A 57,671-nucleotide genomic window follows, 5' to 3' on the forward strand; every position below is an offset into this window, starting at 1 on the left:
TACGCTGCGTGACCTCGTGGTCTCCACCGCGGTCATTCCTCCGCTGGCCACCATGTTCTGGTTCACCGTGTTCGGGGGCACCGGCATCTACCTCGAACAGCAGAACCCGGGCGTCATCTCGGGCCCGCTCAAGGCCGTCGGCATGGACGCCGCCGTGATCTCCATGACCGACCAGCTCCCGATGGGGGCCGTGGTCACCGTCGCGCTGCTCCTGCTGACCATCACGTTCGTGGTGACCACCACCGACTCGATGTCGTACAGCATCGCCGCCGCCGGAACGAAGTTCGGTGAACCCACCCGCGCGGTACGCGCCTTCTGGGGCCTGCTCATGGGCGCGGCGGCCGCCGTCCTCATCCTCGTCGGTGACGGCGGCATCACCGCGCTGCAGTCATTCATCGTCGTCACGGCCGTCCCCGTCGGCTTCCTGATGCTCCCGACGCTGTGGACCGCTCCGCGCGTGGCCAAGGAGATGGCCCGCGAACAGGGCGTCATCCCCACCGAGCCGGCGGTCACCGCCCCGGAGCCGGCGCTCTCGGCGCCGGGACCGCGCGGGCCCCAGGGCTGAAGCCCGATATGAGCCGTGCGCCCGCGCCGGGCCGGCCGGCGGCGGTGGCTTGAGCCACCGCCGACCGTGCCGGTGCGGCGCGGTGCCGCTCGCAGATACAGGCGCTCCAGGAAGGCCCGGCCGGCACGCCGCCGTACCCCGCGTTCAGAACGCCTGTGACGGCGCCCCGGGCCGGGAGCAGCGCGTCACTCGCCCGCGGTCAGCCACCGGAGCCGACCGTCCCGCGGGGAGGTCCGGCAGGTGAGATGTTCCCCCTTCGAGGAGACCGCCGTGGCGCCGCGCGCGCGGCACTTGCGGTGCAGCTCGTTGCAGCTTCCCTTCTTCTTGCCCGGGATCTTGGCGCAGTTCTCGGTGTCGTGCGCCTTCCTGCCCTCGGTGGACAGGCGCTCGTAGGCGCTGCCGTCGTGACGGCCGGGCGAGTCACCGCGCCTGGGTGCGGACGGTCGGGGAACGGGCGGTGCCTTCCCTTCCCGCCGGGCGGTCGCCGTCTCTCCGGACGGACTCGGCGCCGTGGCCGGTGCGGCCGACGCCGCGACGGGCGACGCGGACGACGGCTTCGCCCGGTTCGCCGGCCCGCCGCCACAGGAGCACACGGTGCTCAGAAGCACGGCCGTGGCCGCGAGGGCGAGGGGCAGCCTCGCGAAGCGCACATGAATACGATCAAGCATGGGAGCAGCTTAGAAGCCCTCGCAGAGGACCCTCATGGGCGGTCCACGCCGCCCGGGCGGACTCCGGCCCGCGTGTTGGGAGGCCGTTGGTCCCCGGGTGCGGGACCTTGGGGTCGTCCCCGCGGTGACCGCCGTGCGCGGAGCATGGGGGCCAACCGTTTTCCCGTGCCTGCCTGGAGGTTCGTATGTCTGGCATCGTCACCGTCGGACTGGACGGAACCGATCACAGCCTCGCCGCCGTCGACTGGGCCGCCGCCGAGGCCGCCCGGCGCGGGGCGCGCCTGCGGATGGTGCACGCGTGGGTGTGGCGTCCCTTGGACGTGCCCGTCGCGGCGGACGAGGAGGTGCAGCGCCGCTGGGCCATGGGCGTGTTGCGGGAGGCGGCGGACCGGGTGGCCGAGGGCTTTCCCGGGCTGTCCGTCACCCAGGAGATCCTGGCGGCCGAGACCGTTCCGGCCCTGATCGCCGAGGCGGCCGCGGCGGACCTGCTGGTCCTGGGCTCGCGCGGGCACGGGGCGCTGGTCGGCTACCTGCTCGGCTCCGTGGGGCTACAGGTGCTGCGGCAGGCGGCCAACCCCGTCGTCCTGGTACGCGGCCCGCGCCACGACGAGACGGAGCAGCCGCGTGACGAAGTGGTGGTGGGGGTGCAGGACGTACGGGAGAGCGACACGGTGCTGGAGTTCGCCTTCGCCGCGGCCGCGGCCCAAGGGATGAGCCTGCGGGCGGTGCGGGCCTGGAACATCCCGCCGGTACTGGTGTGGGGCGGCGAAGCCATGCGGGTGGCCGACGACGCCGGTGGGCTGGAACCGCTGGAGCGCCGGCGGCTGGCCGACGCCGTACGGCCGTGGCGGGAGCGTTTCCCTCAGGTGGAGGTCGTCGAACACGTCGAGTTGGGTGGTGCGGGACAGGTCCTGCTGGCCGGCAGCGCACGGGCCGCGCTCCTGGTGGTGGGCCGCCGCACCCCGGGCCGTCACGACCTCAGGAAGGTCGGCGCGGTCGCGCACGCGGCGCTGCACCACGCGCCGTGCCCGGTGGCCGTGGTGCCCCACCCGTGAGAGCCGCCCGCATCAGGGGCGGCATCAGGGCCCGTTCGGCCCTGTCGTCGACGGTCTGCTTCGGGAAGGCTGGCGGGCAGGCAACGAGTGCCCGGACGAGCGCCGCCGGAGCAGAGAGTGTGCAGGATGAACGACGAAGACGCACAACAGGTCGAGGAATGCCGTGAGCCGGTGGCTCCCCGGGGGTTGCAGCAGCTCTCCCGGGACGAATCGCTGCGGCTGCTGGGCAGCGTTCCGCTCGGCCGGCTCGTGTTCACGCAGAATGCCCTGCCGGCCATCCGTCCCGTCAACCATCTCCTCGACGGGGAGGACATCGTCGTCCGGCTCAACGACGGGGCGACCCTCACCTCGATCGCGCCACCCGCGGGTGAGGCGGGTCTCGTGGTCGCCTACGAAGCCGATGCCATCGACCCGCTCAGCCACCTGGGCTGGAGCGTCATCGTCACCGGATACGCCCGGCTGGTGGCCGACCCCGTACAGGTGGCCCGTTACGGGGACCTGCTGCGGCCGTGGGTGGCGCAGACCATGAACGGTGTCCTGCGCATTCAGCCGGACCTGGTCACAGGTTTCCGGCTGGTGGCGCAGCCCGCGGTCGCGGCGGCCGCCGCGGGCGGCGAGGCGAGGCCGTCGGGTTCCCGGCTGCCGGCGGCGGGCTGGTGAGCGTCGTGCCGTACGCCGGCCGGTGTCGCGGCAGATGACACGGGTCCGGGCCTGACGCCTCCGGGCCCGCCCGCCGCGCCCGGGAATTGTCAGGCCGGGCGGCCGGTCAGAGCCTGTGTCACAACCCCGGCCGCGGCGGGCGCCCGGCCGGGGTTGTGACACAGGCTCTCACGCGCCCGGCGCCAAGGGGGCCCGCCACACGATCCGGCTGCCGCCGTCGGCGGGCGTGTGGATCTCCATGGTGCCGCCCACCCGCTCCGCCCGTTCGGCCAGGTTGCCCAGGCCGCTGCGCCGTCCGGTGAGCGGGATGCCCCGGCCGTTGTCCGTCACGGTCAGCACGACCTCGTCGCCGGTGGCCTGGAGCGCCACCTCGACCCGGGTCGCGTGCGCGTGCCGGGCCGCGTTGCTCAGCAGTTCGGTGAGGGCCGCCGTGATGTGGTCGGCGACCTGGACCGGCACGTCCGTGTCCAGCAGGCCTTCCATGCTCAGCCGGGGCGGGAAACCCAGGGCCGTACCGGCCTCCCCCACGGCACGTGCCACGCGGGCCCGCAGGCTGGGTCCGGCGTCCCCCTCCCTGACCCTCAGTCCGAAGATCGTCGACCGGATGATCTTGATGGTCTCGTCCAGGTCGCCCACCGCCCGGGTGACCCGCTCCGCCGCGCCGGCGTGCTCGACCAGCCGGGCGGCGCTCTGCAGCGTCATACCGGTGGCGAACAGCCGCTGGATGGCCAGGTCGTGCAGGTCGCGGGCGATCCGGTCGCGGTCCTCCAGCAGGGCGAGCTGTTCGGCGTCACGCCGGCGCTCGGCCAGTTCCAGGGCGAGGGCGGCCTGCCCGGCGAACGCGTGCAGCGGTTCCAGCTCCCCTTCGGTGAACACCGCCTCCCCCTCGGCGCGCGCCAGCAGGAGCACGCCCCGGGCGCTGCCGCCCTCGCTGTCCAGCGGCACGGCCACCGCCGGGCCCAGGCCGTCGAACCGCCGGGGCCCGGCGGCGTAGCGTTCGTCGCCCGCCAGGGCGGTCGTGGTGACCGGCCCCGCGGACTTCAGGGCGGCGCCGGACAGTGTGCCCTCGACCGGTACCACCAGGCCGCGGCGCTGCTCGCCGTGCCCGCCGAGGGCCAGTTCGACGAGCAGGTCACCGGTGTCGTGCATGGGGACACAGACGTCCGCGAGCCGGGCCCGGGTGATGTCCTGTGCCCGGCGGGCGATCAGCTCCAGGACCTCCAGGCGCGGCATGCCGGAGAACAGACTGTTGGTGATCTCCGCGCCCGCCTTCAGCCAGCGCTGCTGACGCTGGGCCCCCTCGTAGAGCCGGGCGTTGTCGATCGCCACGCCGGCGGCGACCGACAGGGTGGAGATCACCGACTCGTCCTCCGCGTCGAAGTCGAGCCCGTCGCGCTTGTCGGTCAGGTAGAGGTTGCCGAAGACCTCGTCGCGCACCCGGATCGGTACCCCCAGGAACGTGCGCATCGGCGGGTGGTGGGCGGGAAAACCGTACGACGACGGGTGGGTGCCGAGGTCGGTGAGCCGCAACGGCTCGGGGTGGCGGATCAGTTCGCCCAACAGGCCGTGTCCGGCCGGCAGCGGCCCGATCGCGGCGATCTCCTCGGGGGTCAGGCCGACGGTGAGGAACTGCGACAGCCGCTTGCCGTCCGGGCCGATCACGCCCAGCGCCGCGTACTCCGCGTCGACGAGCAGCGCGGCCGCCTCGACGATGCGCCGGAGCACTTGGGGCAGGTCCAGTTCCCGCCCCACCGAGACCACCGCCTCCAGGAGGCTGTGCACCCGGTCCCGGGTGCCGCGCGCCGCGTCGATGCGTGCCTGCAGTTCCTCCAGCAACTCGTCCAGTCGCATCTGAGGCATCCGCGACAGCGACTCCTGCGTGCCCACCGGTCCTCCTTCTTCGGTCGCCCGCCGTACCTGATCAGCGTATCTCTGTTCGAACACTGCCATCGGCCCTGACGGCCGCCCGCCGCCGTCCGAGGCGTGCGCGGGGCGCATCGGGGGCGAGTGGCCCTCGGACAAAGGCGGATGGGCCCTGCCTCCCTGGCCCCGCCTCCGGGGAGACTCGGTCGGCGGGGAGAAGGGGCCGGCCCGTGGGCCGGGTCCGTGAGGCACCGACGGGAGGGAGGTATCGCCGTGCAAGACCGCACCGTGGCCGAGGTGATGACCTGGGAGGTCGTACAGGCCCGTCCGGACACCCCGGCCAAGGAACTGGCCCGGCTGCTCGACGTCCACCGGATCAGCGGCCTGCCGGTGGTGGACGGCGACGACAAGGTCATGGGGGTCGTCTCCCGCACGGACCTGGCCACGCCCGCCGGCGACCGGGCCGCTCCCCTCTGGCGGCCACCCCGCCCCGCACCGCGCCGTCCGGCCGGCACCGGTGCCGCCGGGGGCACGACCGCGGGTGAGGTGATGACGACACCGGCGGTCACCGTGCACCCGGAGCACCGAGTCGTGGACGCCGCGCGCCTCATGCAGCGCCGGCACGTCGACCGGCTGCCCGTCGTGGACGAGGAGGACCGTCTCATCGGCATCACCACCCGCCGGGACCTGCTGCGGGTCTTCCTGCGGCCGGACGAGCAGATCCGCGCGGAAGTGGCCGGCGAGCTGAGCAGTGTCCTGGTCGTGCTGCCGGACGAGGTACGGGTCTCGGTACGGGACGGCCTCGTGACCCTGCGGGGAACGCTCGCGCACGAGGACGACATCCCGGCCGCGATCGGCTCGACCTGGCGGGTGGACGGAGTGGTGGGCGTGGTCAACCGCCTCGTCCCGCGCGCGGGCGACGACGGCGCCCCGCACGGAGAGCCCTTACGGCGCACGCGGGACTGACCCGTCACGGCCCGTCGCCCCGCCCGGTCGCCATGGGGCGGCGGAGCAGCGCGACGGGGCGCCGTGGAGAACGGCGCCGGCGGTGAGCGCACCACGGCCGGGTCGCGGGCCGCGACCGACAGCCCCATGGCGCACGCATGGAACCGTCGGCTCCCTCAGGGCCGCGGGCCGCCTTCCCGCGAGGTCGCGGAGGCGGGGCCCGTGCGGGGGCCCTGGGCGGCCGCGAGCGCCTGGGTGGCGATGACCGCGGCCTGGACCCGGCGTTCCACACCGAGTTTGGCCAACAGGCGGGAGATGTTGTTCTTGACCGTCTTCTCCGCGAGGTAGAGCCGCTTGCCGATCTCCCGGTTGGTCAGCCCCTCGCCCACCAGCGCCAGGATTTCCCGCTCCCGCTCGCTCAGCCCCGGCAGGCCCGGCTGCGGTTCCTCCCGCCGGGTCTCGCCCCGCAGCCGGGCCATGACGCGCGCGGTGGCACCGGCGTCGAGCAGCGACTGGCCCGAGGCCACCGTCCGTACGGCGTTGACCAGGTCGGTACCGGTGATCTGCTTGAGTACGTACCCGGCCGCACCCGCCATGATCGCGTCCAGCAGCGCCTCCTCGTCGTCGAACGAGGTCAGCATCAGGCACACCAGGTCCGGTAGGCGCGAACGCAGTTCGCGGCACACGCTCACCCCGTCGCCGTCGGGCAGCCTGACGTCCAGGATGGCCACCTGAGGGCGCAGGGCGGGCACCCGCACCAGCGCCTGCTCGGCGGTGTTCGCCTCCCCCACCACGGTCAGGTCCGGTTCGGCGTCCAGGAGGTCGTGCACGCCGCGGCGCACCACCTCGTGGTCGTCGAGCAGGAAGACGCTGACCGGTGCCTTCGTCCGGGCGTCGGCCGGGTTTTCCGTCATCACGCAGCTCCGATGCTCCTGAAGCGGCCCGCCCCCGTAGGCGGCGCCAGGTGCAGCCTGCAACACGCCAGGGCCGAAGAGCCAGGGCCGGACGGCCCTTCTTCCCGGGCCCACGGCCCTGTGCCGCGCCCCTCATGGGTGCCGAAGGTCCCACAGGGTCGCTGCCCACGCGAACGCCGGTCGGCGCGCCATGAGCACGGGGGTGCCCCTCGATGCCGCCGGTGCGACCTTCGTACGGTCGGGGCGTCGTCGGTCGGGGCGTCGTCGAGCGTCACGCCGTCGTGCGGCAGCCGACCGGCCCGGCAGGCCCGGGCGGCACCCAGGGGTGGTCGCCGGGCCGTTGCCTTTGTGAGGACGCCTCAGTTTCTGAGGACGCCTCAGGAGCGCCCTCGCCGAGCCGGCGGAGTTCTTCCGGGCCGGTTCCGCCGTCGAGGTGGTGTGCTGCCGGTGCGGTTCAGGCCGGGCGCGCACTGTCCGCAGGGGTGCCGGTACCGGCAGCGGCCCGCCGGACCCCGGTGAGGGTGAAGGCCAGGGCGGCGGCCGCGACCAGGGCCAGCAGGAGCAGGCCCAGGGCGAAGCTTCCCGAGGCGCTGAAGAGGGCGCCCATCACCAGCGGCGGGATGAATCCTCCCAGGCCGCCCGCGGCGCCGACCACGCCGGTGACCGAGCCGACCTTGCTCGCCGGTGCCAGGAGAGCCACCAGCGCGAAGGTGGCACCGCTGCCCGCGCCGAGCGCGGCGGCCATGGCCAGGAAGGCGACGGTGCCCACCGGGGCGAGCGGCGGGGCCGCCGACTGTACGGCGGCGCCCACGACGACGACCGCCAGGGACCCGGCGAGCACGCGGACCGGCCCCACCCGGTCCGACAGCCACCCGCCGATCGGGCGCATGGCCACCGCCAGCAGGACGAAGCCGGCCATCCGGTCGGCGGCGTCGGCCTGGCCCAGTCCGTAGCCGGTCTTCAGGTAGGTCGGCAGGTAGACCGAGAAGGCGACGTAGCCGCCGAACGCCACGGCGTACAGGGCCGATGCCTGCCAGGTGACGGGCAGCCGTGCGGTGTCGGCCAGGCGGCGGGCCAGCGGTTCGCCCGGTACGGTGCGGCCGGGCGCGTCCCGCAGCAGCACGGCGGCCAGCACGGCGTGGCCGCCGAGCGCTCCGGCGCTGATCAGGAACGGGTTGGCCATGCCGTACGCGTCGACCAGCTTGACGGTCGTCAGCGCGCTGATGGCGGTGCCGCCCATGCCGGCGCCGAAGACGCCGATCGCCAGCCCGCGCCGCTCCGGCGGGAACCAGCCGCTGACGAACGGCACGCCGACGGCGAAGGCCGTGCCCCCGATGCCCAGGAAGAACCCGCCAACCAGCAGGGCGATCAGCGAAGAGTGCCCGAACAGGCCCAGGCAGAGCACCGGTACGATCGTCGCGACGGACACCAGGGGGAACATCACGCGGCCGCCGAACCGGTCGGTCAGCGCCCCCACCGGGATCCGCCCGAGCGATCCCACCACGACCGGCACCGCCACCAGCAGGGACTGCTCGAACGAGCTGAGTGCCAGGGTCTCCTTGAAGCGCGGGCCCAGCGGGCTGAGCAGGGCCCAGGCCCAGAAATTGACGGCGAAGCCCAGTGTGGCCAGCGTGAGCATCGTCCACGGGCGGCCGACCGGGGAGGTGTGGCCCGCTGCCCTCGATGGCACTGCGGCGGCGGTTTTCTCAAGCGGGCACATCGGGTACCTCTCGTTGGATGCGTTCCGGAAGCCGTCCGGTGCGGGACACCTCGTCCCACCACCGTCACGCGGCTCCCGTCGTTCAGCTTCATCGGACCCGCCCGCCGGGGACGGGCCATGTGTCGTCCCGCGCCCTCGGGCGCGGCGCCCGCCCTACCGGGGCGCCTTCGGGCCGGTCGGTTCACGCCGGGCGCGCGCGGGGGCGCCAGGGTGCCGGCCGTACGCCGGAGCGGTCGTCTTCCGGCGGTAGACCAGGTACGGGCGGCGCAGATAGCCGATGGGCGCGCTCCACACGTGGACGAGGCGGGTGAAGGGCCAGGCCGCGAAGAGCAGGCACGCGGTCAGGGCGTGCAACTGGAACAGCAGGGGCGCGCCGGAGATGGTCTCGGGCCGCGGTTGCAGCAGGAACAGTCCGCGGAACCAGAGCGAGACGGTGGAGCGGTAGTCGTACCCGCCTCCGGCGATGTTGTGGACGACGGTGGCGGCGACGCCCAGCGCCACGGTGGCGGCCAGCAGGGGGAAGAGCACTTTGTCGCCGGGGCCGGTCCTGGTGCGGATGCGTGGGGCGAGCAGGCGGCGGGCGCTGAGCAGGCCCAGTCCCACCACCATGGCCGCACCGGCCACCGAGCCGAGGGCCACCGCCACCGTGTGGTAAGTGTGCTCGCCGATGCCCAGCGCCGTGGTCCAGGACGCGGGGACGGCCAGGCCCACGACGTGTCCGCCGAGCACGGCGAACGCGCCGAGGTGGAACAGTGGACTGCCCCAGCGCAGCCAGCGGTGTTCCAGGAGTTGGCTGGTACGGCTGGTCCAGCCGAACTGGTCCTTGCGGTAGCGCCAGACGTGTCCGACGACGAAGACGGCCAGGCAGATGTAGGGCACGGCGACCCACAACAGCAGGTCGGTGCCGGTGGTCGCGGTGAGGGAGCTGGTGGAGGCGCTCATCGGCGGGTCTCCGCATCCGTGGGTCCGGTCAGCGGGGGCAGCAAGGTCGGCTGTGCGGGCGGGGGTGGTACGAACGTGCCGGGCGGGGCGAAGCCGGTCCCGCTGTACGGGTCGAGGCCGACGTCCTCGGCCGGCGGCCCTTCGGCCGCCAGTTTCGCCACCGCCTCCAGGTCGGCGGCGCCGGCCGGCGGCAACAGGGACAGCAGCGCCGCCAGCACTCCGGCGTACGGGGATCCCGCGTCCGACAGGGCGTGGTGGATGAGGGCCAGGCCGCTCCGGTGCCTGCGCAGTGGCGCCTCTCCGGTGCGCGGCCCGGCCAGCGCGGCGAATTCCAGGACGACGGGCAGATGGTCGGGGAGTTCGCCGTTGTCGGCGCTCCACCCGGCGGCCCGGTAGGTCTGGGCGAGGGTGAGCAGGGCCATGCCCCGTCGGCGGGTGTCGCCGTGCAGGTAGTAGGTGAGGTAGAGGCTGCTCTTGCGGCGCAGGTCGAAGACCTCCACGTAATGGCTTTCCAGCGCCTCGGCCGGCTGGGCCGCGAACCAGGCGGTGAAGGAGGCCAGTTCCTCGGCGGCGGGCGAGGGCGGCAGCGCGTTCACCGCCTCGGACAACGCAGGGCGCTCGGCGGCGAGTTCGGCGTCCGGATACTGCAACAGGAGCGACAGCAAACGTAGCAGGAGCGCGCGCTGTGCGGCCTCTTCGGGGCCGGGGCGGGCCCGGCGCCCGGCCGCCGGGCGGATGCGCGTGCGCAGGGCGCTCATGTGGTCTCTCCAGCGAAGGTGTCGGAGGCGGCGGTCCGTCGCCGCAGGGCGGGGATGCCGAGCATGACCTTTCGGCCCGTGCCGGACGGGGCGTCGGCACTCTCCACCGGGCAGCGGTTTTCGAGCGCGCCGAGCGCGGCGGCGTCCTCCCGGTGGGCGGCGGGGACGACGTACCGGTCCGTGTACTTGGCGACGGCCAGCAGCCGGTGCAGGTCCCCGGCTTGCGCGGCCGTCAGTCCCACGGCCTTGAGGGCACGTTCATCGCCCTGCTCGCCGAGGGTGCGCTGCCGCATGTGGCTGCGCAGTGCGGTCAGTTTCATCAGCACCCCGGCGACGACGTCGGTGTCCCCGGCTGCGAAGAGGTTGGCCAGGTAGTCCAGCGGGATGCGCAGGCGGGTGACGGCGGCGAAGACGTGGTCGGGGTCCTCGGCGTTGCCGCCCGCGTCGCCGACGGCGTCCAGGACCGGGGACAGCGGCGGCACGTACCAGACCATGGGCAGGGTGCGGTATTCCGGGTGCAGCGGCAGGGCCACCTTGAACTCGCTGATCAGGGTGCGTACGGGTGAGCGGCGGGCGGCGTCGAGCCAGTCCTCGGGGATGCCGGACCGCCGGGCGGCCGCGCGGACTTCGGGGTCGGCGGGGTCGAGGAAGCTGTCCCGTTGGGCGTCGAGCAGGTCCCGCTCGTCCGCCACGGCGGCGGCCTCGCCGACCCGTTCGGCGTCGTAGAGGACCAGGCCGAGGTAGCGCAGGCGCCCTACGCAGGTCTCGGAACAGACGGTGGGCTGTCCGGCCTCGACGCGCGGGAAGCAGAAGGTGCACTTCTCGGCCTTGCCGGTGGCGTGGTTGACGTAGACCTTCTTGTACGGGCAGGCGGTGACGCACATGCGCCAGCCACGGCAGCGGTCCTGGTCGACCAGGACGATGCCGTCCTCGGCCCGCTTGTACATCGCCCCGGACGGGCAGGCGGCGACACAGGCCGGGTTGAGGCAGTGCTCGCACAGCCGCGGCAGGTGGAACAGGAAGGTCTGCTCGAACTCGAACTTCACCCGCTCGGCCAGGTCCCCGCTCAGGTTGGGATCGCCGGCCGCCGTCTCGGCGGCGCCGCCCAGGCCGTCCTCCCAGTTGGCGCCCCAGGTGATGGCGGTCGGCTTCCCGGTGAGCACCGAGCGAGGGCGGGCGACGGGTACGTCCTGGCCGGCCGGGGCGCTGACGAGGTTGTCGTAGTCGTAGGTGACCGGCTCGTAGTAGTCCTCGATGGCCGGCAGGCCGGGGTTGGAGAACAGGGAGGCCAGGCGCTTGAGGCGGCCACCGGAGCGCAGTACCAGGCGCCCGCGCCGGTCCAGCGCCCAGCCGCCCTTCCACTGCCGCTGGTCCTCGTAGCGGCGGGGGTAGCCGACGCCGGGCTTGGTCTCGACGTTGTTGAACCAGGCGTACTCCACGCCGCCGCGGTTGGTCCAGGTCTGCTTGCAGGTGACGGAGCAGGTGTGGCAGCCGATGCACTTGTCGAGGTTCATCACCATCGCCACTTGGGCCATGACGCGCATGTCAGTACTCCACATCCTGGGAGCGGCGGCGGAGCACGGTGACCTCGTCGCGCTGGTTGCCGGTGGGCCCGTAGTAGTTGAAGGCGTAGGTGAACTGGGCGTAGCCGCCGGCCAGGTGCGAGGGCTTGAGCAGCAGCCGGGTCAGGGAGTTGTGCATTCCGCCGCGTTTGCCGCTCACCTCGGTCTTCGGCACGTTCACCGTGCGGTCCTTGGCGTGGTACATGTACACCGTGCCCTCGGGCATCCGGTGGGTGACCACCGCGCGGGCCACGACGACACCGTTGCGGTTGTACGCCTCGATCCACTCGTTGTCCTTGACGCCGATCTTCTCGGCGTCGGCGGTGCTCATCCAGATCACCGGCCCGCCCCGGGACAGGGCGAGCATGTATGCGTTGTCCTGGTATTCGGAGTGGATGGACCACTTGGAGTGCGGGGTGAGGTAGCGGACCGTCACCTCGGCGCGGCCGTCCTCGGCCAGGTGCTCGTCGCCGTAGTGCCGGGCGGTGTTCAACGGCGGCCGGTACGCCGGGAGGTGTTCGCCGAGTTCGGCCATCCAGTCGTGGTCGACGAAGAAGTGCTGGCGGCCGGTGAGGGTGTGCCAGGGCTTGCGGTGCTCGACGTTGATGACGAACGGGGAGTAGCGGCGGCCGCCGGTCTCGCTGCCGGACCACTCGTAGGACGTGATCACCGAGCGGGGCTGGACGCGGGTGTCGGCGAAGGTGATCCGCTCGGCCTCCCGCTCGGCGGACAGATGCGCCAGCTCCGTACCGGTCCGTTCCTCCAGTGCCTTGAAGCCCTCGGTGGCCAGGCGCCCGTTGGTGGTGCCGGACAGGGCGAGGATCGCCTCGCACATGTCCGACGCGGTGGCCAGCGACGGCCGGCCGTCCGCCGCGCCGCCGCGCCGGACCCCGTTGGCGCGCCGCAGGTGCTCCAGCTCCTGGTCCGGGTGGACGGTGACGCCCTTCGTGGTGGTGCCGAGCTTGTCGAGGAGGGGGCCGACGGCGCGCATCTTGTCCGCCACCGCCGCGTAGTCCCGTTCGACGGTCACCAGCTTGGGCATGGTGCGGCCGGGGACCGGCGGGCACTCGCCGGCCTTCCAGTCGGCGACGATGCCGCCGGGCTGGGCCAGCTCGTCCGGGGTGTCGTGCTGGAGCGGTACGGCCAGGACATCGGTACGGGTGCCGAGGTGCTCCCCGGCCAGTTCGCTGAAGCGGTCGGCGATGGTCAGGAAGGTGTCGTAGTCGGTCCGTGCCTGCCAGGGCGGCGCGATGGCCGGGGTGAAGGCGTGCACGAAGGGGTGCATGTCGGTGCTGGACAGGTCGTCCTTCTCGTACCAGGTGGCGGCCGGCAGCACCACATCGGCGAACAGGCCGGTGGAGGTCATCCGGAAGTCCATGGCGACGAGCAGGTCGAGCTTGCCCTCGGGGGCCTCCTCGCGCCAGACGACGTCCCGGGGCCGCTTCCCGGGCGGTGTCTGCTCGGAGCGGACGGCCGCGTCGGCGCCCAGGAGGTGGCGCAGGAAGTACTCATTGCCCTTGCCGGAGGAGCCCAGCAGGTTGGCCCGCCACACGGTCAGCACCCGCGGGAAGTTGGCCGGGTCGTCCGGGTCCTCCGCGGCGAAGCGCAAGGCGCCGGACGTCAGCCCCTCGACGATGTGCTCGGCCACCGGGCGGCCCGCGGCGGCCGCCTCGTCGGCCAGGTCCAGCGGGTTGCGGTTGAAGCCGGGGTGGCCGGGGGTCCAGCCCATGCGGACGGCCTGGGCCAGGCAGTCGGCGGTGGCGCGGCCGGTGAAGCGGCCCTCGCCCAGCGGGGAGGCCAGTTCGCCCGGGCCGAACGCCTCGTAGCGCCACTGGTCGGTGGCCAGGTACCAGTACGAGGTGCCGGCCATGTGGCGGGTGGGCCGCTGCCAGTCGAAGGCGAACGCGAGGTGTTGCAGGCCGGTGACGGGGCGGACCTTCTCCTGGCCGACGTAGTGGGCCCAGCCGCCGCCGTTGACGCCCTGGCAGCCCGTCATGGTGGTCAGGGCCAGGAAGGCACGGTAGATGGTGTCGGAGTGGAACCAGTGGTTGGTCCCGGCCCCCATGGCGATCATGGAGCGGCCCTCGGTGCGTTCGGCGTTGCGGGCGAATTCCCGGGCGATACGGGCCGCCTGCGCGGTGGGGACCGAGGTGATCGTCTCCTGCCAGGCCGGGGTGTACGGCTGGGAGGCGTCCTCGTAGGAAGCCGGCCAGGTGCCGGGCAGGCCGGGGCGGCGCACGCCGTACTGGGCCAGCATCAGGTCGAAGACGGTGGTCACGCGCCGGCCGCCGATCCGGCGGACCGGGATGCCGCGCACCATCACCCCGCCGCCCTCGGTGGGGCCCTCGTCGAAGCGCGGCAGCGCCACGGTGGCCGTGGACTCCGCCCGCTCCAGCAGACTCAACTCCGGCTCGGTATCGCCCAGTTCCAGGTTCCATCGGCCCTTGCCCTCCTCACCCCAGCGGAAGCCGAGCGACCCGTTGGGGACCACCGGTTCGCCGTCGGCGCGGTCGACGAGGACGGTCTTGAAGCGCGCGTTCTCGCCGGTGTCGCCGAGGTCGGCCGCGGTCAGGAAGCGGTCCGGCACCAGGTCGCCGTCCCGCTCGCGCAGCGTCACCAGGAACGGGGCGTCGGTGAACCGGCGCAGGTAGTTCTCGAAGTAGGGCGTGGCACGGTCCACGAGGAATTCGCGCAGGATGACATGGCCCATCGCCATCGCCAGGGCGCCGTCCGTGCCCGGGTGCGGGGCCAGCCACTCGTCGGCGTGCTTGACGTTGTCGGCGTAGTCGGGGCTGACGGCGACGACCTTGGTGCCGTTGTAGCGGGTCTCGGTCAGGAAGTGGGCGTCCGGGGTCCGGGTGACGGGGATGTTGGACCCCCACATGATCAGATACCCGGCGTTCCACCAGTCGGCGGCCTCCGGCACGTCCGTCTGGTCGCCGAAGACCTGCGGCGAGGCAACGGGCAGGTCCGCGTACCAGTCGTAGAAGGACAGCAGGGTGCCGCCGATCAGCGACAGGAAACGGGCGCCCGCGGCGAAGGACGCCATCGACATCGCGGGGATGGGCGAGAAGCCGGCCACCCGGTCCGGGCCGTAGGTCTTGACGGTGTGCACATGGGCGGCGGCGACCAGTTCGGCCACCTCGTCCCAGTCGGCGCGCACCAGCCCGCCCTTGCCCCGGGCCTTCTTGTAGGCGCGGGCCTTGGCCGGATCGCCGGTGATCTCCGCCCAGGCGGCCACCGGATCCCCGAGCCGGCGGCGCGCCTCCCGCCACAGCTTCAGCAGCGCCCCGCGCACGTAGGGGTAGCGGACCCGGCTGGGCGAGTAGGTGTACCAGGAGAACGACGCGCCGCGCGGGCAGCCCCGCGGCTCGTACTCGGGGCAGTCGGAGCCGATCGACGGGTAGTCGGTGGCCTGGTGCTCCCAGGTGATGATCCCGTCCTTGACGTAGACCATCCAGGAGCAGGATCCGGTGCAGTTGACCCCGTGCGTGGAGCGTACGACCTTGTCGTGGGACCAGCGGTCGCGGTAGAAGCCCTCCCACCGGGGGTCCCCCGTGCCGAACACGGCACGCCCGTCCCCGCTCACCTCGCGGCGGTTGAGCAGCCGCCGGCCGGCCAGCGGCCAGCCGCGTTCTTCATCAGCCGCCGCCGGGCCGCTGATCTTCTCGTTCTCCATACAACTGAACCTAAATCGGCCTCCCCCAGGTCCCGGTGGGCGAAGCGTCCCGGAGCCCAGGGCCACACGACCCCGAATGTTTTCGGCCACACGGGACCAATGACCCTGCGCGCGGACCGCCCGCCTTGGCGGGCGCCGCCTCGGCGGGCGCCGCCTCGGCCGCGTGCCGGGGATCGGGGATCGGGGAGGAGGTACCGCGCCTGTCCGTATCGCACCGAGCCTCCGAGCGGTGCGCGGGACGGGGGCGGCGGCTTCCCCTGCGCGTCCGCTTCCCTTGCGCGTCCGGCCACAAGTAGCATGCTACGGATCGCAGTTGGCACCTCACACTGCCGCAGTGGCCCATCAGCTCCTCTCGTCGCCGTCCGACAGGAGGCCGGCATGAAGCAGGCGATCGGCAGAGTCGTATTCGGCCGCTCCGGGCGGGGGAAACGGGCGTCGGGGAAGTGGGCGGCCGGGAAGCGCGGGGCCCCCGGAGGGCCGCCGGACGGCGACCGGCACGCCGCGCTGCGGGCGCGCACCGTCCGGAAAGTGTCCCGCAGGGTCGTACCGCTGCTGATGCTGGGCTACGTCGTCAGTTTCCTCGACCGGATCAACATCAGCTTCGCGAAATTCGGCCTGGAGGATTCCTATGGCATGACCGGCACCCAGTACGGATTCGCCGTCGGCGTCTTCTTCGTCGGTTACGTGCTCGCGGAAGTGCCCAGCAATATCGTGCTGGTGCGCGTGGGGGCCCGTATCTGGCTCAGCCGGATCATGGTGACCTGGGGCGTGATCGCGGCGTCGCTCGCCTTCGCGCCGAACCTCGCCACCGTCTACGTGCTGCGCTTCCTGCTCGGCCTCGCGGAAGCGGGGTTCTTCCCGGGCATCCTCGTGTACCTGACCCGCTGGTACCCCAACCGCGAGCGGCCCCGGGTCATCGCCACGGTGATGGTCGCGATCCCCCTCGCGGGCGTCATCGGCGGCCCGCTCAACGGCTGGATCCTCGCCGTCTCCGACGGGCTCCTCGGGCTCTCCGGCTGGCGCTGGATCTTCCTGGCCGGCGGGCTGCCCGCCGTCCTCCTGGGCGTGGTGTTCTTCCTGACCATGACCGAGCGGCCCGCCGACGCCCGGTGGCTCGATCGCGAAGAGCGTGCCTGGCTGGCCCGGACGCTGGCGGCCGAGGAAGACGAGCGTACGGCCACGGCGCCCGCCGGGCACCGCGCGGCGCTGCGCAGCGGGCGCGTCGTCGCGCTGTCCGCGGTGTACTTCCTGCTCCAGTGCGGCGCCTACCCGCTGGTGTACTGGATGCCGTCGGTCATCAAGGACATCGGTGCGCGGCTGAGCAGCGTGCAGATCGGCTGGCTCACCGCGCTGCCCTTCCTGCTGGCCGCGCTGTGCATGTACGTCACGGGCCGGCTGGTGCGCGACGAGCGGTCGTCCCGGCCGGTGCTGGTCGCGCTGGGGGTGTCGGTGGCGGCCTTCACCGTCACCGCCGGGTCGCTCGGCTCCCCCGCGCCGGCCTTCCTCGCGATCACCGTCGCGACGATGGCCGCGCAGACCGCCAAGCCGCTGTTCTGGCCACTGCCCACGGCGTTCCTGGCGGGCGTGGGCGCCGCCAGCGGCATCGCGCTGATCAACTCTCTGGGCAACGCGGCGGGGTTCGTCAGCCCGTTCGCGGTGGGCCTGCTCCAGGATGCGACGGGGAGCGTGGCACTCTCCATGACCGTGATGATCTCCGCCAATGTGCTGGCGATGGCGGTGGTCGGCGCTCTGGCCCGGTCCGTACGCGGGCGGGAGCGGGCTGCCACGGCCGGCAGCGGAGCACCGGGAGCACCGGGACCGGACGGCACCGGAACGTCGGGGCCGGACGATGCCAGGGCCTCGGGACCGGACCATGCCGGGCCGTCGGGATCGCGCGGCGCCGGGCCACCGGGGCCCTCCCCGCCCGGCTCCCCCGGTCCCCGGCCCGGAACGTAGCCGTTATGCTCGAAACCCCGGTCAGGACCGCACGGGCCGGGGCTGTCGCCGGCAGTCCGGCCCGTCCCGGGGAGAGCCTTGACCTCAGATGCGCGAGCCGACAGCAAGACCGAGCGGATCGCCGCCGACATCCGGGACGCCATCCGCGACGGGCGGCTCGCACGCGGGGATCTCTACAGCTCCCGCGAACTGGGCGAGCGTTTCGGCGCCTCCCGCACCCCCGTACGCGAAGCACTGCTGAGGCTGGCCGACCTGGGCCTGGTACGGATCGAACGCAACCGCGGTGCCCGGGTACTGGGTCCCGACGGGCGCGGCATCGTCGAACTGTGCAGCCTGCGCGTCCTGCTGGAGCCGGCCGCCTGCCGCAGCGCCGCCGGGGTGCTGACCGCCCGCGACGACGAGGCGCTGGCCGCCGAGTTCCGCATCATGGAGGAGCGCGCGGATGGCGGCCCGGAGTACTTCGCCGCCGACGAACGGCTGCACGGTCTGATCATGCGCGCGAGCGGCAACCTGCGGCTGGCGAAGTTCGTCGCCGAACTGCGGCAGACCCTCGCCCTCGACAGCCGGCACAGCGTCCCGCGGCAGCAGCCGGTCGAGGTCGCCCTCCAGGATCACTGGGACATCGTGGAGGCGCTGCGCAAGCGTGACGGTGACGCGGCGGAGCGCGCGATGCGCAAACACCTCGTACGCTCCGGGGACCTGCTGGTCGCCAACACCAGCGAGGACAACCGGGCGCTGGTCGCCGAGTGGCGGCGGTGGCTGGAGATGACGGTACCCGCGGGCGGCTGACGGCGCGTGCCTGCGGCTGATATTGCCAGCGGGCGGCCGGGACGCCGGGAAACCGGGGTCGAAGCCGTGCGCCGGGACCCGGCAACCGGCAACCGGCAACCGGCAACCGGCAACCAAGGAAACCGGAAGCCGTGCGCCGAACCGGACACCCGGAAGCCGGAAGCCGGAAGCCGGGAGAACCGAAACCGGGGCCCCCTCACCGCCCCGACCTCCTGCCGCCCAGGCACTGGTGAAGACGGCCGCTCAGTTGCATGCTACTAAGCACCCGTAACGCGCAACGTGGAACATCCCGCGTTGCGCGCGTCGCAGCCGGCCCCGCCCGCCGCCCGGCAGAAGGGACTTGTGATGCCCACCGTGGATCCGACCGTTCCGCCCCCGCCCCGCCCGTACGCCGCCGCCGTCGCCGACGGCATCTGGTCCGCGGGCGCCGACCTCGTCGGCTACGTACCGTCCGTCAGCGTGGCCCCCGTCATCGCCGCACTGGTCGCCGACGACGGCGGCAGCGACGGCACCTCGCCCCGGGTCTTCCCGCTCTCCCGCGAGGAAGAGGCCCTGGGCGTCCTCGGCGCACTGCCGCTGACCGGCCGGTTCGGCACGGTCGTACTCCAGGACAACGGCTTCGGCAACGCCCTGACCGCGCTGGCCACCTTCAACCTCGCCTACCACCTGCCGCTGCTGCTCGTGGCCAACACCCGCGGCGGGCTGGGCGAGTACAACTCGATGATCCATACGCTGTGCCAGCACGTGCCGGGGCTGCTGGACCGGGTGGGGCTGCGGGTGTTCACCCTGGACCGGCGCAGCGGGCCGGACGACTGGCGCGCGGTGGTCACCGAGGCCGGCGCGCACGCCCGGCTGACCTTCCGCCCGGTGGCCGTCCTCGCGGACTTCTGGGCCACCGACGGAAGGGGCGCCTGACGTGCGCCGCATCGAAGCGCTCGGCGTGCTCGCCGAGGAGACGGCCGGGCTCCCGGTGGTGGTGACATGCGCGGCGACCAGCCGCGAACTGGCCGCCGTGGCGGACCGTCCCAGCCACCTCTATCTGCTGGACTCGATGGGGCTGGCCGGTTCGGTCGCCACCGGAGTGGCGCTGGGGCTGGCCGACACTCCGGTCGAGCGAGTGGTGGCGCTGGAGGGCGACGGCTCGCTGCTGATGAACCCCAACGTGCTGATCACCGGCGGCTATCTGCGCCCGGCCAAACTGCTGGTCGTCCTGCTGGACAACCACGTGTACGGGTCGACGGCCGACCTGCCGACGTACGCCGCGCGGATCGACCTCGGCGCGCTCGCCGCGGCGGCCGGCTGGACCGTCCTGCGGGCCCGCGAACCACGGGCGCTGCGCGCGGAGTTCGGCCGGGCGCGGCGGGCGGTGGGGCCGGTCCTCCTGCACGTACGCATCTCGGTGGGCAACGCGGCCGACGTACCGAAGCTGCTGGAGGACCCAGTCGTGCTCGCGCGGCGGTTCCAGGACTGGCTGTCCGCCCGGAGGGGCGAGCAGTCGGGCCTGAGTACGGGCGGGAAGCCGGACCCGAGCACGGGGGCGGCGGAGACGGGGCCGCAGGACGCGGGGACGGAGGCGGCCCTGTGACGATCACCCAGGTCCGGGCACGTGCCATCGCCATCCCCATCAGCCGGCCGACCCGGATGTCCAGCCGCGAACTGACCGCCCGGCACTACGTACTGGTCGACGTCACCGACGACACCGGGCGCACCGGCATCGGCTACACCTACGCGGGCACCACCGGCGCCGCCCTGGTCAAGGCCGCCGTCGACGACCTGCTCGCACCGGTCCTCCTGGGAGCGGACGAGCGCGACATCGTCGGCCTGTGGGACCGCGCCTACCAGGAGACGCTGCTCGCCGGGCGGCGCGGCGCGGTGCTCCGCGCCCTGTCGGCGCTCGACGTCGCCCTGTGGGACCTGGCGGCCAAGCGCGCCGGGCAGCCGCTCGCCGTCCTGCTGGGCGGGACGACGGCGCCGCAGCCCGCGTACGCCTCGGGTGGCTACTACCGGCCGGACGACGGGGAGTGGGCCGCCGCGGTGCGCGCCGAGATCGCCGCCGACCGTGCGAGGGGCTTCACCGACCACAAGATCAAGGTGGGCGGGCTGTCCGTCGCCGAGGACGCGCGCCGGGTCGCGGCGGCGGTCGACGCGATGGCGGGGCACGGTCGGCTGGCTCTGGACGCCAACAACGCGTATGCGTCCGTACATGAGGCACGCGCCGCCGCCGAGGCCTTCGAACGGGCGGCTGGGGTCATGTCGTTGTGGTGGTTCGAGGAACCGTTGTCACCGGAGGCGGTCGTCGGGCACGGGGAACTCGCGGCGCGCATCCGTACGCCGGTGGCGACCGGCGAGATCCACCAGACGCGGTGGGACTTCCGCAGCCTGGTGGACACCGGGGCCGCGGCCTTGTTCCAGGCGGACGCCGCGGTGGCCGGCGGCGTCACCGAATGGCTGCGGATCGCGCACACCGCCGACAGTTTCGGCATACAGATGGCCCCGCACTGGCACCACAATCTCCACGCGCATCTCACGGCGGCGGTGTCCAACGCCCTCGTCGTCGAATACTTCGCACCGGAGAAAGGCATCTACACCTTCGAGACGCTGCTGACTCCGCGGACGCGCATGCGATGCGACGGCAATCAGGTGTATGTGCCGGACCGCCCAGGACTCGGCATCGCGTTCGACGAGGAGGCCGTGGCGCAATACGAGATCGGTTCCTGACGGGAGCACGGCGGTCGGTCCGTCGACCGCCCCCCGTCGCCGCCCCGACGATCACCACCTGCCCGCCCCGTAACCCTCCGCGCCTGAAGGACGCGCATCACGTCCCGTCCCGCAGTTCCGAGATGTCGAGCGGTGGCAGCCGCGCCAGCTCGGCGTTGGCGGCGGTCAGGGCGGCGGTGTGGCAGGGATCGCCGAGGACGGCCGTCATGGCTTCGGCGATCTGGTCGCGCGTAGCGGTGAGTTCCAGGGCCCGGCCGAGGCCGCGCCCCGCGAACGCGTCGGCGTTGTCGGGCTGGTCGCCGAGAATGCCCATACCCAGGACGGGCGTTGTGCCCTGTACGGCGTCGAGCAGGGACGCCCGGCCGCCGTGCGTCACGAACAGGTCGGCACGGCGCAGCAGCGCGGGCTGCGGGACGTGCCGGAGGACATCGATGCGGGGGTCCGTGCTCTGTAGGTGCTCCGCGAGGTCTCCCGCGGACACGATCGCGTCACAGTCGATCGCGGACAGTGCGGCCAGGATCTCCTGGTAGATGCCCTCCACGGTGGCTCGGAGTCCCGGCATCGCGGTGGTCAGGGTGCCGAGGCTCGCGTAGACGAGCGGGCGGGCGGAGGGGGAGCGGTCCGGCCACCCGGGCAGAGCTGTGCGGTATCCCGCGACGGTACGCCGGACCGCGCGCGCGGAAGGCGGGGGCGTCCGGTAGAACCACTGGGCGGGCGCGGGGGTGAGCATCTCGGGGAACGCGGGGGTGTCCAACTCGTGTTGTTTGTAGAGGGTGGACAACGCGGGCGCGATGTCGCTGTCCCACAGGTCCAGGAGGACCGGGCCGAGGCCGTTGTCCGCGGCCAGCAGGGGCAGCCGCAGAACCCTGGCCGCGAGGTGCGCGCCGAGATCGCTGCACTCGGCGATCACCAGGTCAGGCCGTACCCGGGTCCACGCGGTGATCAGATCATGGGCCTTCGCCTCGGCCTGGTCCGGCCAGAGCCGGCCGAAGACGTACCGGTTGAAGGAGGCGTTTCCGCACTCCGTCCAGATCTCACTCGCCCTCCGCTGAACGGCGGGGTCACATGTCCAGTCCGTTCCTGCCCGGTGGAACTCCACCCCGCGCCGCCCGGCTTCGCGGCGGAACATGAGGGGGGCGTGGAGGGCGACATCGTGGCCCTGCTCAAGGGCCGGGCCGATGACGTAATCGAGTGCGGACACATGCGAAGGTATCGGCTCGGCGGTGACGGCTAACCGCAAGGTCACGGAGACTCCCAGGTAGTTCATCGACGCAGCTTGTGGCGATTCGATCATGGTGCGTCGACGCGTGCCCTCCCCGGGGCGCCAGATGTCGGCCCCATTCGTTGCCCGTAGAGGCACGGCTCGTCAGCCGACAGGGCAGCCCGGCAGGACAGGGCTGAACCGGAACCGGTCCTCCACATCGCTCCGAGAGGGACGGGGAGGCCGGGAGCCGTGGCGGTTCGTGCGTTGTTCAGCCATGAACCACAGCCATGCACTATGTACGGTGCCGCGCGGCCAGGCGGTCCTGGAGGCTGGAGTGCCGGAACTGGTAGACGGCTCCGGCCTGGCGCAGGACGCCGCGGCGGTGGGCGTCGTCGAGGAAGCGCATCAGACGCCACGGCAGTTTCCCGCGCAGGGCGAGCCAGGTGCGGCAGAGCTGGTACCACCCCCACGGGCTGGCCACCAGCCCGGACTGGAAACGGCCGGTGAACCTTCCGGTGAGGCCCAGAGCGAGGCCACCGCCGAGCCCGGCCGTCAGGGCCCACATGACGCCGACGTCGAGGCCGAACCCGCGCTCGCCGGTGGCGAGGCCGGCCAGCAGTCCCGCGCTGAGCGACTCCACGACGAGCCGCGCGCCGCTGACCAGCCGGTCATCTCGTAACGAAGCCTGTGTACTGGGCGACCGCAGCGCGTCGGCCGGGGCGTTGAGCCACATCATGACCGCGAAGGCGAGCCCGGCACTGAGACCCACCGTCCCGGCGACCTTCATCGCGGCCTGGATCCCGCCTCCCATCTCGATGCCCAGCCCCACCGCGAGACCGAAGGCGCACGCGGCCCCGGCGCCCATCATCACCCCGATGGTCAGGCCCAGGACGAGTTTCCTGCCGAGCAGGCGCAGCCGGCCCCGTACCCGGAGGTTGGCGTAGCCGGGATGGGCGGGGGGCGTGGCCAGGAGTCCGGCGCCGAGGCCGCCCGCGAGTCCGGCCACCACGCCGACCATCGAGCCGAGGCCGAGCGCCACACCGACTCCGGCCACGGTTCCGGTGAGCAGCTCCAGCACCACGGCGATCGTCCGCCGTCCGGCCGGGGGAAGGAACAGGTGCAGGTGCCACCAGGCCAGGTCGTGTGTCGCGTGCCGCTGGGTGGCAGTGGCCAGGAACGACAGCCAGCGATGCGCCAGTTCCGGCGGGTAGGCGGGCGGGGTGCTGCCCGGGCGGTCTTTCGGTGGCGGCGGGCGGTGGGTGTAGGCGGCGGGGACGAACGCGTCGAGCAGATGCCCTTTGAGGGATTCCTGGTCGGGGAACCTGCCGTGGTCGAGGAGTTCGGCCGGGTCGGTGGCGGGCACGGTGTAGACGGCCCGGGCCAGGGTGATCATCAGTGGGGACGCCAGCGTCCGGGCCAGCGTCCCGCCGGGAGAGGAGCGCACATGGGACAGCACCGGCGCCCACCGGGCTTCGGTCGCCGTGCCGCCGGCCGACAAAAAGGCGACCGCCTCGAAGACACCCACCGGTTCGAGTTCCACCACCGCCGCGGTGGTCAGCACGGTGCCGCCGAGGGCGACCGCGGCCTCGAATTCCTCGCTACGGCAGGTGATCACCAACGGCCGGCCGGGAGCGAGGTGGTCGAGCGCGTCGATGGCCACGGTGTGCAGCCCGGCGGAGATCTCGTCCAGGCCGTCCAGGACCGGCAGGACATGACCGCCGGTGACCAGGTGGGGCGCGGCTCGGGGGCCGAAGACTTCGGTGTTCGCCAACGCCGGATACTCCTCGACCAGGCGGCGGGCGATCCACGCGTCCAACTGCTCGGCTCGCGGGTCCCATGAGGACAGGGACAACAGCACCGGCACCGGTCCCCCGTGGGCCTGCCGGTGTTCCAGCAGGCCCAGCGTCAGCAGGATGGCCAGTACGGTCTTGCCCGCACCCGGTGCCCCGAGCAGCACCAACTGCCGCTTGGGCAGTTGGACGTACTTCTCGGCGATGTCGTCGATTCCGCCGTGCAGGCGGAGGCGGACCGGCCGGCCGCCCATGATGCCCTCACCGACGATCGCGGCCGGCCGGGCGGCGACCGGACGGCCGGTGGAGGACCAGCGCACCCGCAGCGGCTCGGGCCGATACAGCATGCGCATCTGCGCCTCGGCGCTCCACTGCCGGCGCACCGCCTGCGCCAACTCCTGGGCGGCATGGCGGTGTTCCTCCTCTCCCTCGCCGCCGCGCCGCTCCTGCGCGGCCGCGGCCCGGCGTCGGCGGATCTCCAGCACGGCTGCGGCCACCGCCGCCGAAACCGCCACCGGCCAAGCCAGCCACAAGTACGGTTGGACCCTTTCCGGTACGGCCTCACTCGCGATGTTGGTGGCGGCCGGTACCACCAGCACGCTCAGGACGAAGAACACGACCGTCGTGAACTGAGAGGGGGACTTCACTGCCCTGGACCTCCGACCGGCATCGATTCGCCCCAGCATGCCGAAAGCGGCCGCCCCGGTACGGTCCGTTGCGAAACCGCAAACCAACGGCGCCCCACCAGGCACTGGCGTACCGTCCGTTCCGCATACGCCAGGACGCGCGCCCGCTCCGTACGCCGTCGCACCCGGCCCGCTCACGGCCCGGCTCCGTACTCGGCGGCGGCCCGCACGGCTCGTCGATCAGGCTGGCGGTGATTTCGTACCCGGCGTGCTGCCCGTTCGGGCGGCAAACGGGCGGCGAATCGGGCGCGCCGGGCGCCGGGCCCCGTGTTCCGGGCTCCGGAGCGGACGCCTGGGCCGCCGCGTGGCACGTCGGCGTGCGGAGCCGGGCGCGGGCGGCCTTTTGAACTCGGAAGCGCTGTCCGCCCACACGGGCACCCCCCTCACACGCCTGCGGCGCTAGAAAGTTTCCAGTGGCCCGTTCGTCCCGCGTACGGGGCGGGCACCCCCGCTCGCAAGCGTGCGATCGTAAGGAGTAGCACCGTGGAGTCATCGCTGCCGCTGTCCGTGCGCGCCAGGGATCCCCGTACCGTACCGGGCCGTTCGGCGCGGCGGTCCGAAGAGTTCGTCGGGGTCCTGTACGAACGGCACGGCTCGGTCCTGCTGGGTTTCGCGGCCCGGCTGCTGGGGGGTGACTGGCACCGTGCGGAGGATGTCTTGCAGGAGGTGGCGGTCCGCGCGTGGCAGCGCGCCGACGACCTCGATCCCACGACGAACGCGCTGCGTCCCTGGCTGTTCACCGTGGTCCGCAACCTGGTCATCGACGGCCACCGCTCGCGCAAGGCCCGGCCGCCGGAGGTCGCTGCCGCCCAGGTGCCCCCTTCGCCCGTGTCCGACGGGGTCGACCACACCCTGACCCGGCGGGTGGTGGTCGACGCCATGCGGGAGCTGGCACCGTGGCACCGCGAAGTGCTGGTGCACGTGTATTTCGCGGGCCGCAGCATCTCCCAGACGGCGGCGCTGCTGGGGGTGCCGCCCGGCACGGTCAAGTCGCGTGTGTACTACGCGATGCGTGCGCTGCGTGACGGGCTCAGCAGCCGCGGCCTGACCGCCGCATGGCTGGCTGCCGCCTGACCACCCCCGGCCTCGGACGCGTGCGTGATATCAGTCCGTGCCCGCCGCCGTCGGGGCGGGCGGCACCCAGCGCTGGTTGCGGCGTTGCTGTGAGCGCACCCCGTAGTCGGTCTTGAGTTCCTCCGGGATGGCGTACTGCATGACCCGGCCGCGGGTGAGGGAGCCGAGTTCGAAGGCGGTGAGCAGGTTGCCTGCCTTGTCCAGCGCCCACTCCCCCAGCGGGCTGCTGTCCTCGATGGTCTCCAGCACGCCGAGGACGACGGGTACGGCCTTGGCCGCGGTGTCCCAGGGGCTGCGCGGGACCTCCAGCCAGTCGGCGATGGTCGGGCCCACCAGGAAACGGATCGTCGCCGCGACGATCGGGTCGAAGAGGGTGCCGGGGACGACATCTTCGTACATCCGCATGAGCTGGTTGTTCAGGCGTACCCCGTCCTCGGACGGCCCCAGGTTGCGGGTGAGGTAGAGGTCGGCGTAGGCGCGGGCCTCGGTGAGGTTCTCCGGGGCCGCCTCCATGTCGCAGCCCAGCATGGCCCCGACGACGCGCCAGGCGTAGTAGTACGCCTCCGCGCCTTCCTCGCTCATGTGGATGCCGAGGCGGTGCATCGCGTCCAGCACCAGGATCGAGAAGCAGATCTGCCCGCCGATCATGTCTTCCTGACACAGCGGTGTGCCGTCGCGCTCCGTGTCCCAGCGGTCCGACGTGATCAGGTGGCGGCGCACCGCGGCGTGCAGCAGACGGACCTTCTGTGCGGCCGGGATGAACTTGCTGCCCTCTTCGAAGGAGTTGGTCTGCATCAGGTAGGTGACGAACTGTCCCGTGTTCGCCATGCGGCGCGAGGGGTAGTCCATGGAGTGCGTCGAGGCGAGCAGTTTCGCCACGCGCGGTACGGCGTAGGTGGCCGGCATCGCCGCGAAGGACAGGCCCGTATTGATGTGCGCGGCGTTGTCCATGAAGAACAGCCGCGCGCGTTCCATGATGTCCCAGTCCACCCACTTGGGCGGCATACCGGTCGCCTCCAGGTACGAAGCGGCCGAGGAGGGCAACCCCTGCGGGAGTTTGTTGCCTGCGGTGCTGAAGAAGCGCATGAGGGTGTTGAAGTCTCGCACCTCGCCGCGTTCGAACATGGCCGCGACGGTCGCGTCGGCGAGCGGGTCGCCTTGCCTGCGCAAGCCGTCCAGCGTCGCGTCGGTGTAGCGCACGGTGGTCTCAGTGGTTCCAGTGGTCTCGGTGGTCACGGGGGCTCCTCGTTTCTGGTGCTGTCACAGGGACCGGTCGGTTGCCGAGTTCGCCAGCGTGCCGAGTGCCGCGCGGGCCTCCGGCGGCAGCGCCACGGATTCCAGCGCCGCGCGGGCCTGCGCGATCCGCTCCTGGATCATGTCCTCGATGCGCTGCCGGGCACCGCTGCGCTCCATCAACCGCCGTACGTGGGCCACGTCGGCCTCGTCCAGTGCGGGTTTGCCCAGCACCTCGCGCAGCCGCCGTTCCTGGCTCGCGGACAGCAGCGAGGCGGTCACCGCGAGCAGCGCGGTGGGCTTCTTGTCCCGTAGGTCGTCGAGGTTCGACTTGCCCGTCTCGGCCGGGTCGCCGAAGACGCCCAGCAGGTCGTCGCGGAGTTGGAACGCCTCGCCCAGCGGCATCCCGAAGCCGGTGAAGGCGTCGAGCACCCTCGGGGCGGCGCCGCCGAGCGTGGCCCCCATGTGCAGGGGCCGCTCCACGGTGTACTTGGCCGTCTTGTACCGGGCCACCTCCAGCGATTCGGCGACCTTGGGTACGACGCCGCCCGTCCGCAGGACCTCCAGGAATTCGCCCGCGACGGTCTCGCGCAGCAGCGACGACCACAGGGGCACCGTCCGCGCCACGTACGCCCCGGGCAGGCCGCAGGTGGCGAAGACCTGTCCCGCGTAACCCATCAACAGGTCACCGAGCATCATGGCCAGCGCGGCGGAACGATCCTGGCGCGCCCCTTCGGGCGCCCCTGCCGCGGTGTTCCAGGAACGGGCACCGCCCTCGGCGAAGGCCACATGGGCCGTCGGGGCGCCGTGCCGCAGGCGGCTGTCGTCGATGATGTCGTCGTGGGTGCACGCGGCCGCGTGCACCAGTTCCATCGCGGCCGCGGCCTTGATCACGCCCTCGCAGTCCGGCTGACCGGCGGCTCGCCAGCCCCAGTACAGGAACGCGGCGCGCAGCCGCTTCCCACGGGTCAGTGACGCGCGCAACTGGCGGCACAGCGGTGCCAGATCGCCCGACACGCGGAGCAGTTCGGCTTCCTCCTCGTCGACCAGTCGGCGCAGACAGGTGTCGATTCGCTGCTTGAGCTCCCCGGTGTCACGCATGCGGCAAGCCGGTCCGCCGCACTGCCCGACAAGCCATCAGCTCCAGGTAGTTATCGGTCTCCGGGGTGACGCGCCGGGAGGCGAGTTCTCCGCGGGCGCGCAGTTCGTCTACTCCGCCGGCGAGCAGTTCCCGCAGATCGGAGCGGCGCAGCAGCCCTTGGCCCCGGTCGGCGGCCTGCCGTACGTGATCGAGCACGAGGTCGGCGACGCCGACCGCGAGCAGAAAGGCTTGTTCAAGTCCGGCCGCGGAGTTCCGTCCGGTTGTTCCGGTGGGCGCGGGGTCACTGTGTTGTCCCTGTTCAGACATGTCCGGTGCTCCTGTGCGGAGAGAGTCCTGCGAGGAGCTTTCAGTGAACCGGTCAGCACCGGGCGGGAACGGTCGCCGGGCGCCCCCGTCCCTCTTGCGTGGTCGTCGTTTCCTACGAAAGAGTGACGATCAGCCCAACCCACTGTCATGGTTGCCCGGACCGCCTATGGCGGTCGCGTTTCGGAGGCAGGCACTCCCAAGGGGCGGGCACTTCCAGCGGGGCAGGCACCTCTGGACCCCGGTCCAGACCCGGTTCAGGCCGGGTCCAGACGCTCGTAACAGTCGTAGTTGCGCTGGGCGCAGATCTTGCCGTCACGGAACGTGAGGAAGACCGCGATGTGGGCGCGCAGCACGTGACCGGTGGGCAGGCCGCCCATCGGGGTGGCGAGGGTTCCGGACCACGTCACCTCCAAGGCCACCTGGTCGCCGGCCGCGACCGCGTTGTGGACCTCGAACCGCTGGTGGCTGAGGCTTCCACGGCCCCGCTCCGCGCTGCGAAGCACCTCGGCCAGGTCACGCCGTACGCCCTCGGGGAACAGCGCGTTGGGGAATTCCTGCTGCACCACCTCGTCGGCGAAGAAGCGGGCCAGTTCCTCGCCCACCGCTCCGCGGGCGACCGCCTCGTGGTAGCGCATGGCCGTTTCGATGTCGGGGTGCAGCGGTTGTTCCGTCATGCGGTGCAGCGTAGTTGGGGGGCGCCAGGAACATGCCGCTCCTTTCCGGCAGTTCGTGGAGACGAGAACGATTACTCCCGGACCCGCGGTAGTTGAAAGCAGGCTTGAATCCGGCCCGACATCGCACCGCACGGATTCCCTTCCCCCTACCGGCGCAATTTCCCTCAGAATTTCCGCCCGGCTCATCCGCAACACGTTCCACCCCATCCCCTCGGAGCCGCCCCGGCCTGGCGGGAAGGGCAGCGTCGTCCGGCGCCGGCCCGGCTCACGTACGGAGCGGAGAACGCTGCCTTCCGGCCGGTCCACCGCTGGCCGATTTCCGTGATTGACGGAGGTATGTGCGGTGCCTAGGTTCCCTGTCGCGACGGGGGCGGAACGCCCGAGAACCGGGCGTCGTAAGCGAGGGGTCGGGACATGGCAAAGCAGTATGTGACACCGGAATGGGAATCCCCCGGTGAGTGGTACGGCACCATGAAGGCCACGGTCTGGAATTTCGAAAGTGAACCACTCGTCGACCCGGAGATCTCTTTCCGCGTGCAGTCGGACCAGAATGTCACCAACGTCTACGGACTCGTCTGGCAGCGGTCGGGCAACGTGATCACCGGCCGTCTGGTGCCCGAGCGCCGGACCGTCCCGCCGAACCGTGGCGTCCAGGAGTTCCGGCTCGGCTTCGCGCGGTCCATGCCGGGCCCCGGCCCGCTGCCCGCCGAGTTCAAGATCAACGGTCAGCCCGCCGACGTACCCGACGACACGACGCCGCCGAGCGTGCCGGGCCATGTACACGTCGAAACCCTCGGCCCGACGCAGGCCACCCTCTCCTGGAACCCCTCCTCCGACAACATCGGCGTGCGGGAGTACGAGGTGGACCACGGCGGCCCCCAGCCGCTGCGGGTCAAGGACGAGACGGCGGTCGTCTCCGGGCTCAGCCCGACGACCAAGTACACCGTACGGGTCACGGCCGTGGACCTCGTGGGGAACCGTTCCGACCAGTCCCAGCCGCTGGAGTTCACCACGTCCGACAAGCTCCCGGACGGCGGCCCCTGGGACATGCCGCGCGCGCCGTACGTGGACTACATGGCCTGGCCGAACCCCAGCCTCCCCCAGTACTCCCAGGAATCCGGCGTCGACGGCTTCATGCTGGGCTTCATCGTCGCCAACAACAGCAAGAAGCTGGCATGGGCCGGGCAGGACGGTGCCGACTGGGAGGTCGACCAGAGCTCGTACGGGAAGAAGGACATCGAGCAGTTGGCCGCCACCGGCGGCAAGGTCGCCTTCTCCTGCGGCGGAGCCTCCGGCCGGCCTCTCGAAGCCGTCGAGACGAGCGTCCCGCGGATCGTCGAGCAGTACGAGGCGTTCCTGCGCAACTACGCGGTGACACGCCTCGACTTCGACTTCGAGGGCGACTTCCTGGCCGACGAGGCGGCACATCTGCGGCACACGGCGGCGGTCTCCCAGGTCCTCGCCAGGCACCCGGGGCTCAAGGTGTCCTACACCCTCCCCGCCGACGCGCAGCCCGGTGAGGGGTCGGCCGGCTTCAGCCCGGTCGGCGTCAGGTTCCTGGCCAAGGTCGCCGCCGCCGGCCTCGAACCCGGCCTGGTCAACGGCATGCTCATGGAGTTCGGCCAGAGCGCGCCGCCCGACATGTACGAGTGCTGCGTCATCGGCCTCAAGGCCATGCACGGCCAGATCGGTTCGCTGTGGCCCGCCTGGAGCGCCACGAAGGTCTGGAACCGTACGGGCGCCACCCCGATGTTCGGCTGCAACATCAACAAGCGGGTCTTCACCCTCGACAACCAGCGCAGCCTGGTCGAGTTCGCGCACGAGAACCAGCTCGGTGCCCTCTCCGGCTGGGACGCCACCCGCGACCACAACCAGGGCAACCCCGACGTCCAGCCGCCGTGCACCGTCGGCTGCGAGCAGTGCGACACCTACCGCTGTACCTGCGTGGACCAGCGGCCGTTCGACTTCAGCAAGCTCATCGCCCTCTACAAGAACGGCGCCACGCCCACCATCGGGTCGCAGACCCGGGTGTGACCGTCCCACCTCCCGTTCGGCGAACGGCCGCCTCGCGTGCGGCCGTTCGTCTGTTCGCGTCACCACGCCGGACAGGCGCGGACGTCCAAGAGCAGGTCATAACAGGTACGGCCGGGTACCGGCCGCGCCGGGCGGTGGCGCCGAGAGCAGGGGTCACTCCTGACTGCGGACCATCGACATCAGCAGCTCGTGCGTCTCGCCATCGGCGGCCACGACCAGCCCACGGCCGCCCTGCCCGATCAGGGCGCCGTCGATGCCGGTGACCACGCAGCCGGCGGCGAAATGCACGCTGCCGGACAGGTCGACGCCGTTCGTGACGTACGCGGCGCGCTTGCCTGCCGCGACCCAGGCCGACGCGAGAGTCGTGGACACCGCACGGGGCCGGAAACGCTCCACGAAGGATGACCGTGCCAGCAGATCCACCGCGCGGAAGCCGGGGGCGCCGGGAAACGGTGGATCGAGGTTGACGTCCACGAGCCGCGTGGCGGACGTGGGGGTCAGAAGGCGGTCGGCATCGTCGTGCCGTACCCACGCGGTCGTCCCGTCGATGCGGAACACCCCGCCGCTGAACGGGTCGGCCACCGCCGCCGCACCGTTGCGCGGCGCCACGTTGACGGCGACCAGCATGCTGCCGACGGCGTAGTTCAGCGTGCCGCACAGCGGATCCACTGGTTGCACAGAGCAGGGTGACGGCGGCGGACGCGCAGGCGGCCCCGCTGCTGGGGCGCCAGGCCCCCGCGGACTGTGGTGGGCGCGCCGCCCCTACTCCAGCAGTCGGCGCTGGATGAGTTCCATGACCTCGGCCGGGCTGCGTCCGCCGTGGTCGACGGTGAGCAGACGATTGCCGATCCACACCGTGAAGCAGAGCGTGCAGCGGACCTCGACCTCGTCGGGGTCGGGGCAGAATGCGCCGAACAGCCGGCGCAGGTAGTCCATCCGCCGGTTGTCGACGCGTCGCAACCGTTGTGCCACCGCCGGATCGCGCCGTGACCAGTCGCGTACCGCGAAGTCGGTGTGGATGTCCGTGAGCAGGCCGTCACCGGTGGCGGCGACGGCGAACAGCCGCCACAGCCTCGTCCGCGCGTCACCGCCGCCGGCCTCGACCTTCTCGATGACCGCCGTGGTCACGTCCTGCTCCCAGACGTCGAGCATGTCCTCAAGCAGGGCCTGGCGGTCGGCGAAGTGCCAGTAGAAGCCGCCCCTGGTGACGCCGAGCGCCTGTGCCAGCGACTCGATCCGTACCGCCTCCACCCCGCCGGCGGTCAGCGCCCGAAGGCCCGCGGCGATCCAACTGCCGCGCGGAGTACGCGCCGTGGCCATGGTGCAGGTCACCTCTCCGCCATCTATACAGCACTGTACGGATCACCCTACTATCGCCTTCCATACAGTCCTGTATGGATTGCGGGCGCCACGCGCCTCCCGCGTGACACCCGCGCCGCACGGCCACGATGGAGGACCGACATGACGCTTCCCCCGGGCCAACGCGCCGTCGACGGCTTCCCGCGCTTCGGCACCCATCTCCATCGCCCGCCTCCGCCCGTACCCGCCGCCCCGGTGATCGAGCTCGGCGGAGCGGTGACCGAGGCCGTCACCGTGTCCGTGGGCGACCTGGCCAAGCTGCCACGGCGACAGCTCGGAGCCGACTTTCACTGTGTCGCCGGCTGGTCGGCGACCGGTCTGCTGTGGGAAGGGGTCGCGTTCGAGACGCTCTACCGCACGCGGGTCGAACCGCTGCTCGCGGCGGACACGGTGATCAGCCATGTGTCCTTCGAAGGGCTCGACGGTTACCGGTCGGTCGTGTTGCTGGAGGACGCCCTGGCCGACGACGTGCTCGTCGCCGACCGCCTCGACGGGCGGCCGATCGACAGCGACCACGGCGCTCCGGTGCGGCTGGTCAGCCCGAGCCAGTACGGCTTCGTCAGCACGAAGCACCTCTGCCGCATCGCATTCCACACGTCCCCGCCCCCGGACCCCGACCGGTGGTCACCCATCGCGGCGCACCACAGGGCGCGGGTCTGGCAGGAGGAACGTCACCGCCACCTTCCCGGCCGTGCGGTACGGCCGCTCTACCGGACGCTGATCGGACCGATCCGCGCGCTGAGCGCCCGCGGCAGCCGCAAAAGGCCACGGTGACACCGCTGCCCGGCTCCGGCCGAGTCCGTGCCGCCCTCGGGGCGCACCGTGCCGTCGGCGTCTGCGGGATCGGTGAACGTCCTGGGACTCTGCCTGCCTGGCCGTACGGACATGGCCTGGAGCCGGGCGCAGGTACGACGAGGGCGCCCGCCCTGGCTCGTACCAGTCGGGCGCCCGTCGCCGCACTCGCTCGTTACGGCTCGACGGTGGTCGGCTTCTCGGCGCGCAGGTCGCTGACGAAACCGCCCTTCAGCACGCGCATCCAGTACGAGTGCGACCTGACCTCTGCGGGGATGTCGGGGTTGCGCTGCAACTTCCGGTCCATCGAGGTGGCGCCGCTCGGCACGTTCCATTGGAACGTGTAGGGGTGCCACAGGCCGATCTCGCTGCTGTAGAAGGGCTTGCGCTCCAGCAGGACCACCTGGTCCGGATTGCCCTGGGCGGGCTCCCAGTTGACGCGGACGGTGGCCGCGTCGAGGCGGTCGACGGACGTCAGCCGCGGGGCCTTCGGGATCACCGAGGAGGGTGCGGGCCTGAGGGCGTCGCTGCGGATGGTCCGCGGCACGGACGGTTCGTAGTTCTCCGGCCTCTCCAACTTGCCCGTGACACGGAGCGTGGCGGGGGCCTGGCCCTGCCCGCCGGCGCACGCGTCGACCTGGGTGACCTTGAGCCACTTGTCGGAGAACCTCACGAAGTCCTCCTTCTGGATCGGCAGCTCGCGGGCGCTGCCGCCGATGATCCCGCTCACGGAGTAGACGTAGCGGGAGTCGTCGGAGCGGACCACCTGATACCTGCACCGGTCGACGGCCGCGGCACGCGCGTCGACCGCGGCCTTGAAGGAAGGCGCTTCGGCGTCGCCGGCGGCCGACGGAGCCGCTGCGGCGGCACCGACGCCCGAGGCGAGGGCCCCGAGGCTCAGCGCGCACGTGGCCAGGGCGGCGGCGATACGAGAGGTCATGCATCCTCCGGTGACATCCAGCGGCTCACGAGGAGCCACGAGCAGACGAGACGAGCAGACGACGATCCGGGGCACGGTGGCCCTGATCGGGCTCGCCGATCAGGACAGGACGCTACCGGCAATGAATGACCAAGGAATAGTCAACAACCGGCAAAATGGTGACTTCGTATCGACTTTCCGTAGTTGGCCGGGGACGCTTGTCGCGACGAGCAGCGGTGGATCGCTCGCCATCTCCGGCACCGCGCCCGCCGATCGCCTGCGCCGCCGTCATGAGAACGGCCGTGACCTCGGGGAACGGAGCCGGGCAGGCCATGTTCGAGCAGCTTCGTGCCCTTCAGCGCGCGGTCGCGGCAGGCGCTGGGCCGGGCGTCCCCGGCCGGGTGCCTCAGGTGGTCTTGCGGGCGACGGCCCCGTACATCGCGATGTCCCGGTCGTCCACCGGCTCCTGGTCGGCGTCGGGGCGCCACTGGTGGACCTGCGTCAGCCCCGGGGCGACCAGGTCCAGCCCCTCGAAGAGCGCCGCGGACTCGGCCTTGGTGCGCAGCTTCATGGGCATGCCCCGGCGTGCGTACTCGTCCGCGACCCGGTTGACCTCGCGGGGCGCGAAGTCGGCGGTTCCGATGGTCATCGCCAGGAAGCTGCCCGGGGGCAGCGGCTCCAGGAGGCGGCGCACCAGACTGTGGTCGTCGGGCGGAAGGATGAAGTGGAGAATACCGATGATCATCAGGCCGACCGGCTGCCGCAGGTCCAGCAGTTCCCGGAACTGGTCGGAGCCGATGATGGCCTCCGGGTCGCGCATGTCGGCGTCGACGTACGCGGTCCGGCCCTCGGCGGAGCCGGTGAGCAGCGCCCGCGCGTGGGTCAGCACGATCGGGTCGTTGTCGACGTACACGGCTCGGGCGTCGGGCCGTACCTGCTGGACCACTTCGTGCAGGTTCGGGGAGGTGGGCAGGCCGGTGCCGATGTCGAGGAACTGCCCGATGCCTTCCTCGCGAGCCAGGTAGCGGGCCGCGCGGTGCATGAACTTGCGGTTGGCCCGCATGTGCACGGGCAGCGCCGGCCACTCCCCGCACATCGCGTCACCCGCCTCGCGGTCCACGGCGTAATGGTCCTTTCCGCCGAGGATGTAGTCGTACACGCGCGCCGAGTGAGCCGTACCGGTATCGATCCGGTCCACCGGGTAGCCCTGCTCCAACACCCTTGCTCCTCACGGTTGTCCTCGCGCCACGACGGTCCGGCGCCACGGCGAGTGTATGCGGTGCCCGAGAGGAACCCGCGGGGACGGTGGGCCTATTGAGGCGCGTGGGGCTTCTCGCGCGTCAGCCTGAACAGGTACGGCCACGCCCTGCTCACCGTGGCGTTCCGTCACTCAACCGGTCTGCTATCGCCTCGAATTGTTCGATCTCGTCCTGCTCCAGGTCGAGGAGAGGGAAGTCGGAGGGGGTGTGCCCACCGGCTGCCGGGGTGTCCGTGTGACCGGCCAGGCCGTCCAGCATGGCCAGCCAGGCGCGGCCGAGGTGAGCCACCACGGTCTCGTTCAGCAGTCGGCCCGGCCAGGTGAGCGTGAGGGTGAGGGCCGCGCCGTCCGTGGTGTCCCGTAGGAGCGCGCTCGCTTCCAGTGCGTGCGGGACGGGCATGTCGGGGTCGGCCGAGGAGCCGATGGCCGGTTCACCGGTCAGGTCCCAGGCTTCGGGCGGGCCTGTCCGGGCGTGGGCGGCGGCCAGGAAGCGGCCCATGTAGTTGAAGCTGATGCGGGCGGGTGGGAAGTGCGGTTGCGTTGAGGGGTGATTGGGGTCTGCGGGGTGATCAGGGTCGGCGGAGGGGGTGAGGTTCGTGGGGTGGTCGAGCCCGTCCTCCGCCCCGGCTCGCGCCTGCTGCTTGACCGTCTTGAGGAGACGGCCGGCCGCGGGGCCGCCCGCCGATGCCTCGGCCAGGTCGACGCCGGTGAGGTCCAGCCGCTGCGGGCGGAGGGTGGTGAACCAGCCCACCGTACGGGAGAGATCCGTTCCGTCGGCCGGCTCGCGGCCGTGGCTTTCGACATCCACCAGGACGGTCTCGGTGCCGGCTCCCCGGCCCCAGCCGTGAACGACGGCCCCCGCCAGCGCCGCGAGCAGTACCTCGTGCACGCCGCAGTGGTACACCGCCGGGGTACGGGACGTCAGCACGGCCGCCTGTGGGGCCGGTACCGGCCAGGAGCGTTCGCGCAGGGTCGCCGCGGTGTCGGCGGCCGGGTCGAGAGCCCGCCCGACCGGCAGCGGATCGGCAGGTGCACGCGGTCCGTCGGATGTCCCCGCGGTGGAAGGCGGGAGAGCGGCCCCGCTCGCCGCCGACGCCTCCGCCCAGCTCCTGAACGACGTGCCGACCTCGTCGAGTTGCGGCACGTCGCCCGCCATGGCCGCCTCACACGCGGCCCGCAGGTCCGGGAGCAGGATGCGCCACGACACCCCGTCGACCGACAGATGATGGACGACCAGCGCCAGGCGCCCCGCCCGGCCGGGCCCCGCGTCCAGCCACACCGCCTGCACCATGGTGCCCGCGGCCGGGTCGAGCCGTACGACGGCTTCCCGTGCCGCCCGTTCGGCGGTCTCGTCCAGAAGCCCGTCGAGGGAGCCGCCGGGTATCCCGTCGAGAGACCCATCGCGTACCCCGTCGGGGGTCCCGTCGCGGTCTTCGGTGACCGGCAGGCAGGTGATCAGCGGTTCGGCGTCCACCGAGCCTCGTTCGCGCGCCTCCAGGGCCCGTCCGTCCCCGTCCGGCACCACACGTGCCCGTAGCAGGGCGTGGGTGTCCAGGACGGCGCGCAGCCCGGCCGCCAGGGCGTCCCGGGTCAGGCCGGCCGGTGTGGCGACGATAGCCCACTGCGCGAACCTGCCGCCGGTGATCCGTTCGCCCAGCCGCCGCATGAGCGGGGTCCAGGGGATCCGGCCGACGCCGGTGTCCGCGGAGGTCCGTGGGCCGGTGCCGCCGTCCGTGGTGTGGGCCAGCCGGGCGAGCCGTTCGGGGGTCTTCGCCTCGAACACCTGCGGTGAGGTCAGGACCAGTCCGGCGCGGCGGGCCCGGGCCACCAGTTGCAGGGAGATGATCGAGTCGCCGCCCAGCTCGAAGAAGCTGTCCTCGACACCGGCCCGTTCCAGGCCCAGGACCTCGGCGAACAGCCGGCACAGGACGTCCTCTGCCGGGGTGCGCGGGGCCCGGCCGGCGGCCCGCGCGGTGAAGTCGGGTGCGGGCAGGGCCGCACGGTCGACCTTCCCGTTCGGGGTGCGTGGCAGTGCGTCCAGCACCACGACCGCCGCGGGCACCATGAACTCGGGCAGGAGCCCGGTGACGTGCTTTTGCAGCAGCCGGCCGCCGGCCTCCGCCCCTTCCTCCACCACCGCATAGCCCACCAGCCGCCGCTCCCCCGGCCGGTCCTCGCGTACCGTGACCGCCGCCTCGGCGACGCGGGGGTGGGTGGCCAGCGCGGCCTCCACCTCGCCGAGTTCCACGCGGTGGCCGCGGATCTTGACCTGGGTGTCGGCCCGCCCGGCGAAGACCAGTTCGCCGTCGCCGGTCCAGCGCACGAGGTCCCCGGTACGGTACATCCGCTCGCCGGGCGTGAACGGGCACGCCACGAACCGCTGCGCGGTCAGCGTCACGCGTCCCTGGTAGCCGCGCGCCAGGCCCTCCCCCGCCACGTAGAGTTCCCCGGGCACGCCGGGCGGGACCGGCTGGAGGAACGCGTCCAGGACGTACAGCCGGGTGTTGGCGACGGGGCCGCCGACCGTGAGTGCCCCGCCGCCGGTCAGCGGGGCGGTGGAGGTCTGGACGACGGTGGCCTCGGTGACCCCGTACTCCTCGTGGAGCCGCCGTCCAGGTGCCCACCGCCGCCGCAGGTCCTCGGTCAGGGGTTCGCCGCCGAAGACGAGCACCCGCAGGTCCGGCAGGTCTTCCGGCGGCAGGTGCAGCAGGAAGGACGAGGCGCCGCCGAGCTGGGTGATCCGCCGGGCGCGCAGCAGGCGGGCCAGGTCCTCGCCCAGGGGCGGCGGCCCCGGCGGGGCCAGGACGAGGCGCCCGCCCGCGCACAGTACGGGCCAGGTGTCGGCGATCGACACGTCGAAGCTGAGGGCCGCGAGCTGGAGGACGCGGCTGTCCGGGCCCAGGCCGAACCGGGTCACCCGGTCGGCGACGAGGTTGCGCAGGCCGCGGTGGGTGACCGTGACGCCTTTCGGTACGCCGGTGGTGCCCGAGGTGTAGATGAGGTACGCCGCGTGGTCCGCTCCCAGCGGCGTACGGCGTTCCGCCTGCGTGACGAAGCCGCCCGCGCGGCGTGCCAGGGCGTCGGTCACGGCCGGGTCGGCCAGGTCGACCACGGGGGCCGCGCGGCCGTCCGGGACCGCGTGCCGGGTGTCGGCGGCGCACAGCGCCACCGCCGGGCCGGCGTCCCGGAGCAGGAAGGCCCGGCGCTCCGGCGGGTAGTCCGGATCGACGGGGACGAGGACGCCGCCCGCCATGTGCACGGCGAGCGCCGCGGTCAGGAACTCCGCGGAGCGCCGCAGCACCACCGCGACGCGGTGCTCCGGGCCCACTCCGAGGCCGATCAGGTGGCGGGCCAGGCGCCCGGCCTCGGTGGCCAGTTCCCCGTAGGTCATGGTCCGTCGGGTGTCCTCGACGGCCACGGCGTCACGCGAGCGCGCCGCGCGCCGGCGGAGCAGCTCCGGCACCAGGACGGCGGGCAGCGGCACCTCCGTACGGTTCCATTCCGCCACCACCAGCCGGTGTTCTTCCGCGTCCAGTACGCCGACCCGCCCCACGACGGGCGCCGGGCCGTCGGCGACCAGTTGTTCGAGTACCCGTGTCAGTCGTGCGGGCAGCGCTGCGACGACTTCTCCGGGGACCGTTCCGCGCTGGTGGATGAGGTGGATCCGGAACCGTTCGCCGGGGGTGATGTTCAGGCCCAGCGGGTAGTGGACGACGTCGGTCACGTCCGCCAGGCGGATCGTGAGCGCGCCGGGCCGGTCCGGGGCGGCAGGCGGGCGGGGCAGGTTCTGGTAGACCACGATGCTGTCGAAGAGCGCGCCGGGCCCGCCCAGCTTCTGTGCCTCGGACAGGCCGAGGTGCCGGTGGGGCAGCAGCGCGGACTGGCGTTCCTGCACGTCCTTGAGCAGCGCGAGCACCGGCTGCGCGGCGTCCAGCGGCACCCGTACCGGCAGGGTGTTGATCAGGAGGCCCACCATGGTCTCCACGCCCGGCAGTTCGGGCGGCCGGTCGGCCATCGTGGCGCCGAAGACCACGTCCGTACGGCCGGCCAGCCGGGCGAGCACCAGTGCCCACGCGCCCAGGATCACGGTGTTGGCGGTGAGGCCGTGGGTGCGGGCCAGCTCCTCCAGCCGGCGGGACAGCTTTTCGGGGAGGTCCGCGTGGAGGTGTTCGGGGTCGGTCGCGCCGTGTTTCGGTGCCGTCGGTGCCACCAGGGTCGGTTCGTCCGAGCCGTGGAACTCGGCGCGCCAGGCGTCCCGTGCGGCTTCCTTGTCCTGCCGCGCCAGCCATGCCAGGTACTCCCGGTACGAGGTGACCGGGGCCCGCCGCGCGCCGTCGCCGCCGCCCGCTTCGTACGCCGCGGACAACTCGGCGACCAGCACCGGGAGCGACCAGCCGTCCATCAGGATGTGGTGGGTGAGGACGACGAGACGGTGCCGTCGTGCGCCGAGGCGGATCAGCAGGAGGCGCCACAGCGGCGCCGTCGCCAGGTCGAGGCGCCGCCGCTGTTCCCGTACGGCCAGTTCCCCGGCCGTGGCCGAGGCCTCGTCCTCCGGCAGGTGCGACACGTCCGCTTCCTGCCAGGGCAGCGGGACGTCGCGTGCCACGACCTGTACGGCCACGCCGGACGCGCTCCGGCGGAAGCTCGCCCGCAGGGCGGCGTGCCGGTCCACCAGGGTCTGCCAGGAAGCCCGCAGCCGGCCGACGTCCAGCGGCCCGTCCAGCTCCAGCGTCCAGCGGCTCTTGTAGACGTCCGGTCCCCGCTCGTCGTGGACGGACTGGAACAGCAGCCCTTCCTGCAACGGCGAGAGCGGCCAGACGTCCGCGAGCTGCGGGACCGCCTCCTCCAGCTCCGTCACGTCCTGCTGGGTGAGGGGCAGCAGCGGGAAGTCGGAGGGTGTGTGTCCGCCCGCTCCGGAGGTGCCGGTGTGCGCCGCCAGGCCGCCGAGCAGGCCGAGCCACAGCTCTCCCAGGGTGTGTACGGCGGTCTCGTCCAGCAGGTGGTCCGACCAGCTCAGGGCGAGGGTCAGCTCGGGCCCGTCGGGGGTGTCCCGTACCGCGGCCTCGGCTTCCAGGGCGTGCAGGACGGGCATGGCGGGGTCGGCGGACTCGCCGATCGTGGCGTGCCCGGCGAGCTGCCAGGGCCCGGCCGGGCCGGTACGGGTCCCACCGGTGCGGAACCTGCCCAGGTAGTTGAACGAGACCTGAGGGGCCGGGAGCGCGGCCAGGGCCGGTGCCGTACTGGTGTTGAGGTGACGCAGCAGGCCGTGGCCGAGTCCGTCGCCGGGCACCGCCCGCGCCTGGTCCTTGACCGCTTTCAGCAGCGCGCCGGCCGCGGGGCCGCCCGTCAGGGCCTGGCCGAGGTCCACGCCCGCGGTGCGCAGCCTGACCGGGTGCACGTCGGTGAACCACCCCACCGTACGGGCCAGTTCCACGCCTTCGGCCACCGGCTCGCGGCCGTGGCCCTCCACGTCCACCAGCAGCCCGGCGGCCGGGACGGTGTCCGGCCGCCAGTGGGTGAGCGCTCCGGCCAGCGTGGACAGCAGAACCTCGTGCACACCGCAGTGGAACGCCGCCGGTGTACGGCCGGTCAGGGTCGCGGCGTGGGCGGTGGGAACGGTCCATTCCGCGCGGCGCACAGAGGCGGCGGTGTCCCGCCGCGGGTCGGGCGTGCGCGTCCCCAGGGACATGTCACCACCGTCCAGCAAGGCCGTCCAGCCGGCCAGTTCCGCGCCGCGGCGCTCGTCCGTGGCCTGCGCGGCCAGCAGTTCGGCCCAGCGCCGGAAGGAGGTGCCGACCGGGTCGAGGGCGGGCTGCCGCCCCGCGGCGACCGCCTCGCAGGCCGCCTGGAGGTCGGGGAGCAGGATGCGCCAGGAGACCCCGTCCACCACCATGTGGTGGACGACCAGCACCAGCCGGCCGGTCCGCGCGGGGCCCGCGTCCAGCCAGATCACCTGGGCGAGCGTGCCGGAGGCGGGGTCGAGCCGCCGTAGCGCGTCCCGTGCGGCCCGCTCGGCGGTGTCGTCCACGGAGCGGCCGGCCTCGGGTGTGATGCGGGTGACCAGCGAAGCGGCGTTCACCGTGCCGCGCCCGGCCACCGTCAGGACCGGCTCCGGGCCGTCCGTCGTGACCCGGGCGCGCAGCATGGCGTGGGTGTCCAGTACGGCGGCCAGTCCGCCGGCCAGCACGTCCCGCGTCAGCCCGGCCGGCGCGCCGACGATCACCCACTGTGCGAACCCGCGGCCGGCCGCCCGCTCCCCCAGCGCCCGCATCACCGGCGTCCAGGGCACGTCCCCGGTCCCCTCGTCGTCCGCCACGTCGCGTTCCGACCGGCCCGGGACGGTCCCGGCCACCGCCGCCAGCCGCTCCGGCGTCGCCAGCGCGAAGACCTGGCCGGAGGTCAGGAGCAGCCCGGCCCGCCGGGCTCGCGACACCAGTTGCATGGAGCTGATCGAGTCGCCGCCCAGCTCGAAGAAGCCGTCCCGGGCGCCCACCCGGTCCAGCCCCAGCACCTCGGCGAACAGGTCGCAGAGGGCCGCCTCGGCGGCCGTGCGCGGCTGTTGCTGCGGGGTTCCGGTGAAGTCGGGCGCCGGCAGGTCCCTACGGTCGACCTTGCCGTGCGGGGTGAGCGGCAGCCGGTCCAGCGGTACGAGGGCGGCGGGGAGCAGGTACTCGGGCAGCGTCGCGGCCAGGTGGTCACGCAGGTCGGCGAGCAGCGCGCCGGCCGGGGGATCGGTGGGCGCGCCCGACCGCGTCGGCGCCGGACCGGCGGCGGGCACGACGTACCCGACCAGCCGCCGCTCGCCCGGGTGGTCCTCCCGGGCCACCACCACGGCCTGCCCGACCGCCGGGTGTGCGGCCAGGGCCGCTTCCACCTCGCCCGGTTCCACCCGGAAGCCACGGATCTTGACCTGCTCGTCGGACCGCCCGACGAAGACCAGTTCCCCGTCACCGGTCCTCCGCACCAGGTCTCCGGTGCGGTACATCCGCTCGCCGCGTGCGAACGGGCAGGCCACGAAGCGCTCCGCGGTGAATGCCGCGCGCCCCAGGTAGCCGCGGGCCAGGCCGGCCCCGGCGAGGTACAGCTCCCCTTCCGTACCTGGCGCGACCGGCCGGAGCCCCGCGTCCAGTACGTGGAGGCGGCGGCCGGCCATCGGCCGGCCGAGGGGCAGCACGCCCGGCACCTCGTCGCCCGGCCCCACCGGATGCGATGTCGCACACAGCGTGGCCTCCGTCGGCCCGTACAGATGCTGCACGGTCACCTCCGGGCACGCCTCCCGGACGCGCGCCACCGCCGCGGCCGGTACGACATCCCCACCGCACATGACCTGCCGGAACCCCCGGAAGCACGCCGGTGCCTCCGCCGCGGCCACCCGGAACAGCCCCGCCGTGAGCTGCACCGCCGTCACACCGTCGGCCGCCGCCTCGCCGAGCCGCTGGGCGTCCAGCGCGTCCGGTCCCGCCAGCACCACCGTGCCGCCCACCGCCAACGGCAGCCACAGATCGAACAGCGACGCGTCGAAGGCGTACGGCGCGTGCGCCAGCACCGCGTCCCGTGGGCCCACTCCCCATCGCGGGTCACCGACCAGGGCCGCCACGCTCCCGTGCGGGATGACCACGCCTTTCGGCACCCCCGTCGAACCGGAGGTGTACATGACGTACGCCGCGTCCTCCGCTCCCACCGCCACCTCGGCACGGCCGGCCGTGCGCCCGGCCGGCGCTTCCGCCGCCCGCGCTTCGTCCAGCGTCACGACCTCCGCACCGGCCGGAAGCACGGCCCGGATCGTCGGCCGGGTCGCCTCCGCACACAGGACCACCACCGGGGCCGCGTCCGCCAGCAGGAACGCCACCCGCTCCGCGGGATATCCGCTGTCCACCGGAACGTACGCGGCCCCTGTCTTCCACACCCCCAGCAGCGCCACCAACAGCTCCGCCGACCGCTTCAGCACCACCGCGACCCGGTCACCGCGCCGCACACCCCGGGCGGACAAGTACGCGGCCAGCGTGCTCGACGCCGCTTCCAGCTCCTCGTAGGTCACCTTGCGTTCGCCGTCCACCACGGCCACCCCGTCCGGTGTACGCGCCACCCGGCGACCGATCAGCTCCCGCACCGAAGCGGCCGGCGCCTCGACCGCCGTGCGCTCCGGGCCGGTCATCGTCCGGTCCCGGCGTTCGGCCGGCGGCATTTCCCGTGGGTTTTCCCTTGCACGGATTTGCGGCGCAGGGACTGGCGTTGCGGGGATTTCCGTCGCAGGGACGGAGCGGAGTACGGCAGGCCGTTCATGGTTCCCCCTTCGGCGGGCAGCACGCACACTCGACCGCACGGCACAGCACGTCGTGGAATAGCGCGACGCGCAAGGCACGGAACGGCAGCGGACATCCGGTCCGGCACCGGCCACGGAAACCATGACAATGAACGGAACAGGCGCGGCGAACTCACCCGCCGGTATACAGGGCGCCCCATGGCCGGCCTCATGGCCACAGGCACAGCGAATCCCATTCCTGTTGTGCATTCCATGTCGGCCGACGACCGGCCGACATGCCGTGATGCGCGGGTCGACAGTTCTCACTCTGCGGTCCGCGAAGTTGGGGGTCAACTACAACCAGTTGGACGAACACTTGGGCAATTACGCGTCCAACTGGTTGTTCTCCATGCCCCGCACATCATTCCGGTAAGGCCGCCGGAGCCGGAGCGCGGTCAGAGCTATTCCGCGGAGAAGGCGGCGAGCTTCTCCAGCGTCTGACCGACGGCCGCCGGCTGATCGGAAACGTCGCAGGACCGCCGCTCTGTTCACCGACGTATCCCGTATTCCCGGGAAACATCGGAACCCTGCACGGCCGGCCTTCTCCGACCCGGCCATGAGGACGCTCACACGGACGGGCAGAACACCGGGCACTCTTGCGTCAGCGCCCGCCGGTCACCGGCCGAGGGCCACGAGCGTGGCGTCGAGGTCGGTGGCGCGGGGCTGGTTGTGGGGGAGCCTGGCGAGCAGGGCGGCCAGGCCGCAGGTGTCGGTCAGGGCGGAGAAGACCAGGCCGCCACCGATCGCGGCGGACAGCCAGCGGGCACGACGGTAGCGGGTGCCGACCGCGAGACCGGCTACCACGAGGGAACCTGCGGCGAGGCGGACCTGGCGTTCCATGGGCCAGACGGCCTTGGCGCCGAAGTCCTTGCCGGTTCGGGAGTTCTTCCCGGGGCCGGTGTTCACCGCGCGCTCGACGGGGTGGCCCTGCGCGGTCCAGGCGGTGGTGCCGCCGGTGAGGGTGGTGGCGGGGACGTCCGCGGCGGCGAGCCGTTCGCAGGCGGTGGCGGAGCGGGAGCCGGACGCGCAGACCATCAGCAGTTCGCCGCGGGCGGCTGCCGCCTTGAGGGCGGGAAGGGCGGTCGCGAGGTGGCCGAGGGGGATGTTGTGGGCTCCGGGCAGGTGGCCCGCGGCGTACTCGCCGGGCGTGCGTACGTCGATGACGGTGTAGGCGCTCAGGCGGGCGGCGGCCTGGTCCGGGTGGACGGCGGCGTGGCTGATCATGTGGCGGTTCCTGTTCGTCTCGTGCACCTGGGGAGGCGGGCCCGGGCGATCTGGAATACCCACGGGGGTATCCGGGACCGCGCGAAGCCGCACCCCGGAATGCCCCGGGCGACCCGGATGCCCCGGGGCGCGGTGTGGGCCACGGAGGAGGACGTGTGGAGCTGGAGATGGCGGCCGATGAGCTGAAGAGCGTGCTCAACCGGCTGCGGCGGGCGCGGGTGCAGATCGCCGGGATCATCAGGATGATCGAGGACGGCCGGGACTGCGAGGACGTCATCACCCAGCTTGCCGCGGTGTCCCGCGCACCGGACCGGGCCGGGTTCGCGATCATCGCGACGGGCCTGCAACGTTGCATGGCCGACGAGGAGCGGACCGGCGGCGACCGGGAGCAGATGCGGGCGAGGCTGGAGAAACTGTTCCTGTCGCTTGGCCTGAGGCGTGCGCAGACGCCCGGTGGCCGCGCTGCTCACCGGGACGCGCGGCCCGGCAGCCGGGGCGGGAGTCGCACCGGGCATCAGGAGCTGGCGGTGACCGTCAGGCCCGCGTCGGCCGCGGCCTCGAAACCGTCGTCGACGGCGACGACCCGCCGCCCCGCCGCGTCCAGGAGGGAGGCGGCGATCGCCGCGCGCATTCCACCGGCGCAGTGCACCCACACCGTGCCCGGCGGGACTTCGGCGATACGGCCGTGCAGTTCGTGGACCGGGATGTGCACCGAGCCGTCGACGTGGCCATCGGCGCGTTCCGAGGCACGGCGTACGTCGAGCACCACGGCCTCGTCGCCGCGCTCACGGGCGGCGGCGAGGCCGGCGAAGGTGGCGCGCGGGAACGAGGCGAGTTTCTCGCCCGCGCGGATCCAGCCGGCCGGGTCGCCGGTGGCGGCGGCGGCCGGGCGGTCGATGCCGACCCGGGTCAGCTCCCGCTGGGCGGCGGCGATCCGCTCCGGCGTCGCGGCGAGCAGGGTGACGGGTTTGCCCCACGGGATCAGCCAGGCCAGGTACGTCGCGAGCCTGCCGTCGCCTTCGAAGTTGAACGACCCGGCCACATGTCCCGCGGCGAAGGCGACCCGGCCGCGCAGGTCCACCACCCACTCCCCCGCGGCCAGCCGCTCGGCGATCTGCCGCGCGTCGGCGGGCCCGGGCGGGGTGAGGTCGACGGGGGCGGGGCCCGCGGCGTTGGCGGGGGCCATGTGGACGTAATAGGCGGGTACGTCGTCCAGGCCGGCCAGCGTACGGGCGACGAAGGTGTCCACGTCCAGGGTGAGCGCGTCGTTGGCGGTACGTTCCTTGCCGATCGTGGTGGCGTCCCCCTCGGTCCGGGCGGAGGAGCAGAAGCTGCCGAACCCGTGGGTGGGCAGCACGGGCACCGCGTCGTCGAGTTCGTCGGCGAGACGGCGGGCGGAGGCGTACTGGGCCCGGGCCAGCCGTTCGGTGAGCCGCGGCTCGACCAGGTCCGGGCGGCCGACCGTGCCGATCAGCAGCGATCCGCCGGTGAAGGCCGCCACCGCCCGGCCGCCGTCCACCAGCGCGTAGGAGGTGTGGTGCGGTGTGTGGCCGGGAGTGGCGATGGCGCGCAGTACCAGGCCGTCGTCCACCGTGACCGTGTCGCCGTCGGCGACGGGGGTACGGGCGAACGACACGCGCGCCGCGGCCGGGACCAGGTAGCCGGCGCCGGCGACGCGGGCCAGTTCCAGGCCGCCGGTGATGTAGTCGTTGTGGATGTGGGTCTCCGCCACGTACGCGATACGCACCCCGCGCCTCGCCGCGGCGGCGATCACCTGGTCGATGTCGCGCGGCGGGTCGATGACGACCGCGGCACCGTCGCCACCGGCCAGGTAGCTGCGGTTGCCCAGGCCCTCGCATGCCAGGGTGTCGACGAAGAACACGGTTGCGCCTCCTTCACGGAACGGGTGTGCCCTGGGGGCCCGGCGCCCGTCTCAGCCGTCTCGACCGCCTCGGCCTTCCGAACGCTTCGCCCGTCTTTTGAGGATCGGAACGCCCCCTCCGGCAGCCCTCTCCTCGGGACGCGTACCCGGCGGGGTATCCGGGAATCCGGCCTGCGGCCGCGGCCGCAGTCGCAGTCCGCGCGGAGGGGCGGGGCCATCGGCACCACCACAGCGCCGGACACGCGGCGCTTCCGCCCTGGCGACTGCCCGCTCCGGCGCGGACCGGACTACAGTCAACTACGCTCAAGACGCCGTCCGTTACGCGCACAGCTCGCGCCCCTGCCAGGCCCGCGCCCCGTCCCTGACGGCCGGCCGGCCGTGCGCCGCCGTACCACTGCCGGCCCCTGACACGGAACACGGAGTCTCCTCCATGACCACACCGCGGGATCTCCAGATCATCGCCATGCTCGTCGCCATGGACGCGGACTCCCCCCGCCCCGTGGACCCGGGCGATCTCTCGCTCGCCCTGGCGGGAGCCGAGGTGATCGACCTGCTGCACGCCGGTGCCGTCGCCCTGGACGGCGACCGCATCGTGCCCGAGGACCGCGACCGACGGGCGCCGGCCGACCGTCTGCTGGACGCGGCCGCGTCAGCACTTGTCCGGCAGGCGCCGTACGAAACGGTCGAGGACTGGCTGTGGCGCCGGGGCCGCGGGCTGTCCGCGGTCTACCGGGCCGCCCTGACGGAAGAAGGGCTCATCATCCGCAAACGCCGCCGGCTTCCGTTCCGTACCGGCCGGACGGCGTTGGCCTCCTCGTCCGCCACCCGCGGCCACGCGGCCGACCGCTGGGCCTCGGGCGAGCCCGTCCTCGCCGCCCTCGCGGCCGCCGCCCACATCCACGACGCGCCGGCCGCCGATTCGCTGAGCGGAACCGACGACGCGGTCATGACCGTACTCGCCGCCGTCAACGAGGCGGTGGTGGAACTGGAGGCCGTTCGCCAGCGCCGCTCCGTCGAACAGGCGGCTTTCGACAACATCTGGCGGAGTGTCTAGAGCCCATGCGGTCACCCGCTGCCGACGAGACCGACCCGTCCGGTACGGAGAGCCATGGCGTACACCCGGGCGGCCGGTGCCCTCGGGCGTGTTCTGGTCACTTCCCGGTCAGTTCGGTGGGGCCGCTCCAGTAGGCCCGCTGCCACCGCTTCGCGTCGGGGGTGAACTCGACCTCCATGCGGTCGGCGGCGTCCGGCGGCAGCGAGAAGGCGTACTTGCCGACGGTCTCCCGGCCGGGCAGGACATAGCCGGTGATGACCTTCTGCCGTCCGCTCCCGTCGATCACCAGCTCCGTCGAGGCTCCGTCGGCGTCGTTGACCCTGGGCAGCCCGGTCTCGACCTCGACCCGCTCGGTGCCGGTGTTGACCACCGTGATGGTCACCTGAACGGCCTTGTTGCCCTTCGCGTGTCCCAGGACGTAGCCGTCCGGTACGAACGGCTTCGGCTTGGCGACCGTCACCTTCAGACCGTTCCCGAACGTGTAGGAACCGCCGAACGACAGATGCCGCGCCTTTTCCCGTGCTTCGGCGGAGGACTTCGCCTCGGCGGCCCGCTCGGCCCGGGCGCGGTTGTCGTCGGCCGCCTTCTGCGCCGCGAGGAAGAAGAAGAGTCCGGCACAGGTCGCGATCAGCAGTCCGAACCCACCGAGGATCACCCCGGCCAGCGCCATGCCCCTGCCCCGCGCCCGGCCCTTGCGTGCCTGGCTCAGCCCGACGGAGCCGAAGATCACGGCCAGCAGCGCCGGCAGCCAGGACATCCAGAACAGGAGGATGACCAGGCCGAGTACGACACCGAGGACGCCGAGGACGAGCGCCGCGACGGCCATGGCGTTGCCGGGCTGCGGTGCGAACGGTGGCTCCGTCAGGGGCGGGCCCCAGGGGGCGGGGGCCTGACCGGGGGACGGCGGGCGCCACGGGTCATGGTCGTCCGGGGCAGGAGCCGGCGGCGAGGGCGGGCTCGGTGGGGCCGGGCTCGGGGCCGCAGCCGGGGCCGGGGCCGGGTCGACGGGCTGTTCGCCGTCGGGCGGAGTGGATACGGTCACGTACGGTCCTCGAATTTTCTTGAAACAGGCAAGATGCCGACAATACCGGTCGCATGGGTGAGGCCCGCCACGGAGCCGAACGACCGGCCGCCCGGCCCGCGCCCGACCGTCCGGCCCTCCCCCTGCCGCCTGCTCACTCCGGCGTCACGGCGCCCCGCAGCGCCTTGGTCCGGAAGTGGCAGTAGATCTTGGCCGGGTCGGAGTAATAGCGCCACGGCCGCGCGTTCACATAGCCGTCCACCTCGCGGAACTGCTCCAGCGCCGCCTCGTAACGCCCCTGCCGGGTCAGGAAGTACGCCAGCAGGTGCCGGACCGACGCCACCCTCGGATCGTCCGGCCGGGCCGCGCCGACGTCCCGCAACGCGTCGTCGGTCATCCCCATGACCTCGGGCCAGCCGTACGCCTCGGACGGCGCCTCGTCGTCGTGGTGCTCGTACCAGGCGATCAGGCGCAGCGCCGTCAGCAGGCTGCCGCGCGGAGCCGCCGCCGCGGCCTGCCCCGCGAAGTCACGGGCGGTCTCGGCGGAACCGTGCCACTTCGCGCACCAGTACTGGAGTGCGTTCAGGTGCCCTTCGAAGTGGTACGGAACGCGTGCGGTGACCTCGCTCCACAGTTCGAGCATCGCCTCGTGCGGGGCGTTCAGGCCCATGTACAGCGGAATCCGCTTGACGTACGGGGTGGGGTCGTCGGGCAGCGCCAGCGCCTCCGCCCGCACGAATGCCTCCCCGGCCTCGGCCAGTACCCGGTGGAACCCGGCGGCCTGCTCGGACGTGGTGTGCTCGGCCCACCCTCCGCCCCGGATCTCCCAGGCCAGCGTCACCTGCGCGGCCGCGCGGACCACGGCCGCGTCCGGGTCGTCGGGGCGCTCCGCCTCCCAGGCCCGCAGCCAGGTGTCGTCCTCGGCCGCCCGGTCGGCGGCGACGCCGACCAGATGGGAGCGGCGTTCCCAGTCCGTGCCTGCGGCGCTGATCGCCTTCGCGGCAGCCTGCCACTCGCCCTGGGAGAGGGCCGCCGTCACACCGTCCGCCACGGGATCGGGGCAGGACCGTTCCGTGTCCTGGCGCTCCGGCGGCAGCAGATCCGCACCGGCCGCCGCGGCGAGCTTCGTCGTACGTCTGCGCTTCCACAGCCAGACGCAGAGCGTGCCGGTGATGACGATGAGGGGAAGGATCCCGTGCATGGGCTCTCAGTGATCCGATCGAGGTGTCTTCGCCGGGCGGCGCGGGCGGCTGCCGGCGTGGTGGGTGGTTCGCGGTGGGTGGTTCGCAGTGGGTGGTTCGCAGTGGGTGGTTCGCAGTGGGTGGTTCGCAGTGGGTGGTTCGCAGTGGGTGGTTCGCAGTAAGTGGTTCGCAGTAAGTGGTTCGCGGTGGCGAGTCGTCGGTCGGCGGGGTGACGTGCGGTCAGCCGGCGAGGAGGGCGCGCAGCGGTCCGGTGTCCGGGGCGTCCGCGACGGCCGCCCGTACCGCTGCCGCCACCTCTTCTTCCACGTCCCGCTCCCCCGGCAGCCGGAGCCGGGGCCCGGCGGCCCAGGACGGCTCCCAGCGCGCCCCGGACGCCTCGACGAGGGCCAGTTCCGCCAGGTGCCGCGCGCCCTCCTCCAGCCCCGGGCGCAGGAACTCGCGCGCCGCCCGGCCGCTCGCCCGGGCGGCCTCCGGCGACTTGGGCAGATGACCGGCGACCAGCCACAGCCGTCCGGAGTCGACGGCGTCCAGCAGGGCCGTCAGGTCTTCCGCGGCGCTGCCCGGCGCGAGGCCGGAGGCCGCCATCGCCGTCCGCAACGGCTGCGCGCCGGTGTCCGCCAGCGTGTGTACGGCGCGGTGCGTCAGGTCCGGCCAGCCGACGCGCTCCATGGCCCGCGCCTCGGGGGTGAGGACGACGCCCTCCAGCGCGACCAGTACCCGCTCCGCATCGCGCAACAGCGCCAGCGCGGGCCGCTCCGGGGCGGCGGCCGGGCCGTGTTCGGGCAGGGCCTCGATCAGCCGTATCCGTTCGGCCACCGGCGGGTGCGAGTCGTACGGGGACCGGTCGCCGGCCGGCGGTTCGCCCCGCAACTCCGCCAAGTCGGCCTGGAGCCGGGGGTCGCCGAGCAGTTGCCGTACGCCGCCGACGACTTCGCCGCGCGGCGGGAGCAGGCCGGCCCGGGCGCCGAGGCCGAGGTACCGGTCCACGTAGAAGTCGTGGACGGCGTCGAGGACGGCGATCTCCCGCAGCGCCGAGGCCGTGGCGTCGCGTCCCGCGACACGGGCGGCCACGCGGTCGGCGGCGAGTTCCTGCTGCCGGCCCACGCTCTGCGTGGCCCGCAGGCAGAACCGCGCGTACGCCTGGAACGGCCTGGCCACCGCCCCGTACAGCAACCGCCCGACGATTCTCCCGGGACGGCTCCGCGCCCGGTCGCCCCGGCGCCCCGGCGCCCGGAAGCCCTCCACCGTCCGCAGCACACTGTCGCGGCCGCGCAGGGTGATGCCCGCGAGCCGGGTGTCCGCGTTGCCGTAGTGGCCCAGTTCGTGGGCGATGACCGAGAGCAACTGCGCTTCACTGAGGCCGATGAGCAGCGGTACGCCGAGGTGGAGGCGGCGCCGGCCGGGCAGCAGGCCCAGCAGCCGGGTGTGCTCGTGAACGGACGCGTTCACCTCTTCGGTGAGGAGCAGCGCGTCGGGCGCCCGGGTGCCGGTGCGCCCGGCCAGCGAGTGGACGACGCGCCACAGCTCGGGCTGCTCGGCCTCGGTGACCGCGAGCCCGTGCGGACCGCCGTCGCCGGGCCCGAGCGTGCAGACACCCCGCAGGACCGGCAGCCCCAGCAGGACGGCGACGGCGGTCACCGTGACCGCGCCTGCGGCCGGTGCCCGGCTCCAGGCCGCGAGGGCGGCACCGGTGAGCACGCCGAGTACGGCGAGGGCGAGAACGTAGAAGCCGGCCAGCAGGATCAGTGCGCGCAGGGCGCGCAGCGATGTGCCCACAGGGCAGAGTCCCCCCACAAACAGAAAAACAGAGCGAGAGGATCATATGTGCGACATGCTCATGACCTGGACCATTTTCGCCGTTACCGAACACCCGCACGACAGCGGCGGCCGTCGGGCCGGGGGCCGGGCCGGGCGCCCGCGCCGCGAGAGGAGCGGGCGGCGGGCTACTGTCCGGCTCGCCGGAGAAGTTGGAGAACCTGTGGCCAGCTCTCGGCCTTCGCGTGGGCGTCGGCTGCGCGGGTGCCGCCCAAGGGCCGGCCGTCACCCTCCACCGCACTCGGCAGGTAGGGGAAGAACGCGGCGGCGTGCCCGGCCTTCGGGTAGAGCAGAGCCCGGTGCTGACGGCCGGCGGCATTGCGTTCCCGGGCGATGGACCGGGCGGAGGCGAGCGAGTTCCAGAGGCGGTCGTCCCCGCCGCCGATGGCCAGCACGGTGCCTCGGACGCGGTCGAGCGGGATGGGAGCCAGGCGCAGGGCCTTGCCCCGGTGGGTCCATGCGGCGTGCCCCCGCCCGCAACTGAGGCAGTCGGGGTGGTACGCGTCCCAGGTGTCGCGGCTGGGCATGTACGCCACGGCGTCGTGGACGAGGTCCGGGTAGTACTGCGCCAGCATCTGCGCCGCCTCGGAGCCGCGGGAGACACCGATCACCGCGAGCCGCCGCGGATCGGCCCGCGGCTGGTCGCGCACCAGCCGGGCGGCGGTGGCGAAGTACTCCAAGGGGATGCCGGCCAGGTTCTTGGGACGCCCCTCGCAGCCGAAGTAGCACAGAGCCAGGGCCGGGTGGCCCCGGGAGGCCAGCAGCGCGGCCGCTGTCTCGTTGGCGAGGCCGCCTTCCGAGCCGCCCAGAAGGAGGACCGGCGCCCTCCTGAGGCCGCGCCCGGACGGCAGGAAGAGACTCCCGCGCACCTTGTCCCGGGAGACGGTGAACTCCTGGTGCCGCACTCCGGACCTGGTCCAGGTACGGGTGAGGTGCCGCTCGGCCAGCGTACGGCCGCCCGCTGCCACCGTGAGACGCACCCGGTAGGAAGCCGCCGTCCGCGAGGTGTCCGGTAGGAACCACGTCGTGTCGGGGTCGCCCTCGGCAGGGCGCATGGACCACAACAGGCCCATCCCGTCGACTCCCCCGTAGGTACCGGTCCGGGGCCGGTCGCGGTGCAGGTCCACGGTGCCGTCGGCGGCGGCGAAGACGGCCCGCCCCGACCAGGCCCTGCCCCGGTGGTCGGTGGCGTGCGTCATGACCGTCGTCTCGTCGCCGGCGGCGAGCCCGCTGATCCGGATGCGCACCGGTTCGTCCGCGAGGGCGGCCGGCTTGTCCACGGTGAGGGTGGCCGTCCGGCTGTGCTGGTGGCCGCCCTGCTCGCGGCCCTCGGTGCAGCCCGCGCCGACCAGCAGGGCCAAGACCGCCGACGCCGCGCGGACCGCGGTCCGACGGCCGGTACGGCCCCTGCTTCTGCCCCTGTGACTGCCGCTGCCCCCGCTGCCCCCGCTGCCCCGTCTGTTCGGTCCTGGCATCCCAGCAGTGTGGGCGGCGGACGCCGACGAGGGAAGAGCCAGAACGGACAGCGACCGTCACCGGCCGGGCGGTGCCTACTTCCAAGCGGTGCCGTCCGTCACGACGATGCAGTACTTGCGCCAGGTCCCGGTGCGCGACGCCGAGATGGTCGGCTCCGCGCAGGCCGTGGCCTGGAAGGTCTGGCCCACCGAGACCATCGGCGTGTACTGGTCCTTGCCGTACTCGACGACGGCGCTGCGGGCCGAGCCGCCCTCCACCCGGACGGTCACCACGTCCCCCACTTCCGCGTTGGTGATCCGTCCCCACACGACCCCGCAGCGCTTGCTGTGACGGACGTGCAGCGAGACCGGGTTGTCCTTCGGCGGGAGCCAGGTGACCGCGTCGGCGGAGCACCCCTCCTTCTGCGGGTCCTTCCCGTCGCAGCCGGCTCCCGGGCACGTGGCCGGAGCAGGTGGCGGCGGTGAGAGCCAGTCCTGCAACGCCCCGGTCAGCAGAACCGGCACCGCCCCGCCCACCACGGCCGCCGCGACCGCGACCAGGAGCGCGTGCGTACTGTGCGCACACAGCCAGCGCCACAGGCGGCGCCACGGCGACCGGCTTCCGGCGCCTTCACCCGCGGCCTCGGCCTCGACCTCGGAATCGCTCACCCCTGCCTCCCGACGCCCTCCGCTGCCCCACCAGCATCGGCGGCCCTGCGGCGCACCGTAAGAATGATTCACGCCCCGTGCGAGCAGGCCGGGTTTTTGCCGGCCAGACGGGCGTTCGCCTATGGCGCGCGCCGGGGGCGCGTCGCGCGAGGCGTGCGCCAAGTGGTGATGCCGAGGTCGTCCGCGTCGTTTGCGGTCGGCGGCCGGAAGGTAAAGGCCGGGTACAGCGGCAGGTGAAGCGGCGCCTTGCCCGGTGACGCTTCAGCGGCGTCGGTCGGTGGACCGGCAAGAAGAGGCACATGGGAGGAATCGTGTTCGACCTCAGGGCCGAGGCGGAAATGCGCCTCTTCTCGGAAAAGCTGGCCAGGGAACTCGCCGGACGGCGGACCCGCGCTCCGGAGGGCGCGAGCGGCGGCGACACGCAAGAGCCTGCCGCGGCCAAGCCCCCGGGTACGGCCGACGCCGCACCGGATGCGGCGGGCGCGAACGACGCCCTTGCCACCGGTCCGTGACAGGCGGCCCGGTCCCGGTCATGTGGTCCCCCGGGCCGGCCGCGGGTCCTCGGACGGAACGGGGCTGCTGATCCCTTCCTCCTCCGGCGCCGCGGTGGTGGCCGGTGCGGTGCCGGGCGGTCCGGCGGGGGTCCGTGGCGGGCGGTGCAGCGCGGCCCGTACGCGCAGGACGGCGGGCTCGGCCCAGCGGGCGGTGAAGGTACCGAGGACCACCGTGATCAGTACGTAGGCCGTGGCGATGGGCCCGATGCGGGGTTCCGCCACGGTGGCGAGTCCGGCGATGACGATGGAGAACTCACCGCGCGCCACGAGCGTGCCGCCCGCGCGGAGACGGCCGCGGGGCGCGATGCCGGCGCGGCGGGCCGCGTACCAGCCGGTGAGGATCTTCGTGGTGGTGGTGACGGCGGCGAGCAGCAGGGCGGGGAGCAGGACCGGGGGAATGTCGGCGGGGTCGGTGGACAGGCCGAAGAAGACGAAGAAGACCGCGGCGAAGAGGTCGCGCAGCGGGGTCAGCAGGGTGCGGGCGCCCTCGGCGACCTCGCCGGACAGGGCGATGCCGACGAGGAACGCGCCGACGGCGGCGGAGACCTGGAGGCGCTGGGCGGCCCCGGCGACGAGTACGGTCAGGCCCAGGACGACCAGCAGGAGCATCTCGGGGTTGTCGGAGGAGACCGCGCGGCTGATCAGCCGGCCGTGGTGCAGCGCGAGGTGGAGGACGGTGGCGGCGGCCGCGAGGGCGATGAGCAGCGTGATGCTGCCGCCGGCGAGTGAGGCCCCGGCGATCAGGACGGTGAGCAGGGGCAGGTAGACCGCCATCGAGAGGTCTTCGAGGACCAGCAGGCCGAGGACGACGGGGGTTTCGCGGTTGCCGAGGCGGCCGAGGTCGGTGAGGACCTTGGCGACGACGCCGGAGGAGGAGACCCACGTGATGCCCGCGAGCGCGACGGCGGCGACCGGGCCCCAGCCGAGCAGGATCGCGGCGCCGGCTCCGGGCAGCGCGTTGAGGACGAAGTCGACGGCGCCGGAGGGGTACTGGGTCTTGAGGCTGGTGACGAGTTCGGAGGCGCTGTACTCCAGGCCCAGCAGGAGCAGGAGCAGGATGACGCCGATCTCGGCGCCGACCGCGGTGAAGTCCTCGCTGGCGTCCAGCGGCAGTACTCCGCCCTGTCCGAAGGCGAGTCCGGCCAGCAGGTACAGGGGTATGGGGGACAGTCCGATGCGGCCGGCGAAGCGCCCGATGAGGCCGAGGGCGAGGATGAGGGCGCCCAGTTCGATCAGCAGTGCGCTGGTGTGGTGCATGGTCAGCCTCCGGCGATGATCGCGGCCAGGGTGTCGACGCCCTCGCGGGTACCGACCGCGATGAGGGTGTCGCCGATGGCGAGCCGGAAGTCGGGGCCGGGTGCGGGGTGGGCGCTGGCGCGGCGCAGGACGGCGACGATCGAGGCTCCGGTGCGGGTGCGGGCCCGGGTGTCCCCCAGGGTGCGTCCGCCGTACGGGGAGCGGGCGTCGAGCGGGATGTGCTCGGTGACCAGGTCGAGTCCGTCGGTGGGCACCGCGTCCAGCGGGGACGGCGTGATCAGGCAGGCCAGTTCCGTGGCCTCGTCGGGTTCGAGCGGGACGGATTCCTGGCAGGCGTCCGGATCGTCCGCCGAGTAGAACCCCAGGAAGCGGCGGCCGTCCTGGTGGACGACGACGGACAGGCGCCGTCCGCCGCGCGTGGAGACGTCGTACCTGGTGCCCACTCCCGGCAGTGCTGTGCGTCGGGTGCTCATGCCTGCCTCCCGCGTGCATGCCTCGGCGGCCGGTGCCCGCACCGCACGGGATCTTCTTCATCCCATCATTACAGAGGTGCCGGCACGTACCGGGGCGCCGCCCCGCCGGGCCCCCGACGTAAGGTAAGGGTGACCTTACCCGCCGATCAGCGCTGCTCGTCCCGCCCGCCCGCGCCACCGACACGGAGACCGCCTCGATGACCGTCACCGCCCCGCCCTCCGACACGCCCCGGCACCCGCCCCGGGTGCCGCGGCCCTCCCCCGTGCCGCGCGTCACCGACGAGCGCGTCGTCCGCAGGGCGGCCGAGCTGTCCGGTGCGGAGTTCTGGCAGGCGGTGGAGCGTGCGGGCACGCCGCTGACCGGCCCGGACCCGCACGGTGCGGCGGACCACACGCTGGTCACGTTCCTGTGGCGCGGCTCCCCCGCCACGCGTGCGGTCCTGGTGTCGCCCAACAAGCTCGCCGATCCGCGCGACCCGGCCGGGAATCTCATGGCACACGTCCCCGGCACGGATGTGTGGCACTGGTCGGTACGGATGCGCCGGGACTGGCACGCCACGTACACGCTGTGCGTGGACGAGGGCGACGGGCCCGCCGACGATGCCGCGTACTGGCCGTGGCTGCGCACACAGCACCGCACCGACCCGTTCAACCCCCATACACTCGCGGCCCGTTGGGGCGGCACCCCGGCTTCCTGCGTCGCGCTGCCCGGTGCGCCGGGCGGCGCGGAGTGGCGGGAGCGGCCCGGCGTGCCGCGCGGCACCGTCTCGGTGCACACCGTCCGCAGCGCGCTGCTCGGCAATGAGCGCCGGGTGTGGCGGTATGTGCCCGCGGGCGGCGCGGATCCGGGCGCGGAGCTGCCCGTCCTCGTCCTGCTGGACGGGGAGATGTGGCAGCCGGGGCTCGGTGTGGCCACCGCGCTGGACAACCTCGTCGCGGACGGGCGCATCCCGCCGCTGGTCGCGCTGTTGCCGGAGTCGCTGGGCGCGGACACCCGCTGGGCCGAGATGGCCTGCGACCCGCGGTTCGCCGGTTTCCTCGCGGACGAGCTGCTGCCCTGGGCGGGTACGGACCTGCCGCTGACCGCCGATCCCGCCCGTACCGTCGTGGCGGGCCAGAGTCTGGGCGGGCTGACCGCCGCGTACGCCGCGGTGACCGCGCCCGGCCGGTTCGGCCGCGTCCTGGCGCAGTCCGGCTCCTTCTGGTGGCCGAACGGTCCGGGCGCGCAGTGGCTGACCGGGCGGATCGCGGCGTCGCCCCGGCTGCCGGTGCGGTTCCGCCTGTCGGCGGGCGAGCAGGAGTGGGTGGCGCTGCCCGCGAACCGCCGGCTGCGCGACACCCTGGCGGCGAAGGGGTACGACGACGCGGTGTACCGCGAGTACAACGGCGGCCATGACTACCTGTGCTGGCGTACGGAGCTGACCGACGGGCTGTGCGACCTGCTCGGCCCGGGAACGGCCGGCTGACGCGCCGGGCCGCGGTCGGCGGCCGACGCGCCGGGCCCGGCCGCTGGAGCGCGGCCGGGCCCGGCGGGAGCGG

Annotated in this window: 42 protein-coding genes and 2 pseudogenes (1 of these 44 only partly in view); 16 read left to right on the forward strand and 28 right to left on the reverse strand. The window is 72.9% G+C overall.

Annotated features, from left to right (window positions below; all coding sequences use genetic code 11):
• Positions 1 to 565 carry the end of a BCCT family transporter gene (locus ACH4EB_RS23805; RefSeq protein ID WP_398349583.1) on the forward strand. The gene continues 1,124 nt to the left of window position 1, outside the view, so only the last 565 of its 1,689 coding nucleotides appear in the window; its start codon lies off the left edge, out of view; it ends in the stop codon at positions 563 to 565.
• A gap of 185 nt (positions 566 to 750) precedes the next feature.
• Here ACH4EB_RS23805 and ACH4EB_RS23810 read toward each other — a convergent pair whose 3' ends face one another.
• Positions 751 to 1,233 (reverse strand): hypothetical protein, encoded by a 483-nt coding sequence (locus ACH4EB_RS23810; protein ID WP_398349584.1) that lies wholly within the window; start codon positions 1,231 to 1,233, stop codon positions 751 to 753.
• Between the two features lie 185 nt (positions 1,234 to 1,418).
• Here ACH4EB_RS23810 and ACH4EB_RS23815 point away from each other — a divergent pair, with 185 nt between their 5' ends.
• Positions 1,419 to 2,288, forward strand: coding sequence for a universal stress protein (locus tag ACH4EB_RS23815; protein WP_398349585.1), 870 nt, complete (start codon positions 1,419 to 1,421; stop codon positions 2,286 to 2,288).
• A 126-nt stretch (positions 2,289 to 2,414) separates the two neighbouring features.
• Positions 2,415 to 2,948 carry a pyridoxamine 5'-phosphate oxidase family protein gene (locus ACH4EB_RS23820; protein WP_398349586.1) on the forward strand — a complete coding sequence of 178 codons (534 nt, stop codon included), beginning with the start codon at positions 2,415 to 2,417 and terminating at the stop codon, positions 2,946 to 2,948.
• A 168-nt stretch (positions 2,949 to 3,116) separates the two neighbouring features.
• Here ACH4EB_RS23820 and ACH4EB_RS23825 read toward each other — a convergent pair whose 3' ends face one another.
• Positions 3,117 to 4,808, reverse strand: coding sequence for a GAF domain-containing protein (locus ACH4EB_RS23825; RefSeq protein WP_398349717.1), 1,692 nt, complete (start codon positions 4,806 to 4,808; stop codon positions 3,117 to 3,119).
• Between the two features lie 276 nt (positions 4,809 to 5,084).
• Here ACH4EB_RS23825 and ACH4EB_RS23830 point away from each other — a divergent pair, with 276 nt between their 5' ends.
• Positions 5,085 to 5,777, forward strand: coding sequence for a CBS domain-containing protein (locus ACH4EB_RS23830; protein ID WP_398349587.1), 693 nt, complete (start codon positions 5,085 to 5,087; stop codon positions 5,775 to 5,777).
• A gap of 155 nt (positions 5,778 to 5,932) precedes the next feature.
• Here ACH4EB_RS23830 and ACH4EB_RS23835 read toward each other — a convergent pair whose 3' ends face one another.
• The 6 genes from ACH4EB_RS23835 to ACH4EB_RS23860 form a co-directional block, all read right to left on the reverse strand.
• Positions 5,933 to 6,670, reverse strand: a complete 738-nt coding sequence (locus tag ACH4EB_RS23835) for a response regulator (RefSeq protein WP_398349588.1) — start codon at positions 6,668 to 6,670, stop codon at positions 5,933 to 5,935.
• 454 nt (positions 6,671 to 7,124) lie between these two features.
• The gene (locus ACH4EB_RS23840; protein ID WP_398349718.1) at positions 7,125 to 8,309 is read right to left on the reverse strand and encodes an MFS transporter; all 1,185 of its coding nucleotides are present in this window, start codon (positions 8,307 to 8,309) and stop codon (positions 7,125 to 7,127) included.
• Between the two features lie 234 nt (positions 8,310 to 8,543).
• Positions 8,544 to 9,332, reverse strand: coding sequence for a respiratory nitrate reductase subunit gamma (gene narI, locus ACH4EB_RS23845; protein WP_398349589.1), 789 nt, complete (start codon positions 9,330 to 9,332; stop codon positions 8,544 to 8,546).
• Positions 9,329 to 10,090 carry a nitrate reductase molybdenum cofactor assembly chaperone gene (gene narJ, locus ACH4EB_RS23850; RefSeq protein WP_398349590.1) on the reverse strand — a complete coding sequence of 254 codons (762 nt, stop codon included), beginning with the start codon at positions 10,088 to 10,090 and terminating at the stop codon, positions 9,329 to 9,331. The genes narI and narJ overlap by 4 nt, the downstream gene beginning before the upstream one ends.
• Positions 10,087 to 11,634 carry a nitrate reductase subunit beta gene (narH, locus tag ACH4EB_RS23855; RefSeq protein WP_398349591.1) on the reverse strand — a complete coding sequence of 516 codons (1,548 nt, stop codon included), beginning with the start codon at positions 11,632 to 11,634 and terminating at the stop codon, positions 10,087 to 10,089. The genes narJ and narH overlap by 4 nt, the downstream gene beginning before the upstream one ends.
• Before the next feature lies 1 nt (position 11,635).
• Entirely contained in the window at positions 11,636 to 15,331 is a 3,696-nt protein-coding gene (locus tag ACH4EB_RS23860) for a nitrate reductase subunit alpha (RefSeq protein ID WP_398349592.1), read from the reverse strand.
• 528 nt (positions 15,332 to 15,859) lie between these two features.
• Between ACH4EB_RS23860 and ACH4EB_RS23865 the strand changes: the two genes are divergently transcribed.
• The 5 genes from ACH4EB_RS23865 (at position 15,860) to ACH4EB_RS23885 (ending at position 20,794) form a co-directional block, all read left to right on the forward strand.
• Positions 15,860 to 17,287, forward strand: a complete 1,428-nt coding sequence (locus tag ACH4EB_RS23865; RefSeq protein WP_398349593.1) for an MFS transporter — start codon at positions 15,860 to 15,862, stop codon at positions 17,285 to 17,287.
• Between the two features lie 78 nt (positions 17,288 to 17,365).
• On the forward strand, positions 17,366 to 18,076 hold the full coding sequence (locus tag ACH4EB_RS23870) for a GntR family transcriptional regulator (protein WP_398349594.1): 711 nt from the start codon (positions 17,366 to 17,368) through the stop codon (positions 18,074 to 18,076).
• A 345-nt stretch (positions 18,077 to 18,421) separates the two neighbouring features.
• Positions 18,422 to 18,991 (forward strand): hypothetical protein, encoded by a 570-nt coding sequence (locus ACH4EB_RS23875; RefSeq protein ID WP_398349595.1) that lies wholly within the window; start codon positions 18,422 to 18,424, stop codon positions 18,989 to 18,991.
• Between the two features lies 1 nt (position 18,992).
• The gene (locus ACH4EB_RS23880; protein WP_398349596.1) at positions 18,993 to 19,661 is read left to right on the forward strand and encodes a thiamine pyrophosphate-dependent enzyme; all 669 of its coding nucleotides are present in this window, start codon (positions 18,993 to 18,995) and stop codon (positions 19,659 to 19,661) included.
• Entirely contained in the window at positions 19,658 to 20,794 is a 1,137-nt protein-coding gene (locus ACH4EB_RS23885) for a mandelate racemase/muconate lactonizing enzyme family protein (RefSeq protein ID WP_398349597.1), read from the forward strand. Before ACH4EB_RS23880 ends, ACH4EB_RS23885 begins: the two co-directional genes overlap by 4 nt.
• A gap of 97 nt (positions 20,795 to 20,891) precedes the next feature.
• Here the strand turns inward: ACH4EB_RS23885 and ACH4EB_RS23890 are convergent, their stop codons facing one another.
• Positions 20,892 to 22,061, reverse strand: coding sequence for a glycosyltransferase (locus ACH4EB_RS23890; RefSeq protein WP_398349598.1), 1,170 nt, complete (start codon positions 22,059 to 22,061; stop codon positions 20,892 to 20,894).
• A gap of 229 nt (positions 22,062 to 22,290) precedes the next feature.
• Positions 22,291 to 24,435, reverse strand: coding sequence for an NACHT domain-containing protein (locus ACH4EB_RS23895; RefSeq protein ID WP_398349599.1), 2,145 nt, complete (start codon positions 24,433 to 24,435; stop codon positions 22,291 to 22,293).
• Positions 24,436 to 24,957: 522 nt separating this feature from the next.
• On the opposite strand from ACH4EB_RS23895, the gene ACH4EB_RS23900 reads away from it, so the two are divergent.
• Positions 24,958 to 25,548, forward strand: coding sequence for a sigma-70 family RNA polymerase sigma factor (locus ACH4EB_RS23900; RefSeq protein WP_398349600.1), 591 nt, complete (start codon positions 24,958 to 24,960; stop codon positions 25,546 to 25,548).
• Positions 25,549 to 25,578: 30 nt separating this feature from the next.
• On the opposite strand, the gene ACH4EB_RS23905 is transcribed toward ACH4EB_RS23900, so the two are convergent.
• The 4 genes from ACH4EB_RS23905 to ACH4EB_RS23920 all read right to left on the reverse strand — a co-directional run bounded on the left by ACH4EB_RS23905 (position 25,579) and on the right by ACH4EB_RS23920 (position 28,863).
• A complete protein-coding gene (locus ACH4EB_RS23905) occupies positions 25,579 to 26,748 on the reverse strand; it encodes an oxygenase MpaB family protein (RefSeq protein ID WP_398349719.1) in 1,170 nt (389 codons plus the stop codon).
• 60 nt (positions 26,749 to 26,808) lie between these two features.
• The gene (locus ACH4EB_RS23910) at positions 26,809 to 27,882 is read right to left on the reverse strand and encodes a polyprenyl synthetase family protein (RefSeq protein ID WP_398349601.1); all 1,074 of its coding nucleotides are present in this window, start codon (positions 27,880 to 27,882) and stop codon (positions 26,809 to 26,811) included.
• Positions 27,875 to 28,189, reverse strand: coding sequence for a hypothetical protein (locus ACH4EB_RS23915; protein ID WP_398349602.1), 315 nt, complete (start codon positions 28,187 to 28,189; stop codon positions 27,875 to 27,877). The genes ACH4EB_RS23910 and ACH4EB_RS23915 overlap by 8 nt, the downstream gene beginning before the upstream one ends.
• Positions 28,190 to 28,443: 254 nt before the next feature.
• Positions 28,444 to 28,863 (reverse strand): nuclear transport factor 2 family protein, encoded by a 420-nt coding sequence (locus ACH4EB_RS23920; protein WP_398349603.1) that lies wholly within the window; start codon positions 28,861 to 28,863, stop codon positions 28,444 to 28,446.
• Positions 28,864 to 29,277: 414 nt separating this feature from the next.
• On the opposite strand from ACH4EB_RS23920, the gene ACH4EB_RS23925 reads away from it, so the two are divergent.
• On the forward strand, positions 29,278 to 30,897 hold the full coding sequence (locus ACH4EB_RS23925; RefSeq protein WP_398349604.1) for a fibronectin type III domain-containing protein: 1,620 nt from the start codon (positions 29,278 to 29,280) through the stop codon (positions 30,895 to 30,897).
• Between the two features lie 153 nt (positions 30,898 to 31,050).
• On the opposite strand, the pseudogene ACH4EB_RS23930 reads toward ACH4EB_RS23925, so the two are convergent.
• Positions 31,051 to 31,566: pseudogene (locus ACH4EB_RS23930) on the reverse strand (phosphatase); the annotation flags it as partial.
• Positions 31,567 to 31,659: 93 nt separating this feature from the next.
• Positions 31,660 to 32,217 (reverse strand): TetR/AcrR family transcriptional regulator, encoded by a 558-nt coding sequence (locus ACH4EB_RS23935; RefSeq protein WP_398349605.1) that lies wholly within the window; start codon positions 32,215 to 32,217, stop codon positions 31,660 to 31,662.
• Positions 32,218 to 32,358: 141 nt separating this feature from the next.
• Between ACH4EB_RS23935 and ACH4EB_RS23940 the strand changes: the two genes are divergently transcribed.
• Positions 32,359 to 33,030 carry a molybdopterin-dependent oxidoreductase gene (locus ACH4EB_RS23940; protein WP_398349606.1) on the forward strand — a complete coding sequence of 224 codons (672 nt, stop codon included), beginning with the start codon at positions 32,359 to 32,361 and terminating at the stop codon, positions 33,028 to 33,030.
• Between the two features lie 193 nt (positions 33,031 to 33,223).
• Here the strand turns inward: ACH4EB_RS23940 and ACH4EB_RS23945 are convergent, their stop codons facing one another.
• From ACH4EB_RS23945 to ACH4EB_RS23960, 4 genes are all read right to left on the reverse strand, one after another.
• A complete protein-coding gene (locus ACH4EB_RS23945) occupies positions 33,224 to 33,988 on the reverse strand; it encodes a hypothetical protein (protein WP_398349607.1) in 765 nt (254 codons plus the stop codon).
• A 385-nt stretch (positions 33,989 to 34,373) separates the two neighbouring features.
• Entirely contained in the window at positions 34,374 to 35,183 is an 810-nt protein-coding gene (locus tag ACH4EB_RS23950; protein ID WP_398349720.1) for an SAM-dependent methyltransferase, read from the reverse strand.
• A 154-nt stretch (positions 35,184 to 35,337) separates the two neighbouring features.
• Entirely contained in the window at positions 35,338 to 43,410 is an 8,073-nt protein-coding gene (locus ACH4EB_RS23955) for an amino acid adenylation domain-containing protein (RefSeq protein ID WP_398349608.1), read from the reverse strand.
• A gap of 732 nt (positions 43,411 to 44,142) precedes the next feature.
• On the reverse strand, positions 44,143 to 44,751 hold the full coding sequence (locus ACH4EB_RS23960) for a rhodanese-like domain-containing protein (protein WP_398349609.1): 609 nt from the start codon (positions 44,749 to 44,751) through the stop codon (positions 44,143 to 44,145).
• 155 nt (positions 44,752 to 44,906) lie between these two features.
• Between ACH4EB_RS23960 and ACH4EB_RS23965 the strand changes: the two are divergent.
• Positions 44,907 to 45,179: pseudogene (locus tag ACH4EB_RS23965) on the forward strand (metal-sensitive transcriptional regulator); the annotation flags it as partial.
• Between the two features lie 86 nt (positions 45,180 to 45,265).
• On the opposite strand, the gene ACH4EB_RS23970 reads toward ACH4EB_RS23965, so the two are convergent.
• Positions 45,266 to 46,633, reverse strand: a complete 1,368-nt coding sequence (locus tag ACH4EB_RS23970; RefSeq protein WP_398349610.1) for a rhodanese-like domain-containing protein — start codon at positions 46,631 to 46,633, stop codon at positions 45,266 to 45,268.
• 430 nt (positions 46,634 to 47,063) lie between these two features.
• Here ACH4EB_RS23970 and ACH4EB_RS23975 point away from each other — a divergent pair, with 430 nt between their 5' ends.
• Positions 47,064 to 47,687 carry a GPP34 family phosphoprotein gene (locus ACH4EB_RS23975; protein WP_398349611.1) on the forward strand — a complete coding sequence of 208 codons (624 nt, stop codon included), beginning with the start codon at positions 47,064 to 47,066 and terminating at the stop codon, positions 47,685 to 47,687.
• A gap of 97 nt (positions 47,688 to 47,784) precedes the next feature.
• Here ACH4EB_RS23975 and ACH4EB_RS23980 read toward each other — a convergent pair whose 3' ends face one another.
• The 5 genes from ACH4EB_RS23980 to ACH4EB_RS24000 form a co-directional block, all read right to left on the reverse strand.
• The gene (locus ACH4EB_RS23980; RefSeq protein WP_398349612.1) at positions 47,785 to 48,729 is read right to left on the reverse strand and encodes a DUF4190 domain-containing protein; all 945 of its coding nucleotides are present in this window, start codon (positions 48,727 to 48,729) and stop codon (positions 47,785 to 47,787) included.
• A 133-nt stretch (positions 48,730 to 48,862) separates the two neighbouring features.
• Positions 48,863 to 49,909, reverse strand: a complete 1,047-nt coding sequence (locus tag ACH4EB_RS23985) for a hypothetical protein (protein ID WP_398349613.1) — start codon at positions 49,907 to 49,909, stop codon at positions 48,863 to 48,865.
• A gap of 220 nt (positions 49,910 to 50,129) precedes the next feature.
• Entirely contained in the window at positions 50,130 to 51,686 is a 1,557-nt protein-coding gene (locus ACH4EB_RS23990) for a M48 family metalloprotease (RefSeq protein WP_398349614.1), read from the reverse strand.
• A gap of 167 nt (positions 51,687 to 51,853) precedes the next feature.
• Positions 51,854 to 53,086, reverse strand: coding sequence for an acyl-CoA thioesterase/bile acid-CoA:amino acid N-acyltransferase family protein (locus ACH4EB_RS23995; RefSeq protein ID WP_398349615.1), 1,233 nt, complete (start codon positions 53,084 to 53,086; stop codon positions 51,854 to 51,856).
• Between the two features lie 189 nt (positions 53,087 to 53,275).
• Positions 53,276 to 53,848 carry a DUF2690 domain-containing protein gene (locus ACH4EB_RS24000; RefSeq protein ID WP_398349616.1) on the reverse strand — a complete coding sequence of 191 codons (573 nt, stop codon included), beginning with the start codon at positions 53,846 to 53,848 and terminating at the stop codon, positions 53,276 to 53,278.
• 299 nt (positions 53,849 to 54,147) lie between these two features.
• On the opposite strand from ACH4EB_RS24000, the gene ACH4EB_RS24005 reads away from it, so the two are divergent.
• Entirely contained in the window at positions 54,148 to 54,360 is a 213-nt protein-coding gene (locus tag ACH4EB_RS24005; RefSeq protein ID WP_398349617.1) for a hypothetical protein, read from the forward strand.
• Between the two features lie 18 nt (positions 54,361 to 54,378).
• Here the strand turns inward: ACH4EB_RS24005 and ACH4EB_RS24010 are convergent, their stop codons facing one another.
• Both ACH4EB_RS24010 and ACH4EB_RS24015 read right to left on the reverse strand, forming a co-directional pair.
• The gene (locus ACH4EB_RS24010) at positions 54,379 to 55,659 is read right to left on the reverse strand and encodes a cation:proton antiporter (RefSeq protein WP_398349618.1); all 1,281 of its coding nucleotides are present in this window, start codon (positions 55,657 to 55,659) and stop codon (positions 54,379 to 54,381) included.
• A 2-nt stretch (positions 55,660 to 55,661) separates the two neighbouring features.
• The gene (locus ACH4EB_RS24015) at positions 55,662 to 56,132 is read right to left on the reverse strand and encodes a cation:proton antiporter regulatory subunit (protein WP_398349619.1); all 471 of its coding nucleotides are present in this window, start codon (positions 56,130 to 56,132) and stop codon (positions 55,662 to 55,664) included.
• Between the two features lie 197 nt (positions 56,133 to 56,329).
• On the opposite strand from ACH4EB_RS24015, the gene fes reads away from it, so the two are divergent.
• Entirely contained in the window at positions 56,330 to 57,598 is a 1,269-nt protein-coding gene (gene fes / locus ACH4EB_RS24020) for an enterochelin esterase (RefSeq protein WP_398349620.1), read from the forward strand.
• The last annotated feature ends 73 nt before the right edge of the window (positions 57,599 to 57,671 follow it).

It is taken from the genome of Streptomyces sp. NPDC018045 (genome assembly GCF_044327445.1).
Taxonomy (GTDB): Bacteria; Actinomycetota; Actinomycetes; order Streptomycetales; family Streptomycetaceae; genus Streptomyces.

Excerpts from the sequence above, each read along its gene's own strand:
- ACH4EB_RS23810 (WP_398349584.1), bottom strand. The coding sequence starts at position 1,233 with ATGCTTGATCGTATTCATGTGCGCTTCGCGAGGCTGCCCCTCGCCCTC.
- ACH4EB_RS23815 (WP_398349585.1), top strand. The coding sequence starts at position 1,419 with ATGTCTGGCATCGTCACCGTCGGACTGGACGGAACCGATCACAGCCTC.
- ACH4EB_RS23820 (WP_398349586.1), top strand. The coding sequence starts at position 2,415 with ATGAACGACGAAGACGCACAACAGGTCGAGGAATGCCGTGAGCCGGTG.
- ACH4EB_RS23825 (WP_398349717.1), bottom strand. The coding sequence starts at position 4,808 with ATGCCTCAGATGCGACTGGACGAGTTGCTGGAGGAACTGCAGGCACGC.
- ACH4EB_RS23835 (WP_398349588.1), bottom strand. The coding sequence starts at position 6,670 with ATGACGGAAAACCCGGCCGACGCCCGGACGAAGGCACCGGTCAGCGTC.
- ACH4EB_RS23840 (WP_398349718.1), bottom strand. The coding sequence starts at position 8,309 with ATGCTCACGCTGGCCACACTGGGCTTCGCCGTCAATTTCTGGGCCTGG.
- narI (WP_398349589.1), bottom strand. The coding sequence starts at position 9,332 with ATGAGCGCCTCCACCAGCTCCCTCACCGCGACCACCGGCACCGACCTG.
- narJ (WP_398349590.1), bottom strand. The coding sequence starts at position 10,090 with ATGAGCGCCCTGCGCACGCGCATCCGCCCGGCGGCCGGGCGCCGGGCC.
- narH (WP_398349591.1), bottom strand. The coding sequence starts at position 11,634 with ATGCGCGTCATGGCCCAAGTGGCGATGGTGATGAACCTCGACAAGTGC.
- ACH4EB_RS23860 (WP_398349592.1), bottom strand. The coding sequence starts at position 15,331 with ATGGAGAACGAGAAGATCAGCGGCCCGGCGGCGGCTGATGAAGAACGC.
- ACH4EB_RS23875 (WP_398349595.1), top strand. The coding sequence starts at position 18,422 with ATGCCCACCGTGGATCCGACCGTTCCGCCCCCGCCCCGCCCGTACGCC.
- ACH4EB_RS23890 (WP_398349598.1), bottom strand. The coding sequence starts at position 22,061 with ATGAACTACCTGGGAGTCTCCGTGACCTTGCGGTTAGCCGTCACCGCC.
- ACH4EB_RS23910 (WP_398349601.1), bottom strand. The coding sequence starts at position 27,882 with ATGCGTGACACCGGGGAGCTCAAGCAGCGAATCGACACCTGTCTGCGC.
- ACH4EB_RS23915 (WP_398349602.1), bottom strand. The coding sequence starts at position 28,189 with ATGTCTGAACAGGGACAACACAGTGACCCCGCGCCCACCGGAACAACC.
- ACH4EB_RS23920 (WP_398349603.1), bottom strand. The coding sequence starts at position 28,863 with ATGACGGAACAACCGCTGCACCCCGACATCGAAACGGCCATGCGCTAC.
- ACH4EB_RS23925 (WP_398349604.1), top strand. The coding sequence starts at position 29,278 with ATGGCAAAGCAGTATGTGACACCGGAATGGGAATCCCCCGGTGAGTGG.
- ACH4EB_RS23935 (WP_398349605.1), bottom strand. The coding sequence starts at position 32,217 with ATGGCCACGGCGCGTACTCCGCGCGGCAGTTGGATCGCCGCGGGCCTT.
- ACH4EB_RS23940 (WP_398349606.1), top strand. The coding sequence starts at position 32,359 with ATGACGCTTCCCCCGGGCCAACGCGCCGTCGACGGCTTCCCGCGCTTC.
- ACH4EB_RS23945 (WP_398349607.1), bottom strand. The coding sequence starts at position 33,988 with ATGACCTCTCGTATCGCCGCCGCCCTGGCCACGTGCGCGCTGAGCCTC.
- ACH4EB_RS23955 (WP_398349608.1), bottom strand. The coding sequence starts at position 43,410 with ATGCCGCCGGCCGAACGCCGGGACCGGACGATGACCGGCCCGGAGCGC.
- ACH4EB_RS23960 (WP_398349609.1), bottom strand. The coding sequence starts at position 44,751 with ATGATCAGCCACGCCGCCGTCCACCCGGACCAGGCCGCCGCCCGCCTG.
- ACH4EB_RS23975 (WP_398349611.1), top strand. The coding sequence starts at position 47,064 with ATGACCACACCGCGGGATCTCCAGATCATCGCCATGCTCGTCGCCATG.
- ACH4EB_RS23985 (WP_398349613.1), bottom strand. The coding sequence starts at position 49,909 with ATGCACGGGATCCTTCCCCTCATCGTCATCACCGGCACGCTCTGCGTC.
- ACH4EB_RS24005 (WP_398349617.1), top strand. The coding sequence starts at position 54,148 with ATGGGAGGAATCGTGTTCGACCTCAGGGCCGAGGCGGAAATGCGCCTC.
- ACH4EB_RS24010 (WP_398349618.1), bottom strand. The coding sequence starts at position 55,659 with ATGCACCACACCAGCGCACTGCTGATCGAACTGGGCGCCCTCATCCTC.
- ACH4EB_RS24015 (WP_398349619.1), bottom strand. The coding sequence starts at position 56,132 with ATGAGCACCCGACGCACAGCACTGCCGGGAGTGGGCACCAGGTACGAC.
- fes (WP_398349620.1), top strand. The coding sequence starts at position 56,330 with ATGACCGTCACCGCCCCGCCCTCCGACACGCCCCGGCACCCGCCCCGG.